This window comes from Roseofilum sp. Guam (assembly GCF_017746735.1).
GTDB classification, from domain to species: Bacteria; Cyanobacteriota; Cyanobacteriia; order Cyanobacteriales; family Desertifilaceae; genus Roseofilum; species Roseofilum reptotaenium.
Genome location: NZ_JAGHZN010000049.1, coordinates 1 through 55587, shown reverse-complemented (window position 1 = coordinate 55587; position 55587 = coordinate 1). Strand labels below are relative to the sequence as shown.

The 55587-nt window shown below is 45.4% G+C and carries 62 protein-coding genes, 2 pseudogenes and 1 CRISPR repeat array (1 of these 65 only partly in view); of the genes and pseudogenes, 25 read left to right on the top strand and 39 right to left on the bottom strand.

All coding sequences use genetic code 11. The features are described 5' to 3' along the window. Window positions 1–490, bottom strand: the 5' portion of a protein-coding gene (locus J7529_RS18470; protein WP_271936662.1) for a Sll0314/Alr1548 family TPR repeat-containing protein. It extends 479 nt beyond the left edge of the window; the window shows 490 of its 969 coding nt (coding positions 1–490); the start codon lies at window positions 488–490; its stop codon lies off the left edge, out of view. Between the two features lie 124 nt (window positions 491–614). Here J7529_RS18470 and J7529_RS18465 point away from each other — a divergent pair, with 124 nt between their 5' ends. From J7529_RS18465 to J7529_RS18455, 3 genes are all read left to right on the top strand, one after another. Beyond that, window positions 615–1247 (top strand): ABC transporter ATP-binding protein, encoded by a 633-nt coding sequence (locus tag J7529_RS18465; RefSeq protein WP_318730193.1) that lies wholly within the window; start codon window positions 615–617, stop codon window positions 1245–1247. A 119-nt stretch (window positions 1248–1366) separates the two neighbouring features. Continuing rightward, window positions 1367–1804 carry a hypothetical protein gene (locus J7529_RS18460; protein ID WP_318730192.1) on the top strand — a complete coding sequence of 146 codons (438 nt, stop codon included), beginning with the start codon at window positions 1367–1369 and terminating at the stop codon, window positions 1802–1804. Beyond that, window positions 1794–3053 carry a folylpolyglutamate synthase/dihydrofolate synthase family protein gene (locus tag J7529_RS18455; RefSeq protein ID WP_318730191.1) on the top strand — a complete coding sequence of 420 codons (1260 nt, stop codon included), beginning with the start codon at window positions 1794–1796 and terminating at the stop codon, window positions 3051–3053. Before J7529_RS18460 ends, J7529_RS18455 begins: the two co-directional genes overlap by 11 nt. Window positions 3054–3152: 99 nt before the next feature. On the opposite strand, the gene J7529_RS18450 is transcribed toward J7529_RS18455, so the two are convergent. Then, on the bottom strand, window positions 3153–4304 hold the full coding sequence (locus J7529_RS18450; protein ID WP_318730190.1) for a transposase: 1152 nt from the start codon (window positions 4302–4304) through the stop codon (window positions 3153–3155). Here J7529_RS18450 and J7529_RS18445 point away from each other — a divergent pair. Both J7529_RS18445 and leuD read left to right on the top strand, forming a co-directional pair. Continuing rightward, window positions 4303–4440, top strand: a complete 138-nt coding sequence (locus J7529_RS18445) for a hypothetical protein (protein WP_318730189.1) — start codon at window positions 4303–4305, stop codon at window positions 4438–4440. The genes J7529_RS18450 and J7529_RS18445 overlap by 2 nt on opposite strands. A gap of 61 nt (window positions 4441–4501) precedes the next feature. Then, a complete protein-coding gene (leuD, locus tag J7529_RS18440) occupies window positions 4502–5089 on the top strand; it encodes a 3-isopropylmalate dehydratase small subunit (protein ID WP_318730188.1) in 588 nt (195 codons plus the stop codon). A 102-nt stretch (window positions 5090–5191) separates the two neighbouring features. On the opposite strand, the gene J7529_RS18435 is transcribed toward leuD, so the two are convergent. Together J7529_RS18435 and J7529_RS18430 are read right to left on the bottom strand one after the other, a co-directional pair. After that, the gene (locus J7529_RS18435) at window positions 5192–5323 is read right to left on the bottom strand and encodes a hypothetical protein (protein WP_318730187.1); all 132 of its coding nucleotides are present in this window, start codon (window positions 5321–5323) and stop codon (window positions 5192–5194) included. 34 nt (window positions 5324–5357) lie between these two features. Beyond that, complete coding sequence (locus J7529_RS18430; RefSeq protein WP_318730186.1) at window positions 5358–5810, bottom strand: hypothetical protein; 453 nt, start codon at window positions 5808–5810, stop codon at window positions 5358–5360. A gap of 122 nt (window positions 5811–5932) precedes the next feature. On the opposite strand from J7529_RS18430, the gene J7529_RS18425 reads away from it, so the two are divergent. Continuing rightward, complete coding sequence (locus J7529_RS18425) at window positions 5933–7357, top strand: IctB family putative bicarbonate transporter (protein WP_413038920.1); 1425 nt, start codon at window positions 5933–5935, stop codon at window positions 7355–7357. A gap of 255 nt (window positions 7358–7612) precedes the next feature. After that, a CRISPR array of direct repeats spans window positions 7613–9883; the repeat unit is 37 nt; unit sequence GTTGAAACGCTCTTAAATCCCTATGAGGGATTGAAAC. Between the two features lie 110 nt (window positions 9884–9993). Here J7529_RS18425 and J7529_RS24805 read toward each other — a convergent pair. After that, window positions 9994–10699 (bottom strand): annotated as a pseudogene (locus J7529_RS24805) (ROK family protein). 159 nt (window positions 10700–10858) lie between these two features. Here J7529_RS24805 and J7529_RS18410 point away from each other — a divergent pair. Continuing rightward, entirely contained in the window at window positions 10859–11110 is a 252-nt protein-coding gene (locus J7529_RS18410) for a DUF6737 family protein (RefSeq protein ID WP_318730182.1), read from the top strand. Window positions 11111–11112: 2 nt separating this feature from the next. Here J7529_RS18410 and psb28 read toward each other — a convergent pair whose 3' ends face one another. Then, window positions 11113–11469, bottom strand: a complete 357-nt coding sequence (gene psb28, locus J7529_RS18405) for a photosystem II reaction center protein Psb28 (RefSeq protein ID WP_318730181.1) — start codon at window positions 11467–11469, stop codon at window positions 11113–11115. A gap of 106 nt (window positions 11470–11575) precedes the next feature. On the opposite strand from psb28, the gene J7529_RS18400 reads away from it, so the two are divergent. The 5 genes and pseudogenes from J7529_RS18400 to J7529_RS18380 all read left to right on the top strand — a co-directional run bounded on the left by J7529_RS18400 (window position 11576) and on the right by J7529_RS18380 (window position 14897). Then, complete coding sequence (locus J7529_RS18400; RefSeq protein ID WP_271936647.1) at window positions 11576–11872, top strand: DUF565 domain-containing protein; 297 nt, start codon at window positions 11576–11578, stop codon at window positions 11870–11872. Window positions 11873–12054: 182 nt separating this feature from the next. Then, complete coding sequence (locus tag J7529_RS18395; protein ID WP_318730180.1) at window positions 12055–13152, top strand: tetratricopeptide repeat protein; 1098 nt, start codon at window positions 12055–12057, stop codon at window positions 13150–13152. 289 nt (window positions 13153–13441) lie between these two features. Further along, a pseudogene (locus J7529_RS18390) lies at window positions 13442–13519 on the top strand (IS630 transposase-related protein); the annotation flags it as partial. A gap of 179 nt (window positions 13520–13698) precedes the next feature. Further along, window positions 13699–14163: a YbjN domain-containing protein gene (locus J7529_RS18385; protein ID WP_318730179.1), complete on the top strand. Its 465-nt coding sequence runs from the start codon at window positions 13699–13701 to the stop codon at window positions 14161–14163. A gap of 56 nt (window positions 14164–14219) precedes the next feature. Beyond that, complete coding sequence (locus J7529_RS18380) at window positions 14220–14897, top strand: lipoate--protein ligase family protein (RefSeq protein ID WP_271936692.1); 678 nt, start codon at window positions 14220–14222, stop codon at window positions 14895–14897. 82 nt (window positions 14898–14979) lie between these two features. Here the strand turns inward: J7529_RS18380 and psaK are convergent, their stop codons facing one another. After that, window positions 14980–15207 carry a photosystem I reaction center subunit PsaK gene (gene psaK, locus J7529_RS18375; protein ID WP_271936642.1) on the bottom strand — a complete coding sequence of 76 codons (228 nt, stop codon included), beginning with the start codon at window positions 15205–15207 and terminating at the stop codon, window positions 14980–14982. Between the two features lie 133 nt (window positions 15208–15340). On the opposite strand from psaK, the gene J7529_RS18370 reads away from it, so the two are divergent. Further along, complete coding sequence (locus J7529_RS18370; RefSeq protein ID WP_271936640.1) at window positions 15341–16006, top strand: phosphoribosylanthranilate isomerase; 666 nt, start codon at window positions 15341–15343, stop codon at window positions 16004–16006. A gap of 23 nt (window positions 16007–16029) precedes the next feature. On the opposite strand, the gene J7529_RS18365 is transcribed toward J7529_RS18370, so the two are convergent. After that, window positions 16030–16725: a response regulator transcription factor gene (locus J7529_RS18365; RefSeq protein ID WP_271936638.1), complete on the bottom strand. Its 696-nt coding sequence runs from the start codon at window positions 16723–16725 to the stop codon at window positions 16030–16032. Between the two features lie 420 nt (window positions 16726–17145). On the opposite strand from J7529_RS18365, the gene J7529_RS18360 reads away from it, so the two are divergent. The 4 genes from J7529_RS18360 (at window position 17146) to J7529_RS18345 (ending at window position 21829) form a co-directional block, all read left to right on the top strand. Further along, window positions 17146–17769: a CPP1-like family protein gene (locus tag J7529_RS18360; RefSeq protein WP_271936636.1), complete on the top strand. Its 624-nt coding sequence runs from the start codon at window positions 17146–17148 to the stop codon at window positions 17767–17769. Between the two features lie 106 nt (window positions 17770–17875). After that, window positions 17876–18481: a hypothetical protein gene (locus J7529_RS18355; RefSeq protein WP_318730178.1), complete on the top strand. Its 606-nt coding sequence runs from the start codon at window positions 17876–17878 to the stop codon at window positions 18479–18481. 77 nt (window positions 18482–18558) lie between these two features. Then, window positions 18559–21168 (top strand): M1 family metallopeptidase, encoded by a 2610-nt coding sequence (locus J7529_RS18350; RefSeq protein ID WP_318730177.1) that lies wholly within the window; start codon window positions 18559–18561, stop codon window positions 21166–21168. Window positions 21169–21412: 244 nt separating this feature from the next. Beyond that, on the top strand, window positions 21413–21829 hold the full coding sequence (locus J7529_RS18345; RefSeq protein ID WP_318730176.1) for a DUF4278 domain-containing protein: 417 nt from the start codon (window positions 21413–21415) through the stop codon (window positions 21827–21829). Between the two features lie 370 nt (window positions 21830–22199). On the opposite strand, the gene J7529_RS18340 is transcribed toward J7529_RS18345, so the two are convergent. The 6 genes from J7529_RS18340 to J7529_RS18315 form a co-directional block, all read right to left on the bottom strand. Next, window positions 22200–23291 (bottom strand): serine/threonine-protein kinase, encoded by a 1092-nt coding sequence (locus J7529_RS18340; protein WP_318730175.1) that lies wholly within the window; start codon window positions 23289–23291, stop codon window positions 22200–22202. Between the two features lie 78 nt (window positions 23292–23369). Beyond that, complete coding sequence (locus tag J7529_RS18335) at window positions 23370–23987, bottom strand: Maf family protein (RefSeq protein WP_271936629.1); 618 nt, start codon at window positions 23985–23987, stop codon at window positions 23370–23372. A 2-nt stretch (window positions 23988–23989) separates the two neighbouring features. Further along, window positions 23990–24532, bottom strand: a complete 543-nt coding sequence (gene psbP, locus J7529_RS18330; protein ID WP_318730174.1) for a photosystem II reaction center PsbP — start codon at window positions 24530–24532, stop codon at window positions 23990–23992. A gap of 95 nt (window positions 24533–24627) precedes the next feature. Further along, complete coding sequence (locus J7529_RS18325) at window positions 24628–26670, bottom strand: ATP-binding protein (RefSeq protein WP_318730173.1); 2043 nt, start codon at window positions 26668–26670, stop codon at window positions 24628–24630. A gap of 13 nt (window positions 26671–26683) precedes the next feature. After that, window positions 26684–27898, bottom strand: coding sequence for an ABC transporter substrate-binding protein (locus J7529_RS18320; RefSeq protein WP_318730172.1), 1215 nt, complete (start codon window positions 27896–27898; stop codon window positions 26684–26686). Window positions 27899–28007: 109 nt separating this feature from the next. Next, window positions 28008–29198: a tetratricopeptide repeat protein gene (locus J7529_RS18315; protein ID WP_318730171.1), complete on the bottom strand. Its 1191-nt coding sequence runs from the start codon at window positions 29196–29198 to the stop codon at window positions 28008–28010. Between the two features lie 323 nt (window positions 29199–29521). Here J7529_RS18315 and J7529_RS18310 point away from each other — a divergent pair, with 323 nt between their 5' ends. Next, on the top strand, window positions 29522–29890 hold the full coding sequence (locus tag J7529_RS18310) for a hypothetical protein (protein ID WP_318730170.1): 369 nt from the start codon (window positions 29522–29524) through the stop codon (window positions 29888–29890). Here the strand turns inward: J7529_RS18310 and J7529_RS18305 are convergent. The 7 genes from J7529_RS18305 to J7529_RS18275 form a co-directional block, all read right to left on the bottom strand. After that, entirely contained in the window at window positions 29887–30042 is a 156-nt protein-coding gene (locus J7529_RS18305; RefSeq protein WP_318730169.1) for a hypothetical protein, read from the bottom strand. The two genes, J7529_RS18310 and J7529_RS18305, sit on opposite strands and share 4 nt — an antisense overlap. 194 nt (window positions 30043–30236) lie before the next feature. Further along, complete coding sequence (locus J7529_RS18300) at window positions 30237–30869, bottom strand: alpha/beta hydrolase (RefSeq protein WP_271936617.1); 633 nt, start codon at window positions 30867–30869, stop codon at window positions 30237–30239. A gap of 31 nt (window positions 30870–30900) precedes the next feature. Next, on the bottom strand, window positions 30901–31695 hold the full coding sequence (locus J7529_RS18295) for an alpha/beta hydrolase (protein ID WP_318730168.1): 795 nt from the start codon (window positions 31693–31695) through the stop codon (window positions 30901–30903). A 153-nt stretch (window positions 31696–31848) separates the two neighbouring features. Next, window positions 31849–32304, bottom strand: coding sequence for a type II toxin-antitoxin system VapC family toxin (locus J7529_RS18290; protein WP_318730167.1), 456 nt, complete (start codon window positions 32302–32304; stop codon window positions 31849–31851). Then, window positions 32304–32564 carry a hypothetical protein gene (locus tag J7529_RS18285; protein WP_318730166.1) on the bottom strand — a complete coding sequence of 87 codons (261 nt, stop codon included), beginning with the start codon at window positions 32562–32564 and terminating at the stop codon, window positions 32304–32306. The genes J7529_RS18290 and J7529_RS18285 overlap by 1 nt, the downstream gene beginning before the upstream one ends. Window positions 32565–32686: 122 nt before the next feature. Then, window positions 32687–34027 (bottom strand): TldD/PmbA family protein, encoded by a 1341-nt coding sequence (locus tag J7529_RS18280; RefSeq protein ID WP_318730165.1) that lies wholly within the window; start codon window positions 34025–34027, stop codon window positions 32687–32689. A 90-nt stretch (window positions 34028–34117) separates the two neighbouring features. Further along, a complete protein-coding gene (locus J7529_RS18275; RefSeq protein WP_318730164.1) occupies window positions 34118–35596 on the bottom strand; it encodes a TldD/PmbA family protein in 1479 nt (492 codons plus the stop codon). A gap of 171 nt (window positions 35597–35767) precedes the next feature. Here J7529_RS18275 and J7529_RS18270 point away from each other — a divergent pair, with 171 nt between their 5' ends. After that, window positions 35768–36193 (top strand): tetratricopeptide repeat protein, encoded by a 426-nt coding sequence (locus J7529_RS18270; RefSeq protein WP_318730163.1) that lies wholly within the window; start codon window positions 35768–35770, stop codon window positions 36191–36193. Between the two features lie 69 nt (window positions 36194–36262). Here the strand turns inward: J7529_RS18270 and J7529_RS18265 are convergent, their stop codons facing one another. The 12 genes from J7529_RS18265 to J7529_RS18210 all read right to left on the bottom strand — a co-directional run bounded on the left by J7529_RS18265 (window position 36263) and on the right by J7529_RS18210 (window position 43941). Next, entirely contained in the window at window positions 36263–37045 is a 783-nt protein-coding gene (locus J7529_RS18265) for a formylglycine-generating enzyme family protein (RefSeq protein ID WP_318730162.1), read from the bottom strand. Then, the gene (locus J7529_RS18260; RefSeq protein ID WP_271936604.1) at window positions 37026–37214 is read right to left on the bottom strand and encodes a hypothetical protein; all 189 of its coding nucleotides are present in this window, start codon (window positions 37212–37214) and stop codon (window positions 37026–37028) included. Before J7529_RS18260 ends, J7529_RS18265 begins: the two co-directional genes overlap by 20 nt. Further along, complete coding sequence (locus J7529_RS18255) at window positions 37198–37872, bottom strand: hypothetical protein (RefSeq protein ID WP_318730161.1); 675 nt, start codon at window positions 37870–37872, stop codon at window positions 37198–37200. The genes J7529_RS18260 and J7529_RS18255 overlap by 17 nt, the downstream gene beginning before the upstream one ends. A gap of 16 nt (window positions 37873–37888) precedes the next feature. After that, on the bottom strand, window positions 37889–38251 hold the full coding sequence (locus tag J7529_RS18250; RefSeq protein WP_271936600.1) for a hypothetical protein: 363 nt from the start codon (window positions 38249–38251) through the stop codon (window positions 37889–37891). Window positions 38252–38255: 4 nt separating this feature from the next. Further along, a complete protein-coding gene (locus tag J7529_RS18245; RefSeq protein WP_271936598.1) occupies window positions 38256–38603 on the bottom strand; it encodes a hypothetical protein in 348 nt (115 codons plus the stop codon). Window positions 38604–38607: 4 nt separating this feature from the next. Continuing rightward, on the bottom strand, window positions 38608–40098 hold the full coding sequence (gene cobA, locus J7529_RS18240; protein WP_318730160.1) for a uroporphyrinogen-III C-methyltransferase: 1491 nt from the start codon (window positions 40096–40098) through the stop codon (window positions 38608–38610). A 3-nt stretch (window positions 40099–40101) separates the two neighbouring features. Continuing rightward, the gene (locus tag J7529_RS18235; protein WP_318730159.1) at window positions 40102–40353 is read right to left on the bottom strand and encodes a hypothetical protein; all 252 of its coding nucleotides are present in this window, start codon (window positions 40351–40353) and stop codon (window positions 40102–40104) included. Window positions 40354–40460: 107 nt separating this feature from the next. Next, on the bottom strand, window positions 40461–40931 hold the full coding sequence (locus J7529_RS18230; RefSeq protein ID WP_318730158.1) for a hypothetical protein: 471 nt from the start codon (window positions 40929–40931) through the stop codon (window positions 40461–40463). Beyond that, on the bottom strand, window positions 40870–41319 hold the full coding sequence (locus tag J7529_RS18225; RefSeq protein ID WP_318730157.1) for a Panacea domain-containing protein: 450 nt from the start codon (window positions 41317–41319) through the stop codon (window positions 40870–40872). The genes J7529_RS18230 and J7529_RS18225 overlap by 62 nt, the downstream gene beginning before the upstream one ends. 84 nt (window positions 41320–41403) lie before the next feature. Beyond that, entirely contained in the window at window positions 41404–41529 is a 126-nt protein-coding gene (locus tag J7529_RS18220) for a hypothetical protein (protein WP_318730156.1), read from the bottom strand. A gap of 25 nt (window positions 41530–41554) precedes the next feature. Further along, window positions 41555–41845, bottom strand: a complete 291-nt coding sequence (locus J7529_RS18215) for a tetratricopeptide repeat protein (protein WP_318730155.1) — start codon at window positions 41843–41845, stop codon at window positions 41555–41557. Further along, window positions 41842–43941 (bottom strand): NACHT domain-containing protein, encoded by a 2100-nt coding sequence (locus J7529_RS18210; RefSeq protein WP_318730154.1) that lies wholly within the window; start codon window positions 43939–43941, stop codon window positions 41842–41844. The genes J7529_RS18215 and J7529_RS18210 overlap by 4 nt, the downstream gene beginning before the upstream one ends. A 265-nt stretch (window positions 43942–44206) precedes the next feature. Between J7529_RS18210 and J7529_RS18205 the strand changes: the two genes are divergently transcribed. Then, a complete protein-coding gene (locus tag J7529_RS18205) occupies window positions 44207–44497 on the top strand; it encodes a GIY-YIG nuclease family protein (RefSeq protein ID WP_318730153.1) in 291 nt (96 codons plus the stop codon). A 165-nt stretch (window positions 44498–44662) separates the two neighbouring features. Here the strand turns inward: J7529_RS18205 and J7529_RS18200 are convergent, their stop codons facing one another. The 3 genes from J7529_RS18200 to J7529_RS18190 form a co-directional block, all read right to left on the bottom strand. Then, window positions 44663–44860: a hypothetical protein gene (locus tag J7529_RS18200; RefSeq protein ID WP_271936591.1), complete on the bottom strand. Its 198-nt coding sequence runs from the start codon at window positions 44858–44860 to the stop codon at window positions 44663–44665. 214 nt (window positions 44861–45074) lie between these two features. Continuing rightward, window positions 45075–45497 carry a tetratricopeptide repeat protein gene (locus J7529_RS18195; RefSeq protein ID WP_271936589.1) on the bottom strand — a complete coding sequence of 141 codons (423 nt, stop codon included), beginning with the start codon at window positions 45495–45497 and terminating at the stop codon, window positions 45075–45077. A gap of 100 nt (window positions 45498–45597) precedes the next feature. Next, complete coding sequence (locus J7529_RS18190; RefSeq protein WP_271936587.1) at window positions 45598–45954, bottom strand: HesB/IscA family protein; 357 nt, start codon at window positions 45952–45954, stop codon at window positions 45598–45600. Window positions 45955–46151: 197 nt separating this feature from the next. On the opposite strand from J7529_RS18190, the gene J7529_RS18185 reads away from it, so the two are divergent. Next, a complete protein-coding gene (locus tag J7529_RS18185) occupies window positions 46152–47783 on the top strand; it encodes a DUF6930 domain-containing protein (RefSeq protein ID WP_271936585.1) in 1632 nt (543 codons plus the stop codon). 214 nt (window positions 47784–47997) lie between these two features. Here the strand turns inward: J7529_RS18185 and pruA are convergent, their stop codons facing one another. Further along, window positions 47998–50985 carry an L-glutamate gamma-semialdehyde dehydrogenase gene (gene pruA / locus J7529_RS18180; protein WP_318730152.1) on the bottom strand — a complete coding sequence of 996 codons (2988 nt, stop codon included), beginning with the start codon at window positions 50983–50985 and terminating at the stop codon, window positions 47998–48000. A 289-nt stretch (window positions 50986–51274) separates the two neighbouring features. Here pruA and J7529_RS18175 point away from each other — a divergent pair, with 289 nt between their 5' ends. From J7529_RS18175 to J7529_RS18160, 4 genes are all read left to right on the top strand, one after another. Continuing rightward, entirely contained in the window at window positions 51275–51442 is a 168-nt protein-coding gene (locus J7529_RS18175) for a hypothetical protein (RefSeq protein WP_271936583.1), read from the top strand. A gap of 61 nt (window positions 51443–51503) precedes the next feature. Beyond that, entirely contained in the window at window positions 51504–53036 is a 1533-nt protein-coding gene (crtD, locus tag J7529_RS18170) for a C-3',4' desaturase CrtD (RefSeq protein WP_318730151.1), read from the top strand. Window positions 53037–53223: 187 nt separating this feature from the next. Then, window positions 53224–54012 (top strand): ABC transporter ATP-binding protein, encoded by a 789-nt coding sequence (locus J7529_RS18165; protein ID WP_318730150.1) that lies wholly within the window; start codon window positions 53224–53226, stop codon window positions 54010–54012. Between the two features lie 191 nt (window positions 54013–54203). Next, the gene (locus J7529_RS18160) at window positions 54204–54548 is read left to right on the top strand and encodes a hypothetical protein (protein WP_318730149.1); all 345 of its coding nucleotides are present in this window, start codon (window positions 54204–54206) and stop codon (window positions 54546–54548) included. 21 nt (window positions 54549–54569) lie between these two features. On the opposite strand, the gene J7529_RS18155 is transcribed toward J7529_RS18160, so the two are convergent. Next, entirely contained in the window at window positions 54570–55409 is an 840-nt protein-coding gene (locus J7529_RS18155; RefSeq protein WP_318730148.1) for a WD40 repeat domain-containing protein, read from the bottom strand. Further along, the coding region (locus tag J7529_RS18150; RefSeq protein WP_318730147.1) for a hypothetical protein at window positions 55351–55587 on the bottom strand (237 nt) is incomplete at its 5' end. The genes J7529_RS18155 and J7529_RS18150, both read right to left, overlap by 59 nt.

The following is a 55587-nucleotide window of genomic DNA, read 5'->3' as shown; positions in this document are numbered from 1 at the left end:
TTTTTTCCGCTTTGTTAATAAACTTTAGTGCTTCTTGTAACTCCCTTAATGCTTGGGTTGCGCCCCTGACTGGCCCATCTTTAGCTAAGGCATAACCCCCTTCCATAAAATGACCCACTGCTATGTATAAGTTGCCCCGCAACGGGTTCTCATTGACTAAAGCCTTGGCCACTTTACCCGTTTGGGGAGCATATTCTTCAAATTTCTCCCAGTCTTGTTCAATATACGCTAGAGAAGCCATCATTGCATAAAGCATGGGATCGTTAGCTTCCTTTTGTTTTGCCTGTTGTAGATACTGTTGCGCTTGGGGATAATCTCCGCCAATAAAAAGGGCCTTAAATGCAGCTTCCGTATGGTCACCAATAGCATGGGGATTTTGTTCGCGGAAGGGATCGCCCGCTTGTAGGGAAGGCGTGAATACACTCAAGTGCAGTAAGCTGGCGATCGCCAAGCTGGAGCAAAATTTAAATAGGTTACGCTGGTTTTTCATGGCAGTTTAACTCAACAGCAGTCAGTCGATCTCTAGTCCGATAGTATACTCGATAGGATGATATATCTTGAATTAAAAGTTCCCATCCCCCTATCCCTCTATCTCCCTATCCCCCCATCTCCCCATGCTCTATCTAAACAACTTAAGCTATCATCCTCCAGCTATTCCCCACCCAGTTCTCAAAGCCATTAATTTAGAACTCGGCCCCCAAGAACTGGGATTAATTATTGGCCCTAGTGGGTCTGGAAAAAGTACCCTGATGGAAATTTTATCAGGTTTAGTTTATCCAACAGCCGGAGAAATTCGCTGGCGCGAGCAAGTATTAATTGCTGAGGATATGCAACAATTGGCCGGATTAGTGTTTCAGTTTCCCGAACGCCATTTTTGCGGCAGTACGATTCTGGAAGAGTTGCGTTTAGGTCATCCAGAGTTGGATTTAGATCGGGTTAAGGAAGCCCTGATGGAAGTGGGTTTAGATCACCTGTCGTTGCAAACCTCTCCCCATGCCTTGAGTGGAGGGCAACAGCGCCGTTTAGCTTTAGCGGTACAATTAATTCGTCAACCGAGTATTTTAATGTTAGATGAGCCAACCGCCGGTTTAGATTGGTCGATGCGTCGGCAATTGGTGCAATTGTTAGCTAAAATTAAGTCCCATTGGACCTTGATGATTGTCACCCACGATCCCGATGAATTAGTGAGTTTAGCCGATCGCTGTTGGCATTTAAATCAGGGGGAATTAACGGCTGTCCAGCTTTAGGGCTGGCAATAGGCAGTTGGGAGATTAAAACTTTATAAATGATCGCTTGCTCAGGCTTTCCATAGCGCACCATAATAGTAAGTACGGGTATTTTTAGACTGAATCCCTCAGTGTGACAGATGAAGACTTTACAGTTATGGAGTACAGTTGTGAATCCTAAGATGCAGGTACATATGCCCGATTCCCTAGCACAACATAGCGCCATAGGGTTCTGGCTAGTTATACCCCTGATGACTTTGGGTGGAGTGGTTTCCTTATTCACTGCCCCCGCTCTGTCCCAAGATGAGGCGGTGACTCTGAAAGGGGATTCTTTGCAAACGGTGGAGAGTCGCAGCACTCAAGATTTTCCGGGTTTGTATACAGACCTAGAAAACCGGGTCGATCCGCGGTTATCGACCCGGGGAAGATCTCAAGGGATTCCCCAATTGAGACTTAATGAAAAGGTGGATGTCATGTATCGAGAGAGTATCGTAGGTGAAGGTCTAGGATTATTTCGCTCTCCCGGTGATGTTAGACCTTCTGGAACAGTGAATTTGAGATTGCAACTTGAAGAATAAGGTTTCTCAATGGGGGCAGGCGATCACCGATTTGTTGCCCTCTCATCAACATCCAGCGATTCATTTAGGATTGGATCGCATTAAGCAACTCTTGGCTCGTTTGGGGAATCCCCAGGATCGGGTTCGAGTCATCCATGTGGCGGGAACCAATGGCAAGGGGTCAGTTTGTGCTTATATCTCGTCGATTTTACAGGCAGCCGGCTATCGAGTGGGACGCTATACATCCCCCCATTTACAAGATTGGACAGAACGAATTTGTATTAATGGTCAGAATATTGCCTCAGAAGATCTCTATAACATTTTGGTTTCGGTTTTAGAACAAGTCAATCCTGAAGATTCGCCCACTCAGTTTGAAGTGTTTACGGCTGCTGCATGGCTCTATTTTGCTGAAAGAGGTTGCGATGTGGCGGTCATGGAAGTGGGATTAGGGGGCCGTCTAGATGCCACCAATGTGTGCGATCGCCCTTTAGCTTCGATTATTGTCTCTATTGGTTGGGATCATTGGCAAGTGTTGGGGCCTACCCTAGGGGATATTGCCCGGGAAAAAGCGGGCATCCTCAAACCCCACTGTCCAGCGATTATTGGCGCTCTCCAGCCAGAAGCACAAACGGTGATTAAGCAACGAATTCAAGAGTTAAATTGCCCAGCTCTTTATCCTCCAGCAGCCGAAGATTTGGGGGGAGGAAAAGCTAGATTTGGGGATCTGGAGTATCAACTGCCCTTAGTAGGAGCGCATCAACTGCAAAATTCTGCTGTGGCGATCGCCACAATCCAAACTCTACCCCCTTCAGACTGGCAGATTTCTCCTCAAGCGATCCAACAGGGAATTGCCCATACCCGATGGCCCGGCCGCCTAGAATGGAGTAGCTGGAAACAACAGCGTATTCTGATCGATGGGGCCCATAATCCAGAGTCGGCGCTGGTTTTGCGCCACTATCTCGATAGCCTAGAGATGACCCCCATTCATTGGGTGATGGGAATGATCTCGACTAAATCTCATCAAGAAATTTTTCAAATTCTGCTGCGTCCCGGCGATCGCCTCTTTACTGTCCCCGTTCCCGATAGCAATTGCGCTTCCCCTGAAGCACTACTTGAACTCGCCCAAACCCTACAACCGAATCTGAGCGCTTGTGCTGCCTATCGAGATCTCCAAGATGCTTTAGATGCAGCAGTCATGGACTCTTCCGGGTTAATTGTGCTGTCGGGTTCCTTATATCTGTTGGGTTATTATTTTTCCCTACATAGGTAAGAGGTCTATTGATCGTCAGCAAGTTGACACTCCCCGCTCGCTTCGAGACGGGGATTCTTGGTTCATCGACCGGACTTAACTGAGCAGGATTTCTCCAACTCAACCAGAGGGCCAATCTCCCCAAGCGTATGCGTTCCCGTGTGCCCCACGGTACTCGAGTCCAAGGCGCAGGATGTTGATAGCAGCATTCACATCTCGGTCAGCCTCATAGCCGCAATGCGGACACTGATGGGTTCTGACTGAGAGCGCCTTCTTTACTCGTTTGCCGCAGTTTGAACAATCCTGGCTCGTATAGTGGGGAGGAACGGACACCGTTACCTTCCCATACTTCCTGCCCAAATACTCCAACCAATAGCGAAATGTTGACCATCCCGCGTCACTAATCGACTTAGCTAGATGCCGATTGCGAACTAACCCGCTCACATTCAAGTCTTCGTAGGCAACCCAATCGTTAGATTGGATGACGCAGTAGGCGACTCTCTTCGCCCACTCATGACGCTGCCTGCTTACCCTTAGATGCTTGCGGGCATATCGGTTCCTCGCTTTGTGATAGTTCCTGGACTGGGGTTTTGTCCCCTTGCGGTACTTTCTGGACTTCTGCCGATTAGCTCTGCTTAACTGTTGCTCTGCTTGACGATAGAACTGCGGTGCTTCCACTACACTGCCATCGCTGGCAGTAATAAAATAGTGCAGCCCCAGGTCAAGCCCAACGGCTTTTTGACTCGGCTCACTCTGTACCTGAATATTGACCTGGATACAGAACTGAACGTAGTAGCCATCAGCACGACGGACTAAGCGAACCCGCTTAATCAGGGCTTCGTCATAGCGTGCCAGATCGTAGGTTCCGAGCAACCGCAATTCCCCAATCCCGAAGCTATCGGTGAATTTGATGCGCTTCGGTCCTAGTAGTTTCCACCCAGAGGTCTTATACTCCACTGAGCGAGAATGCTTCTTGAACCTGGGATATCCTACAGGCTTAATGCCCTTCTTGCTGTTTTCATAGAACCGACTGATTGAACTCCAGGCTCGCTCGGCTGCTGCTTGACGCGCCATGGAGTTAAGCTTCTTGGCAAAGGGAAACTCCTCAGCCAACTTTTTGCAGAGCTTGCTAAGATCGTATTTACCCACTCCCGGGTTGTCCATCCAATAGCGCAAGGCCTTGTTACGAACAAACTGAGATGTCCGGATCGCTTCGTCAATAGCGACGGACTGGGCGGATTTCACCCGTGCCTTGAACTCTAGTACAATCATGGTCTTATCATCTAGCGTAAGGAAGGCGGACAAAGCCGCTCGTGTCGTCTTTCATCCCCGCAATAAATTGACGGGGCTTTCAGCCTCCCGTGCTATTTTCGTAACGTCTTACTATGGCAGTGCAAAAGAACATTAATATTCTTTAATATTCTTTTCCCTCTTGCCTATTTCCTATTCCCTATCCCCTTTCTATAACTATGAGTCAAATTCAACTAATTTCTGGCCCAGGAATTCCCTCAATCGGTGATGATATTGACACCGATCGCATTATTCCGGCTCGTTTTCTCCGCTGTGTCACGTTCGATGGCTTAGGAGAAGTTGTTTTTCAGGATGACCGTGCCCAAATGCAGGGCAAACATCCCTTCGATCAACCCCAGTATCAACAGGCGAAAATCCTAATCGTAAATGGTAATTTTGGCTGTGGTTCCAGTCGCGAACATGCTCCCCAGGCGATCGCCCGTTGGGGGATTCAAGCCATTATCGGTGAAAGTTTTGCCGAAATTTTCTTTGGTAATTGTGTCGCCATTGGACTGCCTTGTGTGACGGCTTCGAGCGAGCAAATTAAGACGCTGCAAACGGCGATCGCTGCTAATCCTCAAATGGAGCTGACCTTAGATCTCAATACCTTGACTGTAGCGTGGGAAGGCAACTCCAGCCCCGTTCACCTCAGTGCTGGAGCGCAACAAATGTTTAGCTCTGGTACATGGGACAGTTGCGGCCAACTTCTGCAAGGAGTAGACTCCATTCGTGCCACAGCCGCCCAATTACCTTATCTTCAGTTTTAGAGCACTATTCAATAATTTCCTCATATTGTTGGGGATTGCCTGTTTTTTTTGTCTCATCTGGTCAAAAATTTCCTGTAGAGTGTGTTCACTCAACCATTGATCTCAATCTTGGGTATAATTTCCCTGCCCAGGATTGAGGTATTGAATAAATCGGATCGCGTCTACAATACCGAGGGAATCCATGAGGGCTTGATAACCTTGGGTTACGATTTCTTGGTAGGTTTTAGTCGTCATTATTATTGAGGTTTACTTGGGTCATTTGCATTAATCATTGAACTGGATTGTCAACGGAGATTTGAAGAATTTCGTTATAACGTTTTGCTTTGTTAACGAGACGGTCATCAGTAGATAGGAATATGTTAGCGTGGCTCTGTTCAGCGCTGGCAAGGTGCAGCGCGTTATAGCTTCCAAAGCTTAACTGTCTTAATTCTAGGGAGCGTTGTTCAAGGGTAGGACTATTGTTGACATAAATTTTGGCGATCGCCAGGATCGCTTTAATGTTGTTAAGTTTTTCACGGTTGGGCATTTGGGCAAGTTCCACTTCTAGAGCAGCGCTGGCAATCAGTTGGCTTTGTCCAGTTTCGCATTCATGAATAATTGTGAGGACTGCTTGGGCTTCGAGGGCAATACGGGGCTGGGTAAGGTCATCAAAGGGACAATTGAGACAGCAAGCATCAAGATAAATTCGGTAGTTAAGGAAGTTTTTGCAATCACGGCTCATTTTTGATCGGAAAATTTGTGATCTCAATCACATAAAAATCAAAGATTAGATAAAATCTAACATCGGTTTTAGAACACTACACGCTAGTGAGTAAAATTAGGGCTTGGTGAGCATTGCCCACCCTGCTAGACTCTTGCTATTATCAATTACCTATTCCCTATTCCCTAAAAATCGCTGTGTGGGAAACTCTACTCTTATCTAACTTTGCCCTCGATCCTTGGCTGGAAGGATCCCTACTGCATCGAATTGTCGGATCGCTGAGAACCTGGCGTTCTGGTAGCGCTCTGATGATCTATGCTGACTGGATCGGTGCTACCCTCGTGGCCTTGGTTCTAGGGTTTAGTCCCTTTGTCTCGACTACTTTAATTGGTGTCCTGTTGCTCGCCTGTAGTGGATTCTGGATTTTACTCACTCTCTCCGACGATCCCCATCAGGAAAGCCAACCCTTAGCAACTCCTATCCATGGAACGATCTTCCTGTTTGGGGTGATTTCTCTGATCGCGACAGCCCTATCTCCGGTAAAAATGGCTGCCCTCAGTGGCTTGATTAAACTGGGTTTGTATCTGCTATTTTTTGCTTTTACTGCTCGACTTGCCCGTAATCCGAGGATTTGCTCTAGTCTAATTACTATCTATTTATTGACCAGTTTGCCCGTAGCGGTTTATGGTATTCGCCAATACTTCTTTGGGGCGCGATCTCTGGCCACTTGGGTTGACCCCAGTTCAGCTTCTGCCGATGTTACCCGCGTCTATAGCTATTTGGGCAATCCTAACCTCCTAGCCGGTTATCTCTTACCGGCGGTTATTTGGGGCTTGGCGGCGGTTTGGATCTGGAATGGCATTTTTCCTAAAATGTTGGCGATCGTGACGTTCGCGGTTAATTCTGCCTGCTTAGTGTTGACCTATAGTCGGGGAGGGTGGATTGGCTTTGTGGTCGCCCTGACTGCCTTCGGTTTATTGGCGGTTTATTGGTGGAGCGCTAGGTTATCTCCGTTTTGGCAAAAGTTTGCCCTTCCCTTGACATTCGGGGTTTTAGTCGCTTTGTTTGCGATAGCAGTCCTGTTTGTGCCTCCCGTGCGCGATCGCGTTTCCAGTATTTTTGCCGGTCGTAGCGATAGCAGTAATAATTTCCGTATTAACGTCTGGATGGGAGCTGTGCGGATGATCCAAGCATATCCCATTATCGGTATTGGGCCGGGGAATAGTGCTTTTAATAAAATCTATCCCCTGTTTATGACTCCGAAATATTCCGCCCTTAGTGCCTATTCCGTCTTACTGGAAACGGCGGTAGAAACGGGTTTAATTGGGTTAAGCATATTCCTGTGGTTTTTAGCCGTCACCTTCCATCAGGGATGGAAAAACCTGGAACGATTGCGGGATAGGGCTTCTACTGAGGCCTGGTGGTTAATGGGAGCATTGGCGATCGCGATCGGTATGATGGCCCATGGTGCAGTCGATACCGTTTGGTATCGTCCCCAAGTCAACACTCTCTGGTGGTTCGCCGTTGCCATTATTTCTAGTTATTATCAGAACATCGAGAATCGATAATTGATTATCTCCCCATCCCCCTCTCGAATTCCGACGCTAGGGGGGTGTGGAAAATGCCTCTAACGCTGAAATGGCTGTATACCTTATCTCGTCTGAGTTCCAAGCTTTGGAATCCAACAACCAGCGTCGGCCCTTACAGAGCAAAGGTTTCAGCGATTTAGGCTTGTTGGTTGGGAGCTGATTTGCTATGATACTACCTGTGCGTCGGAAATGTACCTTGAAAAGTCAATACAGCAAGGATCTCAAAAGCCAGCAGTTGAAACGCTCTTAAATCCCTATGAAGGATTGAAACCAGGAAAAAGGAAGTGGGAACGACCACAGGGGTGATACGTTGAAACGCTCTTAAATCCCTATGAAGGATTGAAACTTGCCAGAGATGAGAAATGGAAATACCGAAGGCAATTGAAGTTGAAACGCTCTTAAATCCCTATGAAGGATTGAAACTAAGCGCCTCTCATCTCAAAGGCGCTAGCCACATTTTGTTGAAACGCTCTTAAATCCCTATGAAGGATTGAAACATCAAGGCAGCCACCGGTAAATTTGACCGGGTGGCCAAAAGTTGAAACGCTCTTAAATCCCTATGAAGGATTGAAACTCTAGAAATTTTTCTAGTTGCTTATCGTTGTTGTCGTGTTGAAACGCTCTTAAATCCCTATGAAGGATTGAAACACAAAAAGAGGAGATGAGTGACATTTGGCAGGAAGATTTTAGTTGAAACGCTCTTAAATCCCTATGAAGGATTGAAACCTCATAAAGGAATAAGTGAGGAAGATCCTCTAGTTCAGTCATGTTGAAACGCTCTTAAATCCCTATGAAGGATTGAAACCGCAGCCATGTGCCACCACCGTTCTCCGGTGAGCAAGTTGAAACGCTCTTAAATCCCTATGAAGGATTGAAACCACGATAACCAAAATGACGAGAATCCCTCGACATATGTTGAAACGCTCTTAAATCCCTATGAAGGATTGAAACGATTTTGCGATCGCTCACGACAATCCCTCATAACCGTTGAAACGCTCTTAAATCCCTATGAGGGATTGAAACCAGCCCCATCAAGGAGACGATCAAGTTGAAACGTTGAAACGCTCTTAAATCCCTATGAGGGATTGAAACCCGATCCAAGTAACTTCAAATGGTCGCGTACATGATGTTGAAACGCTCTTAAATCCCTATGAGGGATTGAAACTGAAAATTTTGAGACCAATTGACTTAGAAGATTATAGTGTTGAAACGCTCTTAAATCCCTATGAGGGATTGAAACTCAGATACGGATATCTAACGCTTGGATTGTTTGTATCATTCTGGTTGAAACGCTCTTAAATCCCTATGAGGGATTGAAACAGGCACAAAAAACTAGGCCTGATAGTGCTCCAACAGTGTTGAAACGCTCTTAAATCCCTATGAGGGATTGAAACAGGCTTGGACAACGAACCATTGGGCGCTCTAGCAAGTTGAAACGCTCTTAAATCCCTATGAGGGATTGAAACAAATGAGAGGAGAATCCAATGACCAAAGAAGAAAAGTTGAAACGCTCTTAAATCCCTATGAGGGATTGAAACCGCACCAAACAACTCGATAATCCGCAATTCCTGACCGTTGAAACGCTCTTAAATCCCTATGAGGGATTGAAACTAAACCTCATTTTCGCCCCCAAATAATGGTACTAGCTGTTGAAACGCTCTTAAATCCCTATGAGGGATTGAAACACTGCTAGGATTAAGGCAGTCCCCCGCCAAACCCCCGCGTTGAAACGCTCTTAAATCCCTATGAGGGATTGAAACGAATTAGGCTTACAAATAGAAAGATGCAATGGCGTATCCTGTTGAAACGCTCTTAAATCCCTATGAGGGATTGAAACCATATGCAACCTCTATCTCCCACTCTTATTTCCCCTAATGTTGAAACGCTCTTAAATCCCTATGAGGGATTGAAACCCCGGAAGCTAAAGCGATCGCTTTGATTTGAGTCGTGTTGAAACGCTCTTAAATCCCTATGAGGGATTGAAACTTAATGCTCAAAGCTTCCTACCCAAAACTTTATGAGGTTGAAACGCTCTTAAATCCCTATGAGGGATTGAAACAAAGGGAGCTGCTCCGGATCATCAAGCCACTCCTGGAGCGAAGTTGAAACGCTCTTAAATCCCTATGAGGGATTGAAACAAACCCCAAGCGAATAACTTGAAAAGAATCCTCCCGTTGAAACGCTCTTAAATCCCTATGAGGGATTGAAACGAGATTCTGATAGATATTAATTAATTTGGCCGGGTTGAAACGCTCTTAAATCCCTATGAGGGATTGAAACATCTTGCACTTCAACCCCAACGGACTTTAAGGTCTGTCTCAAGTTGAAACGCTCTTAAATCCCTATGAGGGATTGAAACCTTCCATTCCGCCCAGAATTACTCACCTCTTTTGAGGTTGAAACGCTCTTAAATCCCTATGAGGGATTGAAACCCCTCAATCCTTCTCCTCCTATCCCTAAATCCGAGAGTTGAAACGCTCTTAAATCCCTATGAGGGATTGAAACTGACAGAAAAATAGATACAGGGCTTTGCGATGTTATGGAGTACAATACTGAATCCCTAAAGCCATGTACCATAATCCTATTCCCTATTCCCTATTCCCTAGCGCAAAGTGCTATAAATTCCAGAGCGCAATTCCGCCTAAAAGTCCATTGATGTTCGGAACAATGGAGACATTTTTAGGAAGTTCACAGTCTACCTTTTTCGCTTCTCCACCTCCTAAATAGATACGATCGGCGTTGAATAGATGTTGAAGTTTGCAAATCGCCTTTTTCAACCGTTTATTCCATTTTTTCGTCCCGACTTTCTCCAGTGCGGCACGTCCCAATTGTTGCTCATAGGTTTGTTTTTTACGGAAAGGATGATGACCACCTTCCAGATTCGGAACCAGTTTTCCATCTACAAATAAGGCCGTTCCAAAGCCGGTTCCCAGGGTAATTACCAGTTCCACCCCTTGACCAGAAATCGCTCCAAACCCTTGAATATCGGCATCATTGGCCACTCGTACCGGTACCCAACGATTCCGAGAGCGTTGAGGCTAGGTCAAATTCCACCCAATTGGGATGAAGGTTAACGGCAGTAGAAACGATACCGTGGCGCACGACTCCGGGAAAGCCAACGGAAACCCGATCGCAAGCTCCGGCTTGTTCGGCTAAATTGGCGATCGCCCTCAAGACTGCCTCGGGTGTAGCGGGTTGGGGAGTCTGCACTCGCACGCGATCGCCCAAAGGACGGCCTTTGCGATCCAAGACCATTGCCTTAATCCCACTACCACCAATATCAATCGCTAACGTCCGATCTTTGGATTTCGATTTTGCCATAGTTTTCCCTTGTGTTTAGAAATATTTCCGATAGAATAAAATCTTGATCGCACCCGATGTTCCCCTTATGGACTTTTCAAGCCAAGGGTAAAACTGGATTTTCCCTATTGCCTATTGCCTCCCCCTTGACAACTAGCTGAGAGCCTTAACTTTTTACCCATGTCTGAATCCCTTCCCTCAAAACCCGTGAATGTTTGGCAATATAAGCCCTGGTGGTGTCAACCCTGGTCTATCATTTTAACTGGAGTCACGGCGATCGTCCTGAGTTGGATTATTCTCCATCGTTGGTGGTTTTCCCTCCTCTTGTCCCTACCCATATTCGCTTGGATGGGCTACTTTATCCTCATTTGGCCCAAACTTATCCAACAGAGTGGTCTGTTACCCCTCGATCCCCCTCCAGAAGAATCTTAAAGCTATTGCCTATTGCCTTGAAACTCAAAACCATAGGCATCAGCATAGCGATGGAAAAAACGCATTACCCGGTCAAACTGATCTTGAGAATGCACCTCAAACGTACACTCTGCATTAGATAGCTCATCATCATCGACAAAAATAAATTTCATACCATTGGGACTCACCTGGATCGTTCCTTCTTCATCCTTGAGCCACAGATGCTCCACCTTATTGCCAAAACTCTTAAATCCTTCTGCTGCAACCAGCCTCTCAAAGCTTAAAACCACAATTTTGGTATCAGAATTCGGGCGTTTTCGCAGACTAATGCCACTAATTTCTTCTGACATTCCTTCAATAAATTCTACAGAGATAGTCACAATTTGGTAAAAATGGAGTGAATGGTTTACCCTTAATTTTAGCACTGCACTCGATCGGGAGGATAGGGTTACGCAGAATACTCGTCTGAATGAACTCGTCAACGTTTTGAGTCGAGAGACTGCTAGGGTATTACGCAATCCTTGGCGGCGCTTGTCCTTGTTGACTATCAGTTTTTTATTCGGTTTTTTCCTGGGTACAGCCTTGTCTACCATCGCTGGTCAACGGGCAGAACAGGATATCCTGGTAGCAGCCATTTTGGTGATGGGGATAGAAGTCCTCAATCGCCTCATTTATGGCTCTAAGCTTTGGAGTCAAGATAACCTCTGGCGAGATGTAATTAATGGATTGAAAATTGGCTTAGTGTATAGTCTGTTCGTCGAAGCCTTCAAACTAGGATCTTGAAGAATTAAGTCGGGATTTGTGAGTCGGGATTTGTGAGTCATTGAGTATCTTCCTTATCTGCATATCTCCGTGTCTCCCATTCCCCGCGTCCCCGCGCCCCCCTATTCCCCCTTGCCGGAATCCTAAAGAAAGTGTAAATTTTCATTACAAATCCCTCACACACACTCTGTCGATCATCAACCATGCACAAATCCAGCTTATTCTTGGCAACTCTATTGGTTTGGGGAGGTTTTCAGGGGGTTGCGCCCTTGGCCGTTCAAGCCTCTGAAGAGGTAGAATGGATTGCCCAGCGATCGCCCACTGATGCCCAACTTGATACTCTGTTGGAGCAAGGAAATCAGTTCGTCGAAGCGAGAAATTATCCTAGAGCCATTCAAGTTTATCAACAAGCCCTCAGATTAGACCCCCAAAATGCTCGCCTCTATTCTGGTATTGGTTATCTGCAAGCTATTCAAGGAAATTTTGCTCAAGCAGCCCAAGCCTATCGTCAGGCAGTGGTTTACGATCGCCAGAATGGAGACTTTTTCTATGCCCTCGGCCATAGTTTAGCCAAGATTGGTGATAATGCGGCGGCCCAAATTGCCTATCAACAAGCCATTCAGTTAGATCGGAACAATTTGGAGGCTTATTTGGGTTTGGGAGTGGTGCAGTGGCGACAAAACGATTTTATCTCAGCTAAAAGAACCTATGAACAGGTTCTCAGTGCCGATCCTCGAAATTTTCAAGCCCATGAGTTACTTGGAGCAATGTACCTCAAACAGGGACAACTGGATCAATCTATTCAACACCTCAGACAAGCCGAACAACTGAATCCCCGTTCCGGTAGCATTCAGGTGAAATTAGCCAGTGCTTGGTTAGCTCGCGGTAATGTGGATTTAGGACGGCAAGCCTTGGATAAAGCCGCTCAACTCGATTCCCGGAATCCAGTAATTTATATGACCATTGGTAAAATCCAAGAGAGCTTTGAAAATTGGCCAGAAGCCTATCAAGCCTATCAACGGGCAGTATCCTTAGATCGGAATTTGGTGGATGCCCATCGATCCATGGGTGATATTTTCATGAGACAGAATGATGTCCTCTTGGCGATCGCCACCTACCGTCAAGTGGTGCAACTAGCGCCCCAAGATCCAGAAGGCTATTATAAGCTGGCGTTGGCACTCAAAGAACGCGATCGCAAACAGGAAGCCCTTTCGGTATTAGAACGCGCCCTACAACTCTATCAGGTGGCTGGCGATCGAGAGGGAATCGATCGAGTCAAAGCATTGATGGAAGAGCTATAGAGCGAAGGCACACACGTCAACATCAACGTTAAGTGAAATATTGAAAAACTTACAGTGGTTTTCACTGTTATGAGGTGCAGCGATCGGAGTTTTCCTTGAGAGTGCCTTCCCCTGAAAAGCCTGAAGAATGGGCATTATAGTGTGAAAATGGTTTTCCCATTACCTATTACCCATTACCGCGCGAAGCGCTTATATAGTCATTTTAATTAAGATAAAGCCAGGGTATATGTAGGGGCGAATGGCCGTTCGCCCCTACAACCATGTCCCCTCCTTAATTAAAACAACTATATATCGAAAACTAGATTGGGAGGCCTTAGAAAAGGATATAGAGAAAAATCTAGATATCCGGTTAGTGGAGAGAGCAAAATAATTTGCAGTCAACCCAAGCTCTATAGCGTTTAGAGTTTTTCTGCATCTCCGAGAGCTTAATTCCTTGAATATCTCTAAATCCTCAGGATTTGTAATAATGGGTAAACATGGTAACCTCTAACCCATAGGATTCCTGTATGATTGATGATTGGTGATTGGTGATGGAGAAAGACGGTTATGAGTAATCCAGTGGTAGGAAACACGATGACCCAAGAGCTAGAACCTGTGACTCCCAGTTATATTAATGAGATTGAAGGAGTCATCAGCACGATGATTGCTGAAGGTCAGACGGTGCAAGCGGGCTATGATTCTCAGGAAGGGTACTTATGGAAATTCCAATATGGCTCGGTTGAGGTCTATGTGCAACTGACGGGTCAAACGGATGATGATAGCTTAACGGTCTGGTCTTATGTGCTATCGCTACCGGCTAAAGAGGAAGCACGATTGATGCGTAAGTTATTGGAAATGAATTGGCTAAAAACCTTTGAGGCCCATTTTGCCATTGTGGATAACCGGGTGGTGGTGGTCGCGACGCGCACGGTGGCGGAATTGTCCCCAGGGGAAATTGCGCGAGCCATTACGTTAGTAGCCAATATTGCTGATGATAATGATGACGCTCTGATTGCTGAATTTGGACAGTAGTTTTGGTTGCACAGTGGCGGTTTATTCCCTTAATTGAGGAGTCGGGCCGATCGCAAATGGCGATCGATCGCTGGCTCTGGAAACAGCATCAACAGGGCAATCAGCCGCCTAGCTTGCGATTTTATACCTGGCAGCCGATGGCAATTTCTTTGGGGTATCACCAAAAACGCTGGCCCGAGTCTTGGCAAGGTTTGCAATGGCAAGGAAAACCCGTAGAGTTGGTGAGGCGACCAACGGGGGGGCGAGGGGTTCTCCATCAAGGAGATTTAACTTATGCTGTGGTGTATTCTGGACGGTTTGCTCATCGAATGGCAGCTTATGAGCAGATTTGTGAGTTTCTGATTCGAGGGTGGCGATCGCTCGATTTCGAGTTACACTATGGTTCTGCTGGGCGAGGCTATGCCCAAGTTCCCAATTGTTTTGCCACAGCGACGGGAGCAGATTTAGTCTTAGATTCTGGCTATAAGCTGATTGGTAGCGCTCAGGTTTGGCAGGGTTCCACAGTTCTCCAACATGGCTCTATGCGTCTGAATCCCGATCGCCAATTATGGCATCAGGTCTTTTCTGAGCGACTGCCAGAATCTCCACCGAGTTTAGCTGCTCTGAGTTTTTCTCACTTAGTCGATACGTTGACTCAAGCAGCCTGTGAAACCTTTAAGATGGAAATTCAGGTACAACCTTTATCTGAACAAGAGTGGACAGCAATTAGAGTGCTACAGGTTAGTAAGGGCTAATTGAGTTGGGGAGAGGGAAAATCAGGAAAACGATGCTCCCCGGACTCCCATACTCCCCAAGTTTTCCAAACTGTGTGGGAGATTAAATCGCTCCAGTACCACTGAGTCCTAGGATTACGCCAGCACCTAGGAGATGACCTAAGCTGGTGGTCGCCAGTAATTCAGCCATTCCCATGCCACCGAAGAAGGGGCCAGCAGGCAGGCCGGGGCCAACACCTTTTTGTTGAATGGTGAATTTGCCAATGGCGATCGCTAGAATATTGCAAGCAATCATGATCAGTCCAATATTGAGAGACCATTCTGAGGTCATAGGTCTTTCGCTCCTTAATCCCGGTAAAAAGTCCTCACTATTATAAGAAGCCGGGTGACAAAACTTTATTTTTGTGTCATTCCTTAAAGTTTATTAAAATTTTGATACAAAATTTCCAGAATCCGGAGCAAATATGCGCGTTAAAATTTGTGGCATTACCCAAGTTGACCAAGCGGTGGCGATCGCCGATTTAGGAGCTACAGCCCTAGGATTCATCTGTGTGTCCAGCTCTCCCCGTTACATTGAACCCCAACAGATCCAACAGATCTGTACCCAACTGCCCCCATCTATCGATCGCATCGGCGTATTTGTCAACGCTACCCTAGAGCAAATCTCCCACACCGTCACCCTAGGCCATCTGACTGGAATTCAACTCCATGGTGATGAAGACCCCTCATTTTGCCAAACCCTGCGCCAACATCTACCCCAGATCGAACTAATCAAAGCCTTTCGAGTCCGCACTCCGGAAACCTTAAATCAAATTCCCACCTATCAAACCTGTGTCGATACCCTACTCTTAGATGCCTATCACCCCCACCAACTTGGCGGAACAGGTCAAACCCTCAATTGGGAAGACTTAAAGAGCTTTACTCCTCCCTTACCCTGGTTCCTAGCGGGAGGATTGACTCCTGACAATATTCACAGAGCTTTACAGCAGCTCTCTCCCCAAGGTATCGATTTGTCCAGTGGAGTTGAGCGCCAACCAGGAGACAAAGACCTAGAAAAAGTCAGGCGCTTATTCCAAACACTGGGTAGATGCACGTCCCATCTCAACCCCTCCGTATCCGCAGAAGGATAGGGCAATCCAGAATTGGTTTCATCCTATACAGTATCGGGAGGTGCAAATTTATAACCCACACCCCGCACCGTTTTAATAAACCGATGTCCCCCATCTGCTTCTAACTTCTTCCGAATTTGGCCAATATGCACATCAACAACCCGCTGATCGCCCTGGTGTTCATAATCCCATACTTGGCTGATTAACTCTGAACGTCGCAGCACCTTGGTCGGGTTGCTGGCTAGAACATGCAGCAAATCAAACTCTAATGCCGTTAGCACCACGGGTTCCCCTTGGAACATCACTTCCCGACGTTCGGGATCAATAGACAACTGACCATGGGTAATCAGTTGACGCTCAGGAGTGGTCACAGTGCGCTGGCGCTTCAGTAGAGCTTCTACGCGATATTTGAGTTCTTCGACACTAAAAGGCTTAGTGAGATAATCATCGGCTCCCTTTTCAAAGCCAATAATTTTATCTGATGTATCCGTGCGGCTCGTAAGCATCAACACAAAAACATCCGTTAAAGTTTGCATTTCCTGGCAAAGATTGTAACCTAGCGCGTCCGGTAAATTAACATCTAAAATTACCAAATCGGGGCGAAACTGCTTGAACTTAGTCATGCCGGTTTTTCCGTCAGGAGCATTTTCAAGTTCATAGCCATGTTTGCCCAAATAGCGAAAGACTAGATTACGAATTGCAGGATCATCATCTACGACAAGAATCTTGGCTGAAGCCATATGAATAACCTTGTGATATATGCTTGCGAGTTGACAAACAGACCCAAGACTGGCAGTTTCGTCCTCAAGTGTATCTGGCCATGGTGGCTCTGTGATACAGGTTTTCCGTTAGAATAACGGCAGCCTAAGCCCACTGGCAGATCATTCCTTGCTCAAAAAGATGGGGCGATCTGTCATTGAGGAGCTTAGATTATCTATTATCGGTGGTGATTGCTTGGGTAGCCAACTCTATTAAGAATTATGTTAAAGTGACACTAATAAAATGGCGAAAAAAGTTTAGGCTAATTTGGCAAGCGCTAGAAAACGGGTCAACCATTGAGTTGGGCAACCAAGCTTGTATAAGCTATGTATGCTGGAAGTCTATACTCCTACGGTTCCTCGATCGGAGGGCTGAATGATTGTGAGGGAATTAAAAAGAAGATGAGTGACAAAAGTCCTTATGAAACCTTGGGGTTAAACGAAAATGCCTCGTTTGAGGAAATTCAACAGGCCCGTCAGAGCCTCACGGATCAACACAGTGGCGATCGCCGACAAGTAGAAGCTATTGAGACGGCCTATGATGCCGTTCTCATGGATCGTCTACGACTGCGGCAACAGGGAAAACTCAAAGTTCCAGATCGCATCCGGTTTCCGGAAAAAGCAACGGTGACTCAACCGAAGCCCCCCCCAACTCCTGGGAATTCCATGCCCAACTGGTTACAATCCTATCTGGATACTCCCAGTCAAGCAGATATTCTCTTGCCTATGGGTGTTTATTTAGTGCTAATGAGTTGTGTCGCCCTCCTGCCCCCCACCCAGGGTAGTCAGTCTCCTCTCCAGGTTACACTTTTAGCGGGGGTGGTGGCCAGCATTTATTTCTTGAACCGCAAGGAAAATAAGTTTGGGCGATCGGTCTTACTTACCGTTGGGGGACTGATCGCTGGGTTATTGCTCGGTAGCCTTTTAGGAGCGGGGTTAGCCAACGTCAGTCAAGTTAACAGCGATCAATTCGCGGCTGTAGTTGCTTTCTTTACGTTGTGGTTAGTGAGTAGTTTCTTGCGATAAGTCGATATCTCTAGAAAGAAAAAATATCCCACTTGTCCAGCTAAAAGAACAGTGGGATATTTTCGTTTTTTATCTGTTATCTATTGTCTTTCTTAAACTCTAACTTATGGCTTCCTCACGTATTTTTAAGCCAGGAGAATCGTATACTTTCAGCCAATATTTTGAATTCAGTTTTACTCTGGAAGATATTCTAGCTGAATTTGATTGTCATCTTGTGCGATCGCCCCTCAATTTACCTCACAGAGCCTTAACAACTTCCATTGAACCCTTGCTCTATCAACTAGAGCGCAACCGCAAACGCATCGAATTGATCAATGAAACTGCCCGTCGAGAAGCTCTAATTAGCCCCATTTTGCTTGAAGTCGCCGACCTTGCCGATCTGCGTATCCATGTCGAATATGCGATCGCTGTCAATGAATATCTGCGGGGAACCCTAGATTATTATATTGCCAGTCATAACCTCATAGTCATTGAAGCCAAACAATCCGATCTCGTGCGTGGCTTTACCCAACTGGCAGTTCAACTCCTCGCCCTCGATCGCTGGACTCAATCGGATACCCCCATTTTATACGGCATCGTCACGACCGGTGAAGACTGGCGATTCGGGACATTCGATCGCCAACAGCGCTGCATTCAACAAGACCCCAAGCGCTATCTTGTACCAGAAGAATTAACTCTTTTGCTAGAAATATTAACCGGCATCTTAGATTAGTTGTCCCCAGTTTCGTGTTCCAAACCCTAAAAACTGTATTAAACTAAAAGATTGCTCCTAATCTCAACTCTAAGTGCATGTCTGAACTCTTAAAATCCTTCCTCGATACCGAAAAACCCAAACGCAAATCCTTTCAACTTCCCGGTTCCTATCCTCACTATACCCCCGATCGCCCCGGACAAGTCGAACATATTTTTTTAGATTTAGTCTTAGACATTCCTCACGCTCGATATAGCGGTTCCTGTACTCTCCATCTCAAACCCATTCGCACGGGTATTGAAACCCTCTCCCTAGACGCAGTAGACTTAATCATCGAGAAGGTCAAAGTCAACCACAAATCCCAATCCTTTGACTACGATGGACAAAAACTCCACATCCACCTAGATCTCCCAACTCAAACGGAACAAACTCTAGAAATTAACATTGTCTATCAAGTCGATCATCCCCAAAGAGGACTCTATTTCATTCATCCTGATACTGATTATCCTGGCAAACCCACCCAAGTTTGGACTCAAGGCGAAGATGAAGACTCCCGTTACTGGTTCCCTTGTCTAGACTACCCCGGACAACTTTCCACTTCAGAAATTCGAGTTCAAGTCCCGGCTAAATATATGGCGATCTCCAATGGGGAACTGATCGATACAAAAACTGAAGGCAACACTAAAATTTATCATTGGTTTCAAAAAGAAATTCATCCGACCTATTTGATGACTTTAGCAATAGGCGAATTTGTAGAAATCAAAGACAAGTGGCAAAACACCCCCGTCCTTTACTATGTGGAAAAAGACCGTAAAAATGATGCCCAGAGAAGTATGGGCAAAACGCCACGTATGATCGACTTCTTTAGTAACATCTTTGATTATCCCTATCCCTATCCCAAATATGCCCAAGTTTGTGTCGCTGATTTTATCTTTGGCGGCATGGAAAATACCTCGACAACGCTCTTAACGGATCGCTGTCTACTGGATAAACGATCTCTACTCGATCATCCCTTTACTGAAAGTTTAGTCGCTCATGAACTTGCCCACCAATGGTTTGGGGACTTAGTGGTGATTAAACATTGGTCTCACGCTTGGATTAAAGAAGGGATGGCTTCCTATTGTGAAGTGCTGTGGACAGAACAGGAATATGGAGCAGAGGATGCTGCCTATTATTACCTCAGAGAAGCACGAAGCTATTTACAAGAAGATAAAACCCGCTATCGTCGCCCCATGGTCACCCATGTCTATCGGGAGCCGATAGAACTCTACGATCGCCATTTGTACGAAAAAGGAGCCTGTGTCTACCATATGATGCGGGCAGAATTGGGCGATGATTTATTTTTCAAGGCAATACAAACCTTTGTTCGCAATCATGCCCATAGTACGGTAGAAACGGTGGATGTACTGCGAGCCATTGAAGAAGCTACAGGGCGCAATCTCCTGTTTTTATTCGATCAATATGTCTATCGTGGGGGACATCCCGATTTTAAGGTCAGCTACAGTTGGGATACAGATCATAAGCTGGCGAAGGTAACGGTAGTCCAAACCCAAGCTAAAGAAGATAAAAAATTTCTCTTTGATTTGACAATCCCTATCGGTTTTGGCTATGTCAGTCCTTCAGAAAAGGACGGTGAAGCACCTGAAATTGTGGTTAACTCCCATACGGTGAGAATTCATCAAGTGGAAGAGAGTTTTTATTTCCCCTTAGATGAGAAGCCTAAGTTTATCAGTTTTGATGTGGGGAATCACTATTTGAAAACGGTGGTTTTGGACTATCCTGTAGTTGAGTTAAAGGCTCAGTTGGCTTACGATCCCGATCCCATTGCTCGCATTTATGCCATTAATGCTTTAGTGAAGAAAGGAACCTTACCCGTGGTTCAGGCTTTAGCTGAAGCATTAAAAACGGAAACCTTTTGGGGAGTGCGAGTGGAAATAGCCAGAGGTTTGGGTAAAATTCGCCTGGATCAGGTATTTGAGGCTCTGTTAGTGGGTTTGCAAGATGGGGATGCTAGAGTCCGTAAGGCGGTTATTGAAGCGTTAGGGACGATCAAAACTAAGGCGAGTTATAAGGTGCTGAAGTCGGTTTTGGTTAATGGCGATCCGTCTTATCAGGTGGAAGCTTCTGTGGCTAAGGCTTTGGGGGCGATCGCCGCTGTCAAGGATCAAGAGATGCCTAAACCCCGTAAGGTGATTAAACTGCTCAAGACAGTTTTGGAAACGAAAGCGGGTTGGAATGAGGTAGTTCGCAGTGGGGCGATCGCCGGATTAAGCCAAATGAATCGCTCTAAAGCAGCTTTAGAGGTGATTCTAGAGTATACCCACCTCGGTATTCCCCAACCTCTACGTTTAAGTGCCATTCGTGCTTTAGGTGTGGCATCCTCCGGTCAAGATGAAGCTCAAGTAGAAGAGGTGTTAGCACGGTTGGATGCTTTATCGGCTGAATCGTTTTTCTTAACCCAAATGGCAGTGATCCAGGCTTTGGGAGGGATGAAAACAGCAAAAGCGATGGGGATTTTACAGGCGATCGCCTCTTCAACCGCAGATGGCCGGGTGCAGCGTCGAGCAGAAGAAACCGTGCAAAAAGTGCAGAAGGCGATCGGCTCGAATAGCGCGATGGACACCTTACGGCAAGAAATCGAGCAGTTGAAGAAAACCAATCAAACCTTAAAAAGTCGAGTCGAAGCCTTAGAAGCTAAAGAATCTTAGCTCCGATTGCAGTAGAAAATAAACAACAGCCAGAACAGATAGCTTCTAAAAGTCTTTGTTTTTGGTTGTTGTTGTCCCGATTTTCACTCATCTTCAAAGACTTTAGATTAACTTTATAATTTTTAACTTAATCTTAATTTAAATCACACCCAAACTTCATCCTGAAATGTCATGATAGATACAGAAATAAAAAAACGATTTCAAAACTCTCTGATTCATTCAAAACTAAGAAAAGGAAAGACTCATGAACCTCTTTTATCGCGGTATAGAATACAACCGTAAACCCCTGCCGATCGACATACAAGAAGAAGATTTGATTGCCAAATATCGGGGTCGTACCTATCGGGTGAATCGCTACCCCAGACACCTCCCTGTCCCTCAATCGCCGATGGATTTAAGATACCGTGGGATCGAGTATAAAACCCACCAATGTGACGAACCCACCTATCCAGGTTTACAACGCCCAACCCATCAGCTCCAGTCCGCTCAATCAGAATTGACCATTGAACTGGCTGCGGCCCATTGTCAGAATATCCTCAAAAGTCTGGAACACCGCTTGCAAGTAGCCCAAGATAAAGGCGATCGTACCCTAGTTTCCCAATTAGAACGCGAACGCAACGAACTCTATAACGGTGGGTTTTGCTCGTTAGGATTTCAATAGACTTCTTGCAGAAGTCGGGCAATAGGCAATCGTCATCAGAATAGACGATGAGTCTATTGCCATTCATTTTCTGACCCCTGATGCAAGAGATTTAATCACTTGCCCCTATCTTAACCTCTAAGATCCCCTGGTCGCTTTTACCAGGGGATTTTCAGTTTTATCAGTCAACTCCCACTAGCGTGTAGCGCTATAGTTGATATGACCAACTTAAAGAAGAAAGAACAGGGTAAATCCTCATGCAAGCTATTTTTTGGACAGTGGAAGAAGTTGCGGAAAGAGCCAAACAATTTATGGCAGTGAAACACTATTGTCTATACATTTAGCAACAATTATTTGGGATAATCAAGAAAAAGTTGTGCAGAATTTTAAGCTACCAATGCTTGGGGAAATGGTGATTCCCCAACTTTTGCCGTTTTTGCAAACGTTCCATACGTGCTCGAATTTCTTGAGCGCGGCGCTGGGCTGGAGATACATATTCCTCAGATTCCGGTTCTTCGGGTTGGGCTTGATGGGTGAGACACTCATTTAAACTTTCTAGATGGGGAGCTAGATCAATAGCAGTAAGAACCTCTTGGGCTGAACTATATCGCTCCTTGAGATCCACCGCCAACATTTTATCAACAACATCAGCCAAAAGATCGCTAACTTCTACCTGATTACGCCACCATTGTTTAGGACGAAAATGGGGTAGTTCGTCATCAGCGGAAAAGTTCCCTGTCAGCATATAAACACAAGTAATTCCTAGAGCATAAAGATCGCTGGCGTAGGTGGGGCGCAAGGCTAACTGTTCGGGGGGAGAAAAGCCAAAAGTTCCCACAAAAGCAGTAGAAGCAGTAGCCGTTATTGTATGATTCGATTCGGTTTCTCGGATTAACTCTTTGACGGCTCCAAAATCAATTAAAACCAACTCTCCTGGGGAGGCTTCCGATCTACTGTGTCGGCGAATAATGTTAGGAGGTTTAATATCGCGATGGACTACTCCTTGCTCATGAATAAACTTCAATAGGGGTAAAATTTCCAGCAAAAAAGATTTCACTAAGGCTTCAGAATATTGCCCTCGATGTCGGATCTCACGGGAGAGAGTTCGCCCCTGAATGTATTCTTGAACAAGATAAAACTCTCCATTTTCCTCAAAATAATCGAACATTTGTGGAATTTGGGGATGGTTACCTAACTGGCTGAGGATTCTAGCTTCTCGGCGAAAGCAACGACGGGCCCGTTCAAGTCCTTTCGGGTGTTTTACTTTAGGACAAAGTTGTTTAATCACACACCAAGGCTGTTGGGTTGCACCTAAATCTTTGGCCAAAAAAGTGACTCCAAAGCCACCTCTTCCCAGGAGTTTATAGAGTTGATAGCGATCGCGAAATAACTCGTCTTCTCCACATAGACGCGCCAGGTCGGTTTCCCAGGTCACAGTTTTGGGAAACTGGACTAATTTATTGGAGGCTTGTTCATTCGCCATATTGATTCCCAACGTTTGCCGAGTATTGTCGATTGCTGGTTCTTTTTTTTAGTGTAGCAAGCTTAGAGGATTACAGGTTTAATGGGTTGATGGTTCCCACCATTGGGTGATGTCGTAGCCCAATTGATCGACCATTGATCGCAAGCAAGGTAAGCTCAGGCCAATGACGTTCATATGACAGCCTTCTATACGCTCGACAAATAAACCCCCTTTACCTTCAATGGCGAATGCTCCGGCACAATTAAGGGGTTCTTTGGTGGCAATATAGGCTCTTAAAGCGCGATCGCTCACCCAAGCAAAGTGAACTGTGGTCACTTCGGCGGTAATTACAGAGTTTTTTTGCTGCAAGTCTAACAGAGCATAGCCCGTATATAAAGATCCTTGTTGACCGCGCATTTCCTGCCAGCGAGTCATCGCTTCGGCTGCACTCGCGGGTTTACCATAGATTTGATTGTTGATGGCTAAGACAGAATCACAGCCTAAAATCAGGGGCAGGCGATCGCCTTTTTCATACTCTGGGGCGATCGTTTCTGCCTTGCGTTGGGCTAAGGCTTTTACTAAGATTTCTGGGTCTGAGCTTTGCACTTGGGACTCATCAAAATGGCTCGGATGCACTTGGGGAAAAATTCCCGCTTGTTGGAGTAAGCGCAACCGAGCTGGGGACGCAGAAGCTAAGACCAAGGGAGGAATGGTCATGGTTAATAAACGTTAAATGATTGAACGACTTGTTCAAAGAGAGTATGGAGTTTTTGCCAACGTTTTTCGGTCGTCGATAAACTAAACGTGAGCAATTTTCCGCGACTCACCGCCACACTGGTGAGATTATGGCGCATGGGTTGATCGGGAATATTGACTTCGTATTCTAATAAGTAATAGAGCTGATCGCCAAGAGTCTTAGAACCGGCATTCACCAGTTCTGCACTGCGTCCTGTTCTTTCAGGAGCGATCGCCGTTTTTGAGAGTTCATATCCCACTTCTGTCGGTGTTCCTAAATCGCTTAACCCTTGGTCTCCCTCCACTGGGTTAATAATGACCGATAAATTTTCTGTTCTCTCCACTAAGTCGTGGAAGACGACATCCGGCCCCCCACTGACTTTCACGGGAACCCAACCATTGGGGTATAAAAATTCGTATCCTTTGGTAGCATTGACATACTGTTGCAGTCCACTGGTGGCTGCAACACAACTGGTCAACATAAACGTTAATGCCATCAGAGTGGCGATCGCTAGGCGTTTGAACATCCGCTTATTCCTCAATCCGCTGTAGGAATAAGGGTATCATATACCGTTAACTCTGAGTTCTATCCTTGGCCGTAGTCCCTATTCATGTTGATTTCTTAGCCTATGTTCTCACCCACCTGTACGATGCGATCGGGTATAATAATTTTAAATTCTGTGCCTTCACCTACATTTGAATCGCATTTGAGCGTTCCGTTATGGGTTTGGGTAATAATTTGATAGCTGATGGATAACCCCAATCCCGTGCCTTGCCCAATCGGTTTAGTTGTAAAAAACGGGTCAAAAATCCGTTGTTTTATCTCATCAGGAATCCCAGAACCATTATCAGCAATACGAATGACAATATTTCCCCGTTCTTCCTGGGATGTAGAAATTGAAATTTGAGGCAATCGATCAGTTCCTGAATGACGGAATGGTTCTAGAGCATCAATCGCATTATTCAGGAGATTCATAAAGACTTGATTGAGCTGTGCAGGATAACATTCAATCAAGGGTAAATCCTCATAAATCTTGATAATTTCAATGGCTTTTTGATCACCATTATCTTTTGTCTGATTTTGTAGAATAACCAGGGTATTATCAATTCCTTCATGAATATTAGACTCCTTCATATTTGCTTCATCAAGACGGGAAAAATTGCGGAGGGAATCAACAATATCACGGACACGATTAGACCCCATTTTAATAGACTTTAGGAGTTTAGGAAAATCTTTCTTGATAAAATCAATATCAATCTCTTCTAGTTTCTCTGCAATTTTTCTATCGGGATCTGGATAAACAGATTCATAAGTTTCAATTGCATCTAGCAAGTTTTCTGCATAGCTCTCTGTATAAATCAGATTTCCATAAATAAAATTAATAGGATTGTTGATCTCATGGGCAATCCCAGCCACTAATTGGCCAAGACTGGACATTTTCTCATTGTGAACAAGTTGTATTTGAGTATTTTGCAGTTTGGATAATGTATCCGAAAGTTCTGCATTTTTAACTTCCATTTTTTGGAAAGAGGACTGGATCTCATCATTCATTGAATTAAAAGCATTTGCCAAGACTCCCCATTCATTATCTTGCTTGAAAGTTAATCGAGTAGAAAAGTTTCCATTACTAATCTCATTAGCTGCCTGAGTTAGTATTTCTAGAGGAGAGACGAGAATTTGAGCAATTTTAATGCTTAACAAAGTAGAAATGAAGATGGCCAGAACGAGTACCAGCAAGATCACTATGACTAAACGACGCAGGGGAGCATAGACTTCCGAGGTGGGTAATTCAACAATCACACGCCAATTTACACCATAAATAAAAGCACTACTTCCAAATACAGGGAGGTTACGCAACCCTTGATAAATATTAACAGAACCGGCTATTTTTGTATTCAATATTGTAATTAAGGACGGGTTATTGAGAGGAGCTAAATTCATTTCTTTGTAAGCGTCCTCTGCTGTCAGCTTTTCGACTATCACTCGATTGTATTCGTCCAGAATATAAACATAACCTGTTTGTCCAATCTGGACTTGTGCAAGAATAAAACTCAGAAAATTGAGATTAATCGTTGCAAATAAAATGCCTTGAGGTTGTCCATGAAGATTTTGCAAGGGAAGCACTAAGGTCATGACAGGAACACGCAAGTCTTCATCAAATGTAATGTGCTGAGAATATAGCGTTTGTTCTTGTATTGCTGTAGTCATTTGCTGATTAGCGATCGAAGATCGGACAAGATCGATCGGATCAGCTGATGAATAGGGTGCAATTGCGGTTAATACATTACCATTTTCATTAATAATAGCGATCATTTCATAGGCATCATTTTGCCGTGTCAACCCTTCCAAGAGACGATGTTGAATGGTTGGATCGATCTCGGTTAAACTGCGTATTTTTTGCAGATAGCTTAATTCTTTTTGTAAATCGTCTAATCGACTTCTGACTTTATTGGCTAGAGATAGGGAGCGTTCTTCTTGTAGCTCGCTAATTCGTTGTTCCTGAGTTTGTCGAGTCAATTCGATGGCAATCACTCCAACAATGACTAAATTAAGGGTTACTAATGTAATCAAGCTGTAGCGAAGCAAATGCTCAATAGCAATAGTTCGCCATATAGAACTGAATTTTGACTGAATGTAATTTTTCAGTAACCTAAACCTATCCATTATGGGTTGCTATTTAAATATGGACTTCTTCAGTACGAGATAAATCTAAAGATAGACCAAAGACTTGTGGTCCGCCTACTTTCATTAAGGCTTGCTTAACGAAAGAATCATCGACGAGATCTTCGACAACAAAATCAGCAGACAATTGTTCTAGAAAAGAAATGTTATCTTGAATCAATGTTTTTTTGAGCTGCTCGACCAACGATCGCGTATACGAGGGAAAGGGATAAGGTTGAAAATCGATACGCTGTGATCGCCACTCCGGATGAATCATCGCTCCTGTGCGAGTGTAGTAATCGCTATCGTAGGAGGTCAAGACTTGTTCTAGAACGGATACAGGATAGGGCATATATTTACTTCCGTCGAGAGAAAGAAGATGCGCCAGTTCTAAACGATTTGACCGAGACCATTGTTGTGATTTCACAATAGCATTAACCACTTTTTGTGTCCATTCAGGGCGATCGCGAATGTCATCTTCATGCATAAAAACCACACAGCAGGCATGATCTTTCCAAATATCTCCAGTAAGGCGTAAGAGCTTGCCAGCTCCTGTTGTCTCCGCCGCCAAGTTGTAGGGTTCGGCAATAATATACCCAGAAATATCACCCTTAGAGAGGGCAGAAAGCATATCTAGAGGGGATAATACTGCCAACTGTACTTGGTTGGATTGCAAGTTTATATCCGTCGGTTGCACGATGGGTTCTAAACCATATTGGCGCAAGAGAAGTTGCAGGACAATATTGTGGATAGAGTACCAAGAGGGAATGGCAATGGTTTGCCCGCCTAACTGACTTGGGTGATCGATGTTGGGCAAGACGGTAATCGCCGAACCGTTCGTATGGTTCCAAGCAACGACTTTTCCGGGAACGTTGAGACCGTAGCGTATCCACACTGTTGTGGGCATTAATAAGTGAACAACGTTCACCTCTCGGTTGATGAAGGCTTGAGAGATGGCATCCCAAGAGTAATACTGTTGGGGAGGGGAGACTTCGAGACCTTCGGAACGATAAAAGCCTTTGTCGTAGGCAGCTAGTAATGGAGCCGCGTCCGTAATGGGAATGTAGCCAATGTTAACCAGATGATTGTCTGATGCTTGGGAGGCTCGGGGATTCAATAGGCGATCGCAACTCGATACGGCGATTGACATACCGATTGATGTCGAAAACAAACGGGTTAATATCAGAAATTGACGGCGATTGATCTCCAAATTAGGCTTTAATTCTAACATGGTCGTGAGGGCAACTCATGGCCAGAATAGGTATTTTTAGATGATTTCTGATTAAGAATTGCGAGCAAAAAAGGATTCCGAGTGATTTCCGATGCTTCGGATTGCACGATTACAGGTCTGTAAATCCCATGGTGGCGAGTTCTTGTTGAAGTCTCTCCCCCTCTTTGGGATTGATGCCTTTGTAAAGAGCGATCGCTTCTTTAAATGCTTTTAAGCTTTCAGAAACGTTTCCACCTTTGAGATAGGCAACTCCCAGGTTCTGATAGGCTTGGGCATATTGGCTATTATACTGTATAGCTTTGCGATAGGCAGCGATCGCACTGTCGAGTTTACCTAAAGTCTTAAATGCCATCCCTCGGTTAAAATAACCCTTCGCAAATGTGGGATCGATTTCTACGGTTTTCTGGTACATTAAGAGGGCATTCCCCAGGTTTCCTTGAGCCTGGAGCAAGTTTCCCAAGTTATTATAAGCACCCAGTTTTAAGGGGGGGAAAATATCTAGGGCGATCGCCTGTTGATAATACTTGATAGCTTTGGGAATATTTTCCAGGCGAGTGTAGGCTAGTGCCAAATGATAATAGAGTTCAAAGCGGACTAAATTGGTGGTTTCCTGAGAAAGGGCACTTTTCAATACTTCAATTCCCCGTTTTACCTCTCCCATTTGGCTGTAGAGTGCGCCTAATTTGCTGCAAGTGTAGGGGTCTCGCGGGTGTTCGTTTAAATAGGCTTCCATGGCGAGTTTTGCCCGCTCTGCCTTATTTTGAGCGGCGATAATACTCGGTTGATAGCCATAATGATCGATCGCAATCGTGGGTAAATTTCCAATTTTCCAATGGGGTTCTGTTTTTAACAGTGCTTCGACGGAATCATCCACAATCGCATGATAGGGGCGGGTAAATTGCACTTGGGGATGATTGCGAAACAGACGAGAAACCAGAGAATAGGGAGATTGAGTGGCTCCAATTTCATGACGAATTAGGTTAATGACTAAATGCTCTTCAGAGGTTATGGCCTGTTTTAGGGGGTTAATTGCGCTGGGATTCAAGTGTTCGTCGGCATCTAAGACTAAAATCCAGTCTCCCTGTGCATATTTGAGGGACTCATTGCGGGCGATCGCAAAATCATTGCACCATTCAAAGTATTCAACCTGTGCCCCCCATTGCTTGGCGATGTCTACGGTGCGATCGCTCGATCCGGTATCCAACACCACCATTTGATCGACCACATCTTTCACACTTTTCAGACAAGCGGGAAGATTCTGCTCTTCATTTTTAACAATAATGCACAAGCTTAATGTCATGGGTAATGGGTAATTTAAGGGGAACAAGTTAACACTGTAACTTACTGGTCAAGGGGAGTCACGAGACTTCTTGCAGAAGTCAGGCACAAGGCACAAGGCAAGAGGTAATAATTATAAGAATATATGATTACTGCATTACTATTCATTTTCTGCTGACCTATGCCAGAGGTCTAGTAACACAATACCTGGGTATCGCTGATTAGGGCTTCTGAAAATTATTGACAGGAAATAAAATCTGTGATATTCAAGAGAATGAATCGGTCGTACAAAACTGAACTGACCGTTATATGGTAGCAAATTAACTAAGAGTGAGTGAATAGGATATGGATGAAGAAAATCTCCTTAAAATAGTCAATGAAGCCAGTAAACGGTGGCAATCATCGTTTAATTCAGGGAAGGCCGCAGGCTGTGCTAATGAATATGAGGAAACAGCAGTGATGTATGCCAGACCATTTGGTACATTTACAGGTCGCGAAGAAATCCAACAATTTTGGCAAAAGCTCATTGAAGATGGGTTTTCTGATGTGGAATATATCGAACCCAAAATCGACATCGTTGATGAAACCAGTGCAATACTAACTTCCCAATGGAAAATGAATAAAGCTAGTGGTGTTATTCATAAGGAACTTTGGGTCTTACAAGCTGATGGAACAGCAAAATTGCGAGAAGATGACTTTGAGGCACAAAATTAGACTTCTTGTAGAAGTCGGGGAGTGGCATTAACCGTCACAACATCAAAGTCAAACGTAGGCCGATTACTTTTGCATCCTTGCATTGTCAAAACGGTTCCTATTCCACCGACAAAAGCCAGTGTTTTGATCAACTGCCTTTGCGTGATATCCATTATCTTGTCCAGACTCAATGAATCTACCAGAAACCCGGCTTCTGTTTTAAGAAACTGGGTGTTTCATCCCAAGCCGAAATAATGAATAGACCTCTTGCATAATTGTGCAGAAAATAAATGGCAATGGAGTAATCCTGCATTCTTACCCCTATTCCCTATTCCCTGATTTCTGCAAGACGTCTCATAATGATGGTTCAGGGACTCTCGAATTCTTCGCAGTCGCAGACAACGCTACTGAGAAAATCCTTGACAATGGCGATCGGTAACTCTAACCTTACCCCAATGCGCTCCACAAAAGCGATCGCATCATTGGCCACTCGTTGCACTCGCTGTCCATCCACATAGAGACCTTCCGTGGGATAGTTTTGCAAGAACTCTAACAGAGAAATCTGGCCATCATCACTGGCAGATAGGGTAATTGCAGAGCGCAAGGCTTGAATATTGGCTTTTCCTGACCGGGTACTAAATAAAAAGCCTAATTCAAAGAGTACATACTCTCCGGGTAAGGAGTAAAATACCCGATCCACGAATAATACATTAACCCCTATGTTATACGTTAATAACTCGCGTATCTGCTCTGGATCGGCATTGGACACATCCAGAATAAATCGAATAATCGGGGATTCCTCTCCCGTTTCCACAAACTCAACTAGATCTTCAACAGGAACTGACCGAGAAACGGGGCCATACTTCAACACTACCCGTTCAGCACCGAGAGCGGCTGAACTACCTAAACACAGACTCGCCACACCCGCGCACACTAGGGGACAGGCGCGAGCCATCCACTGAGAAACCTGTTGTTGAATGGACTGTATAACTGTAGACATAAGCATTGAGTCTCAAAACTAATCAACCAGATTACTCAACGCTGGCGCTGAGACGAGAAAGGTTTGTAAAGCTGACTGACTCTAACACAATGGAGTCATCGGCAATATCTTTAATGACGATACCTTCTTCTGTGACTTCTGCCGTATAGGTGCTAGGTTTGCAGCTATTGCTGGAGGACGCAGAAGCAGAAAGTCCCTCAGTTGTGGGCAGATTACTGGTTTCTTCGCATTCACAGACGATATCCTGAAGGAAGCGTTTGGCCACTTCTAAAGCAGGAATAATGCGCTCGACCAGGGCTTTCGCTTGTAAATAAACCGGCTCTAAATTGGTCAGATCTACGGTAATCGTTTCGATGGGATAACGTTCGAGTAAGCCGATAATGGAGAGTTCCCCATCGTCTTCTACCGCTTCTAGGAGAGTATTTTTAACTGCGTCTAAGTCTTGGCGACTGGCAGATGAGGCGATTGCCTCATCTAATTTCAGAACCACAAATTCCCCTGTGGAGGTGTTGATCAGGTCTCGGAAGAAGTTAGGATTCACCCGAATCGATAAATTAAGGACATCTTGGACTTCCGATGGCACTTGATCTGTATCGTCTAAGAAGCGCCGTAAGTCAGAGGGAATCTCACCGGTGCGGGCAAAGTCTCTCAGTTCACGAACTTCAAGGGTGATTTGCTCCGATTTATATTTGAAAATGATCGTATCAGCAGCCTGGGCAGTAGGAGCGAAACAGACGATACTGGCTGCACTGGCTGCGGTTCCCAAAAGAGTGGCGATCGCGCTTTGGCGAAAACGACCTAGGGCATTGATGCTAACTCTATCCATCGCATTCTCCTCAACAGATGTGACTCTATATAAGCATGATTTGCCCTGGTTGAATATAAAATCGATCTAAAGAGTTATGGCGGTCGGCGCTAGGCAAAAGGTATTATTGACTGATTCACCGGGCTGGTATTACTCCTACTGGGGATCAAGTCCCTACTCAGCAGGGGGCGATCGCATCTCCATCGGCTGGACTACTGTCACTTCTGCATACCGGGCAAAATCCCTGGTATTAAAAGTCAAGATATGCGTCAATCCATGCACCACCATCGCCGCCACTAACCTTGCATCGTGGACATTAACGCCCCTAACTTCATACGTTCGCACCAACCGTTCCCACTCAGTATAAATTGCCAGGGTATCAGGTAATAGGGAAAAAATTCCTTTTAACCGATTCACTTCTGCGGCGGCTTCGGCTGGGGTATGCCCCAATCCATTCCGAGCCGCAGGGCGGGTGTAAACATTCCAAAACTCGATTAAATTTTGGGCAATGATACAAACATATTCTCCTTGATCGAGCAGAATATTTGTCGCTCTTACCGCATCGGCGTGCATGGGATGGTTAGGGTCAGCACTCCGCAACAGAATGTTAGTATCAATCAAAAATGACATTAACCTCTGTCTCCGTAAATGCTTTCTCGGCTAATAGCTTCATCGGATAAATAGGGCTGATTGCGCGGGTGACTCTCAGCCCACTCCCGAAAAGCTTTCGCTCTTTCTGCTGGAGTAGCGGTTTCATAAAAAGGACGCTCTTGCCCCTCGGCTAAGGCTTGCTCTTGGTGTGCTTTTAGCTTCTCTTCTAAGAGCGATCGCTCTTCGGGCGATAGAGATTCGACGACGTGGGCTAAAGATTCTACTAACTTAATGTTCATAAATTTCTCCTATTCTCTGGCGATCGATAACCCTTCAATTGGGCAGGTTCACAAGAGTTATTGGTGGGAATTGGAAAATATTGAGTGAACCTGCCCCTACAATTAATTATCCATTTATTCTCCTATTCTCCGGTGATGGATAATCCTTCAATCCAGATGCGGGGACAAACGCCATCGGGGGTAATTTCCGGTTCGGGTTCCACATAGACGATGGATTTTAGCACTTCTAAAATATCACCAGCTACGGTGGCAGAATCGATGGAAATCTTCTCGCCTTTATTGACTAACCAACCGTCAAAAGGTAGAGAAAATGACCCTTGTAAGGATTGAACTCCGGCATGGAGGGCGTTCAGTTCGTCGATGAAAATCACGTTTTCGGCTGAGTCGAGGCTCAGGGTGCGATCGCCCTTTTGTCCCGGAAAAACATGATAATAGTGGGGACCAACCGTGACTTTTGCACCAATATTGGCATGTCCTGTGGGCTGAGCATTGAGGCGTTTAGCAGTTCCTGCACTGTGTAAGAAGTTGGTTAATACGCCCTCAGTGATAATGGGCACTCGGCGCGTGGGCGTGCCTTCGCCGTCAAATGTAGTTTTGGCAATATTTTCGGGATGCAAAGCATCATCACAAAACGAGAGTAGGGGAGAAGCAATTAGTATGCCTAAAGATTCGGGAGTGGATAAACTTTGACGATCCAAAATATTTTGGGCATTAAAGATATTGGTAAAGGAATCCAACAGACTTAGAAATGCCACGGGTGAAAACACCACCAAATATTTCCCCGATTTCACTTTCTGATAATTCAGGTGACTGATGGTTTTTTCGGTGGCTTCTTTTAAGCAGCCTTCGATATCTAGTTTCTCGAACCCTGGGCTAAATTTTACTGAACCAGCGCTGCGCGGTTTTTTGCCTTCCTGTTCCGTTTTGGTGTACAGATAAATAGAGGCATAGGAACCCCCTTCATAGCGAGCCGCGCCATCACTGTTGAGATAAAAGCGCTCAATATCCCGTTGTGCCAATCCATTATAGGGAACTCCGGCGATCGCCTCATGGGAGTCGAGCAATTGTTTCTCTACGTCCACTAACTTTTCAATCAACGTCGCTACCGAGGCTTGAGGCACTTTATCCACCTGGCTTTCCAAGGGTGCAGTCGCTTCTGGACTAAAGTCAGGCACATGCTCTTTCATGCCGAAAAAACTGGCTTCATAGGCGGTTTTCAGAGCTAATTCTAGCCCCTCTGGATCGAGTTCGGTAGTGCTGGTAATTCCCATGCGATTTTCTTCATTCCATACCCTGACGGAAATACTCGAACGCTGGGAGGCTTTCACCTGATCTGGTTCACCGTTATCGACTTGAACACTGGTTTCTTCGACAGCAGAACCATAAATATCAAACTTTTGAATGCCTAGTTTTTCGGCACTTTCTTTTGCAGAGGTGGTTAAAGAATCGATTGTTTGTACCATTGGAAATGAGTAATGAGTAATGAGTAATGAATAATAGGGAAAACCAGGTTTTTTCTATTCCCTATTCCCTATTCCCTAGCGCGAAGCACTCTACGATCGCCCGCCGACGGTGATAGAATCCACCTTAATATGGGGTTGGCCGACGGTAACATAAACACTGCCACTGACGGAACCACAGAATCCAGCCGCTAATCCCAAATCTTGGGAACTCATGGAAATTTTGTGCATAATTTCCTTGGCTTCCCCGATTAAGGTTGCGCCTTTTAAGGGTTTGGTAACTTTGCCTTTTTCAATTAAATAGGCTTCATCAACGGCAAAGTTAAATTCACCGGTTGGCCCGACGCTACCGCCGCCCATTTTCTTACAATAAATGCCCTTATCAATGGAGGAAAAAATGTCATCTAAAGAATAGGCTCCTGGGGCAATGTAGGTATTCCGCATCCGGGAAGCAGCGGCATAGGTGTAGGACTGGCGGCGACCACTTCCGGTTCTAGGATGTCCCGTCCGCATGGAACCGGCGCGATCGGAGATAAAGTTTTTCAGGATGCCATTTTCAATTAAAAGCGTTTTCTGAGTGGGCATTCCTTCATCATCCATGTCAATCGTGCCAAACTCTCCTTCTGAGCGTCCTTCATCCCAAGCGGTGAGATTTTCATGGGCAATTTTTTCCCCTTTCTTATCCATAAAGGGGGTGGTTTTCCGCTCAATTTGCGTGGTTTCTAACAGGTGACCGCACGCTTCGTGGAAAATTACGCCACCAAATTGATTCGCCATTACAATCGGATAATTTCCCGATTCTACATAGTCAGCATAGAGCATTTTTCCAGCCGCTTCAGCCAAATCGGTAGCCGTATTTTCACTGTCCCAATTTCGTAAAAAATCAGGCTGACTGGTACTACCCAACCGTTGCCCGATGGAGGTGCGATGGCTGCCATCGGCACAGAGGAGATTACAACCAACGGACTGAGTTAAGCGAATATCGCGGGCAAAGGTGCCATCACTGGCAGCGACGAGAACTTCTTGCCAGTCGCGGAAATAGACAGCGCGACGAGATTGGATATGGGAGGCTTTTTGGTTGAGGCGATCGCTTGCTTGTAATAGAATATCTCCCATCTCTTGCATGGGGCTACAGTCGTCTAACCACAGTTCTTTCCCCTTGGTACTGGCATAGTCGCGCAGGGGTTCGAGGTTCACTTCGGGAATATAGGAGTTGGCAGAAGGGAGGTTAAAGCCGAGAATGAGCAATCCTTTTTCTAGAGCCGCTTTGAGTCCCGTAAACGATAAATCGTTGGTACTTACATAACAATCTGCTTTGCCGCGAAATACCCGCACCCCTGCACCGGTAGACAAGCGCGGGGAAATACTGGTAATCGTATCGTCTTCGCCCATACAACTGATATAGTTGATCCGCTCTAGGAAGAATTCGATAAAGTCTGCACCTGCTGCGCGTCCCCATCCCAGGAGACTCGATAGCATCACTTCCCAGCTTTCATCAAACCGATGTTTGGTGGCGTGATAGGTTCTAACGGATAGGTCGTTGGCGATCGGCGCTTGAATTACAAGAGTCATAAAGTCGCTTGTGGTGATAGGGTCTTTGAAGAATAATATCCTCTAGTGTGTCACATTTACACTCCTCTTGCCGCCGTCTTGTGGTTCAAATTGAGTTTAATTCCAAAATAAGGGGTCAATAAGTATCAGATTTACCGATCGCCTTCTTTTATAAATAAGAGTGAAAATTTTATGAAAGAGCTAGAACCAGAAATTTATGCTCAAATCGTTGAATTATGTGATTCAGGCGATCGATATGCGGATGAAGAAAAATTCGATATTGCCTTATCACAATACTATAAAGCATTACACATGATTCCCGATCCTAAAGAGGAGTGGGTAGCCTCAACTTGGATCTTAACAGCAATTGGAGATGCTTATTTTCTTATGAAGAACTATTCTGAATCCCTTAAGATACTTCAGGATGTAATGGATTGCCCTGATGCCATTGGCAATCCATTTATTCATCTGAGATTGGGTCAAGTACAATATGAACTAGGTGATTTTCGTAGAGCGCTAGATGAACTTACTAGAGTATACATGGGAGAGGGTCAGGAGATTTTTGCAGAAGAAGATCCAAAATATTTGACTTGGGTTAAGCAAAGAATTAGATTGTAAGGTGCGTTACGCTGTCGCTAACACACCCTACAGCAAGAGCTATTAAACGCACGATCATAGAGAAATAGCTCAGGGCAAGTCGTAAACCAGTCTCATTGCACATGTTCTGTCCTCCAACAGACCTTTTGAACTCATCCTAATTGCTGACATACACCAAATCCATTCTTGGTCTTGCCAAGGCCAAAATATAGCTCCACCTCCTCGAATGACATAAACATCATCTTCTGGAGGATTTTTAATGTCATAATTTTCTCTATATCGATCTTGACACCATTCCCCAACAAAAATCCCATATAAGCCAAATGGATTAGCGTAATGTATCTTAAGGTTGGAAAAATCCCAAAGTAACCACTTTTCCATTTCCTGGTATTCTAAAACTTGGTTTCCAAAGACAAAGAGCGTATTGGTTCCCCCACGGCAAACATACTCCCACTCAGCCTCAGATGGCAATCGACAATTCAAATATGAGGTCACTCTTTCACAGTCTTGTCTGCTCAAGAAAGCAGGATAGTAAAGATTCTCTTCTTCTATTGACTCTTGTCCAAGTATTTCTTTGGCAATGCCATTGAGTAGAGGAGTTTCTGATACTAAGAAAGGTTCTATTTTAACTTTAGTACATGGTCTCATTTTAGAACTATCAAATGGTAAATAATCATAGATTTTTCCGGCTTCTACTTCTTGCTCTTCAGTCAAGCCCATCACAAATTCACCGCCAGGTATGTATTTAAAAATAATTCCGGTATTGCGGTCCTTTAGATTTATAAGCCGAATAGAATCTGGATTTATTTCATCGGGAATGTCTAAATCAAAAACATTGGTTAAGGCTTCTAGCTTATCTGATAAATCGATCATATTTCGAGTCTAATTCTTCTTGTAGAGCAAATTTATAATGAGTAGAAATTTTTGGCTCTGCACTAATGCAACCGATCAATCCAGATTCTTTGAGAATATCTAGGGTACTCAATGGAGAATTCGGGAGTGGTAGAGAGTTAACATTTTGTTTTTCAGGTTGGGAACTCATAGGATTTTCTTTTCAAATCATTATTGATAATCAATGAAGCCGATGCTGTCGGATTATCTCGCTCAAAATGAATCCTCTGAGCTGGAAAATAGATGGTTTGAAAATCGCGAATCGTTTCTTCTTCTCCTAAACCTTCTTGTCCTCTGGATAAGGCTCGGTTCAAGGCAGTCTCAAAACTACAATCGACCCAAATCTTCAGATCGTATTCATCAATCCAGGGTTTCTTGAAGATAAAAATCCCTTCAAAGAGGATGATATCTATATCTTTGAACTCATAAGTATCGTCGTAAAATCGATCGGTTTTTAGATCTAGGGATTTTGCTTGCAAGTCAATTGATTGGTTCTGCTTCAGGGGCAGAATCAAGGAGTTAAACAGTTCCTGCCAACGAAACGCATGATCGTAAAAATGTTGGGCTGGATTGTCTGAACTAAATCGGATACTTTGGGGATGATGCCAAACATCGAGTCCAATCAAGGCAACGTTGAGGTTTCGGGTTTTCAAAACACTGACGATTTCGTTGCTGATTACACCTTTTCCTGAGCCGTCAATACCGCTAATGGCAACGAGTAAACTGCGGCCAGAAGTTTGAGAATGAGCTTGTTCGATGCGATCGACTGCCTGGTGAATATCCTTGAGTAAAACTTCAGGTAATTTCATCTTTTAATTTTCCAGTTCACTGGATTTTCAATGAATGTCCAAACACTTTTATTTGGGGACTAATTTCAACTTTAATCTGAGTTTTGATATTGGATTTCTCGGTTGGCAAACAAAAGCTGAGTTTTTTCCCAGATCCATCTATTTCAATTTTTTCAATGGCTTCAAAGCTTAATAATGTAAGGATAGCATCCGACTTTTTGATCTCGATTTGGACAGAGGATTGAATAATATCGATACCAAATTTTAATGTCGAACCAACACTATCAGAAACTTCATAACACCAATAGCCATCTTCAGGATGAGCAACTTTGGGTTCTACTAAGAAAAACTCTAAGAAGTCTAGTTCATCAAAATGGTTCTTGAGTTCAATTGTTTTCATGTTTTTATCCTCCAAACAGTTTGGCGCTGACCAATCTGCGAGTTCTATCTGGCATAACTTGCCATGAACTCATTATTTTGACAAATTTTCCTGAAGGCCCGGATAGTAAAGATTCTCTATCTTCAAACTTACCATACTGGTTTTCCCGATCATCAATTATATTGGAGTTCTCTTGAACTACTTGATCGAGATGGTGTTCAACGATTTCTCTACTTTCTAGATTATCATAAAAACCAAGTCTCTGTAGCTGTTGTACATTTTGAATAGCCTGAGGACTGTTGTGGTTATCTGGTGCAATCTGATAATTAAATAGATGATCAATTTTTCTGTTATCTATAAATACGTTTGTCACAGGGTTAATGCTTTGCCCATTTTACGATCGCCTCGGTCAATCCGTCTAAAGTATATTCTTTGGCTTCAATATCGACGCGCCCTAGGAGATCTTGACAGGTTTTGGAGGTTTGGGGACCGATAGAGGCGATACAAACGGAATTGAGGGAAATTTCACCGGTTTGATTGAGCATTTGAACGGTGTTTTTAACGGTTTTGGAACTGGCGAAGGTAATCACCGTGATTTGTTGATTTTGGAGGGTGTTTAACGCTTCTGGGGGAATGGTTTGAGGACATTGGGATTGATAGGCGGCAACTTCCGTTACACGAGCGCCTTGAGCAGTGCATTCTTGAACGAGGACTTCTCGCCCTCCCGTTTCGACGCGGGGAAAGAGGAGGCTTTTTCCAGATAAGGGTTCGGGAAAATGCTCCACTAGGGCATCGGCGATAAAGTTGGGGGGAATATAATCGGGTTCGAGTCCTTGTTGGCGTAAGCTGGTGGCGGTTTTTTTGCCAACTACGGCGATTTTAATTCCCGCAAGGGCGCGACTGTCGAGGTGATGGTGCTGGAGACGTTGAAAGAAGTAGTCAACGGCGTTACTGGAGGTGAGGATAAGCCAGTTAAAGGTGGATAAATTGGCGATCGCCCTATCTAACCCTTCCCAACTCGAAGGTGCTACAATCTCTAAGGCGGGCATTTCAATCACTCTAGCTCCCTGTTGTTGTAACAGTTGCGTAAATTGACTCGATTGACCTGCCGAACGGGTGACTAAAATAGTGTGCTGGGATAGGGACATAGAATCAACAGAGTAATGCGATCGCGCTTCAACGACTTTTCCTATAATAATCACTGCTGGGGACAAGCTTTGACCTGCCGTCAGTTCCATAATATTTCGTAATCTGCCTTGCCAAATCTGTTGCTCTGGAAATCCCGCCCAACGGATAATTGCAATTGGGGTATCTGGATGTTTACCTTGGTTACTAAGTTGACAGATGATCTCCGCAAGTTGACGGGTTCCCATCAGGATTGCAAGGGTTTCCATCTGCGCTAAAACTGCCCAATTTAAAAGACTTGGATCGTGAGCAGTGACAACCGTAAAGCCTTGACTTAAAATCGGATCGGTGAGCGCAATACCCGCTAAAGTCGGCGCAGCAATGGCAGAAGAAAGTCCGGGAACAATTTCTACTGGGCAATTTTGCTCCATTAGCGCTTGCAGTTCCGAACCACTACGACCAAAAATCAGGGGGTCACCACTTTTGAGGCGTACCACTTGGTTTCCCTGTTGACAGTAATAGATTAGCGCTTGATTAATGCTATTTTGGGAGGCACTGGGTTTACCTCCCCGTTTTCCCATATCGAGGAGCAAACAGTGCGATCGCACTTCGGCAAATAAACGAGGATCGACTAGCGCATCATAAATAACGACATCAGCCTGTTTCAGGAGAGTATAAGCCCGTAGGGTGAGCGTGTCGAGACTGCCTAATCCTGCACCCACTAAATAAACTTTACCAACCATGGGTTAAGATTTAGATTCCGGATTTAATCGCCGGTTAATCCAACTGATGACACCACTGGCAATAGATCCAGCCATGAGGATGCCGATTGCCGGAGTAAACACGGGTTCCCATAATTTATACCAGATATCAAAGCCCAGTGGAACATTTATGGAGCGACCCAAAAGGGCGATCGCAAACCACCCAAAGCTAAATAAGACGAAAAATAAGTTGAGGGTTAAAACGGTGTTGAGTCCGTTTAAGAGTTTGTCTTTCATACACTGTGATTTCGGGATCTTTAAAGATTAAAAATGAAAAAGTTACAATTGTCTATAGCCAGAGGCTATATCGTGGTTTCCGATACAATGGACTACAGTCGCCACTTTCAATAGAGCAGATGATTGGGATCTAACCAAACAATATAAAAGACCTCATTGATAAAAAATCCATGAACTCTACCATACTTATTTGCAGACACAGAAAATTGGTATGGAGTGTCTACTAACTGGTCTTCATTTGGCAACCCGAATCCCGATTCGCTGGTATCTTTCCAATCAATGGGATGAAATCTCAGAGAAGAACTGCGATTTTTTAATAGTTCCTGCTTTGATATGCCGGATAGATTTTTTAAACGAGCCATTAGAGTAACCCAATAAGCGGGTGGTTTATCCTGGCAAGAGAACTTACTGTTATCATCCTGATAATACTTAAATGAAAAGCTGATGCCTTGAGGTTGAGGTATCAGCTTTTTGGGTTGAATCCCAGACGGATTTGCCTGGGAAACTTTATTTTTCTTAAACTTCTTGGACACGATCGCCGTAATACTCCCACATCCACTCTTTCTGAATAATCTCATTGGAAGGTTCGTCGGGCGGTAAACCTTCTCTCGCCCAATTCCACGGATCTTCAAAATGGGTCATTTGCTCGAGTTCATAGCCATTGCAAGCAAAATACTCTTGCGCCAGCTCGTCCAGAAACTGCACGATATTTTCGGGAAGTTCGGGATTAGCATCTTTTAAAATGGGTCGCCATCCGAAAGACTTATATTCTTGATATAGAGATGGAATAACTGGGCCGTGAATCCAAGCTTCAAAGTCTTCTGCAAACAGAGGTTCGTCATACAGAGCAAGATGCCAAGCTTGGGCATAATAAACAAGCTTTTGCAGCGTGAGGTTGCTAATGAACGAACCGGTCTCATTCGCCAACCAAATGAAGTAGTCTGCTATGTCAAAGCAAGATAGCATTTAGCTCACCTCCTTGCTCTCGAAAGTTTGTGAAGACTTATAGATTGGGCAGCTTTTAGTCCGGAATACATAAAGCATTCTACTTTATCCTACCATTCCTGGAAATGTGGGTTGGAGAATGGTGGCTGTATCGCGATCGCCCGGCAATTCGATCGCATTACAGGTGCGATCGCACTCTTGCATTGCAGCCCTATTTCTACTGCTGACCAATAATTGAGACCCATTTTAATCAGTTCTACTCTCCTTCCTTCATCTGACTGCCAGTAACATACTTCTCTGCATGAACCCTCAAAACAGCCTCAAGAGATTCAACCCGACAGTCTTCATTACCCCGACATTTTCGAGTCACCTTGAGCGCCAATCTCCATTGCTCAAGTTGTCCATAAGCGTGGGAGATCGCCCTCAAGGCATCGGCTTTGTCCAAAGAATTATCGATCGCCTCGGCAGCAGCAAGGGCTTGCTGGAGTAGGGCGACGGCTTCGTCTGTTTTTTCTAGTTTTCCATAAGCTTGGGCAATCGCCCTCAAGGCATAGGCTTTGGAGCGAGAATTATCAATAGCCTCGGCAGCAGCAAAGGCTTGCTGGAGTAGGGCGTGGAGCTAGAATCATCGATCGTCTCGGCAGCAGCAAAGGCTTGCTGGAGTAGGGCGAGGGCTTCGTCTGTTTTTTCTAGTTTTTCAGTAGCTTGGGCGATCTCACTCAAGGCATAGGCTTTGCGCCAAGAAGAATCGATCTCCCCAGTCAGTTCCAATGCTTGTCGAACATGCCCATTTGCTGCCAATGCTCCAGCCGCCATTGCTGTTTTACTGTCGCTACCTCGGCTATACCAAACAATATCTCGCCGCATCTGCCAAAGTTGTCCGGCTTTGGTATATTCCAATCCACTCCAAGTTCCCAGAGCCAAAACCCCAGCTAAGATAACCACTGCCATCCAGCGATACAACTGTTGCCAGCTTTTACCAATCAGCTTCCGTTTATCTCGTTGTTTCCCTCCCCAAATCAAATAAGCCTTCTGTCGCCGCAAGAGCAATAATTCTCCAATATCGAATAAATAGCGAGGATGGCGACTGCTTCCCAACCATTCGTTTACCCGCTTATCCAATAACCGATTAGCTTTATCCGCTTCCGTGAGCTGTGTTCCCGACAGTTGCAACAAAGCGGGAATCATACGCTCGTGGGCCAACTCGTAGCCCTGACTTCCCTCTTGCTCCACCGGAGAAAGCAAGCGCACCTCGGCTCGCGCTAACCAAATCGTTGCGTTGTAAACTTCCCTCGGTTTTGCCGTATCTTTTAGTTTCTGCTGCAACTGGGCAATAGTCAGCACCTCGCCGCGCACTTGTCGCTCCATATCCGTGAGCGCTAACAAGACTTTCACCAAAATTTCCCGTTGGCGCGCCGTAGTTTTGCTCGCAATAACATCCTCTAAATAGCGCCGCAACAAGCCCTCAATCCCGCCCAACTTCTGCAACGTTCGTTCGTTAAACCCGCGCAGCTCGGCAACGCTTTCCCGATTTAACATCGATGCCAAGATCTGCAAATCCACCGGAGAAATTAACCCATTATCGCGGTTGCCCAACTCCTCCGCCATCAACCGCTCCACAAACGGACGGTCAAAAGCTAACTTTTCCGTTTCCGCAATCACCGATAGCACTCGTGCGGCTTCTTTCGGTTGAAAACAGCGCAACCGCGAGACCTCCAGGGGACTGGGCGCATAATTCAACCATTCCTCAATCTCATACAAGTGATAGGACAAGTCGGCGCGCACGCTAAACAGAATCTTAATCCCTTGCAAGTCCTCTCTGGCATACCAAACTTCCAGAACTTCCCGAAACGGTTTGCGTTCTGCGTCCGATTTCGCTTGCACGAAAAACTGCTCGAACTGGTCGAATAATAATACCAGAGGAGTCTGGTTCTCTTGCATCACATGCTTGAGCAACCCAATAAATGCGATCGGTTCTGGAGCAACCGATGGCGGTGCGGTTAATGACAGTTGCTTCACGATCACTTTCTGCACCGCTTCCAAAGGATTTTTGTTGCTGAAGCGCACGTATACCGCTCGCTTACCGCGCTCTTGCCACAACGGAACCAATCCCGCTTGCAGAAACGAGGTTTTGCCGCATCCCGACTCTCCCACCAAATGCCCAAACCGAAAGCTCTGGCTCTCCAACGCTTCGCAACATCGCTGTAAGTCCTGCTGGCGCTCCAACCGCCGAAAAATTTCCGCATCCTCTTTCGTAAACGGACGCAACCCTTTAATCGCACGATGTTCCTTAACCGCTTCCTCGCTCTCTTGTCGCGGTAAACTGCGAGGCATCGTCACCACCGCAACTCCCACCGCAGCCATGGGAATGACGCTCACAGCCAACCAGAATGCATTGGCATACCAGTCCGGAAAAGTCAAAATCCCTTGCAGTGCTGTAGCAACAACCCCTTCCGGACGGCAAAAGGCAAGCAGTACCACCTCAGCCAACAGAAGCAGAGTAAACCAATTCCGGTTACGGATTAATTCTGCCACCCACCGCCCAAATACAGCGAGTTCTTCGGTTCTTTTCTGAATAAGATTTTCGGGATTAGATGGTGGCGGATTTGCTGGTGGATTTTCGGAAGTCGGTTCCGCACTCATGAGTACAGGAGGAAAGTCACGGCCACTTCATTGTAATCGCCAATTCCACCCAGATAGCAAAACAGAGTTCTCTGGAAACCGTGTTCGGTTAAATGTAAACTTTTATGCCCAGATTTGACACTTCTGGATTTTATTATAGCGCTTCTCTCTTCTATGGAGTACAACTATAACCCTGATATATTTGAACAGGAGATTTCCATTCGACCATGAGTTCCCTTCGACTCCGCTCAGGGAACTTATCAACTTTTATCCACTATCTTAATCTATGGCTTATCTGTATATTCTGCAATGTTGTGATAATTCTTTCTACACAGGCAGTACCCAAAACTTACCTCTGCGTCTTTGGCAACATGAAAATGGTTTAGGGGCAAACTATACCAGCAAACGTTTACCTGTAAAACTTGTCTATGCCCAACATTACGATCGTGTGGATGATACTTTTTATCGAGAAAAGCAAGTTCAGGGATGGAGTCGAGGTAAAAAAATGGCTTTGATCAATAGTGATTGGGATCGACTCCATATTTTAGCTGAGTGTCAAAATGATTCGCATTACTAGAATTTGGCGATCGAAAACGAAATGGAGAGTGAGGATAGTATTTGATGACTGCTGGTTTCGACTCCGCTCAACCAGCAGTCGTAACTAGGAGAAATAAAAAAATAGACTGCACTAACTCAGTACAGCCATCCTGACTATTCAATACTTACAAAACAGAGAATGAGCTTATTCTAAGCCACCATTCGCATCGATGAGGGCTTGTAAATCATCGGGGTCAACATAATGACAAACGGCATCGTCCAGACAAATAAGCGCCCATCCAGAATCAGCAATTCCCATCAGCTTATATTCAGCTTCTTGGACAAAGAACCCTTTGTGGTTACGGGTTTCGGGTTTAATGGCTACTTTACTATCAACTGGCATAATATCCTGACTCCTTTCTTAATTGACTTCATGTTAAAAAATATATGCCCTCAGACCGGTTGATATATTAACCTTATGTCTGAGTTCATCAAATCTTATCATTAGAAATCGGGAAAGTGGGTTAAATTCTGTATATAATCATGAAGTTTTATACGATTATTGAATCAGAATAATTACCTAGTTATTTCCGTTTATAAATCCCACAAGCCTTGATTTAACTCGAAAATAGCCAATCATATATTCTTTGGAGGTTTTGCCAGTCGGGTTTTCTGCTTAATCCTTCTTTACAATTCTCTTCAATTTCCTGGCGATATTCCGAGACGGCCATAATCAAACGCTGGGCCATATCAATATGTTCACGGACTCCACTTTTATTCGTTTCCAGCATCGCGGCTGCCATATTGACCCTCGCTTGGGGGTCTTCAGGATTGAGTTTGATCGCTTTCTGAGCAGCCTTATAAGCTGATTTGGGTTTATCTTCGAGTAAGTATAACCAAGCCAAACAAGTCCAGGCGGTACTTTGTTTGGGGGCGCGATCGCAAATATCCTTAAACAAGGGAATCAACGTAGCGGGACTTTCTCCCTTCTTGTAGCGTTCAATCCCTTCATTAAACAAGTCTTCTGCTGTCTGAGTCATAACCGGCTTAGGTGCAAAACATTAATTGGGTCAAATCCAGGCTTAAGCGTACCTGAATTTGACCAACCACATAGTTTAACAGAAAATGGGCACTTAAACTCTAGGCAGAAAAAGAGCTACCACAACCACAGGATTGAGTGGCATTGGGATTGGTAAACTGGAACCCGCCCCCAATCAGAGCATTACTGTAATCGAGTACCAATCCATAGAGATAGAGCATACTCTTGGGATCGCAAATCACCTTAAAGCCATCATAATCAAAGACCTCATCATTGTCTTTAATCTGATCGACGGTTTCAAAATCCATCGTATAAGACAGACCGGAGCATCCTCCTTGACGAACCCCCACACGCAAGCAGAGATCGTTGCCTTGCTTTTCTCGTAAAGATTGCACCTGCTCGAGAGCAGCATCCGTCATCATGATGCCGCGTTTAGAACTCTCCATCGTTTGGGTCATAGCTGTATACCTGAACTCCTGATGTCAACTTAATTCTTAACTTAATTCTTATTGTATCGAGTCAACTCCCCTTGCAGCAGAGAAAGCTACACTGGTAATCATAAACTTAATGGCCAGGAGCCACGCGATCGCGATTAAAATCAGGATCTAGAGTCCATGTAGACCCTGGAACTGATACTATTGCTAGACACAACCCTATGATCACCCTAACCCCCTCCACCTGTCGCCGTCTTCAACAGCTACCTCAACCAGGAGAGAGTATTTGGGAAGCAGACCGAAGAATCATACCAATTTCCCTAAAGGAAGGATTTCAGCCTGAATGTATTTTATGGGTAGATGGCTCAGAAGGGGTGGTGCGATCGATGGAAATGGTGAATCCTCAAACTGGCCCGGAGGCCCTTGTCCGAGCGCTCCTCAAGGCAATGGAAGCGCCACCGGCTCCCAGTCAACCGAGTCGGCCCAAAAAAATTGTAGTGTGCGATCGCGAAATTCAATTTTATCTGCGAGGGGTATTACAAGACCTAGACATTGATATTGAATATCGGCCCCAGTTACCTCTCATCGAACATCTCTTTCAACAAATGGCCGAAGAAGTAACCCAACAAACGCCTCAGATTGCGCCCAAATATCTCACATCCTTATCTAAAAGTGCTGAAAAAATTTGGCAAGTTCAACCATGGCAAAGTCTAGCTGAACATCAAATTATTTCCGTGCAATTGAATCAATGGGATATTGAGAAATTTTATGTCTCTATCCTAGGAATGCTCGGTGAAGAATACGGAATTTTGCTCTACCGTTCCCTAGACTCTCTCAAACAATTTCGCCAAGCCTTGATCGACCATAACACCATGGAAGACATTGAAAGTGCCCTCTTCCATCAAGACTGTTTTTTTCTGACCTTCGAGCTAAAACCAGATTCTCCTTTAAGCGATCTAGCTGAAGAAGAATGTATTCTTGAGCTGCTCCCGTGGTCAGAAATTGAAGCCTCTTTCGGCGTAATTCATCCCCTCGAAGGCTTACGCACCACCTTATATGAGCGAGAACCAGTAGCCATGATGGTAGCTTTAGAAGCGTTACATCGATTTTTCAAATCCACTCGTAATTCTCTCGATACAGAGTCTTTTGAAAGCCTTAGCCAACGCTACCGTATTTCTTTACCCAAAACGGCTGAAGAGTCAAAATCTTCCCTTTTGGTTAAAGTGGAAACTCTGCCAGAAGTTTCCCTAGAACTTGATGCCATGATGAATGATTTAGAAGAAGATGAAGAAGAGGATGAGGATTTCGATGGCCCCCTTCTTCAGTATGATTTAATTCCCGACAACGCCCTCTGTCGTCTCGATATTCTTAGATGGGAAACTTGGGAATCAATTCGCGAACAGATTCAATTTCACCCGGCTGCACCAGACCATATCCGAGGGGTTGGAGCTGGATTACCGGTGGCGATTGTTCAAACCAGCAAACGGAATGCCAAGACCTTAATCCGAGATTTAGAAGCTTTTGATGGATTGGAAGGTCTTGGATTTAATGGGGGAGAAGATCCCTATACAGAAAAAACTTTTGATCTGGGAATTCTTCAAACCGGAGATGGAGACTTATACTTATTTGATGAATTTGAAATCAATTCTACATACCAGAAAAATCGACAAAACTGGGACGATCAGTGTCGTAAAACTCAAGGCTATTGTGGTTTGCTGATTGCGATGGGAATGAGGGGCGAATCCCGGGGTAATCCTCAGCCGAAAGATATGTTAGCTTTGTTTGAGGCAAAGTTTTTGTCGATTGAGGATTTGAAATTGGGGATTTTGCAAAAAACTCAATTTCTCTTCTAGAAATCGGTTTGGTAATTCACAATATAGCAGAGAAGAAGTAGGTTAAGACAGTTAGGTTATGGTTTGAGGCAATAGGCGATAGAAAATGCCCTAACTTCTCCCTTTCTCTGCTATACATCTTTATTCCCCCAATCCCCTGCTTTCTAAGGGAGATTTGGGGGGATTGTTCTGGCTATACTCATGACAGCACTTTGCGCTGTCATGATTCCGTAACCTACTCGTTTCCTTCGATGGGAGCGAACCCTTGACGCTGGATATTCTCCGTAATTGTGCGGGGTTCTAAGAACTGAATCAGGTAATCCGGGCCACCTGCTTTGGAACCGACTCCAGAAAGCTTAAAGCCACCAAAGGGTTGACGAGAGACGATCGCCCCGGTCGTATTGCGGTTAATATACAAATTGCCCACTTCAAACTCGGCCATAGCTTGGTCAATATGGCTTGGCGTACGGGAATAGAGACCTCCCGTAAGGGCAAAATTGGTATTATTGGCAATCTCTAGAGCTTCCTGGAAGGTTTTAGCCTTAATCACCGCAACTACGGGGCCAAAAATCTCTTCCTGGGCAATTCTAGCCGTCGGGGACACATCCTGGAAGATCGTGGGGCCAACATAATAGCCCTCTTTGGCATTGGAAACATTGGGCGCGAGCATTTCTAGGGCAACTTTTGCTTCTTGTTTGCCAATGGCAATATACTCCTGAATTCGCTTCATCGAGGTTTCATCAACTACTGGCCCTACCTTCGTACAGGGATGATCGGCTGGCCCCACATTCAAGGATTTTGTCGCTTCCACAAACCGCTCTAAAAACGCCTCATATACCGGTTCCAGAACGATCGCCCGCGAACAAGCCGAACATTTTTGACCGCTATACCCAAAGGCAGAATCGACTACTCCTTGCACGGCTTGGTCTAAATCGCAACTTTCGTCCACAATCACCGCATTCTTACCGCCCATCTCGGCAATGACACGCTTCATGTGTTTTTGTCCCGGTTGCAGAAGAGCCGCATCAGCATAGATTTTACAGCCGACTTCCTGGGAACCGGTAAAGGCAATCATCTGTACATCCTTGTGTTTGACCAAATGGCCCCCGACAGTTGAGCCTTTAGCCGGTAAATATTGGAACACGCCCTTGGGAATTCCCGCCTCAATCAGCACCTCCATCAGTTGGGCGGCGATCGCACTACTGACCTCTGCGGGCTTGAGAATTACGCAGTTCCCTGCCACCAAGGCGGCTACTGTCATCCCCGTAGTAATGGCGATCGGGAAATTCCAGGGGGAAATCACTAGGGCGATACCTCGCGGTTGATAAGTGAGGCGGTTATTTTCCCCAGCAACATCATAATTATGGCCGCGATCGAGCCGTTCCATTTCATCGGCATAATAGCGACAAAAATCGATCGCCTCGGAAACTTCTGCATCCACCTGTTGCAAGACTTTTCCCACTTCCAGCATCACCCAAACGGACAGTTCTGCGCGGCGCTGTTCCATCAGATCGGCTGCTTTTCGCAGAATTCGCGCCCGTTCTGCTGCGGGAGTTGCTTTCCAACCGGGAAATGCGGCTTTAGCGGCATCAAGGGCTGCTTCCGCTTGTTCTACGGAAGCCAAACCAATCTTGGCAACTAACTCCGTGGGGTCAGAAGGATTGACAGAATTGACACTATCTGCGGTTTGCACAAACTCGCCATTAATATAAGGGAGAATGGTTTTACCCAGTTGAGGACGTACCGTGTTTAAAGCAGCTTGTGCCCGTTCCCGGTTCGCAACTTGGGCGTAGTCCGTATCGGCTGCATTCTTAAACACTGTGGTTTTCTGGGGTCGAGATCCCGTAGTTTGAACTACTGGAGGCGCGATTAATTGTTCAATGGGGCGGTCTTCTTGACTTTGACGTAAGAAGGAACTGTTTGCGGTATTTTCTAGTAAGCGGCGAATCAAATACGCCATACCGGGGAGCAGACTGCCGTAGGGAGCATACATCCGTACACGTAAGCCTCGGTTCACCATGGCTTTGGCGAGGCGATCGCCCATTCCATACAGCACTTGGTATTCAATGTGACGGCGAGGAATGTTCAGGGTTTCAGCAATCGCGATCGCTCTGGCTTGTGATCGGACATTATGGGAACCAATGGCAGCGTTAAGAACCTCGTGGTTTTCCAGCAGTAGGCGCGTGAGCAATTCAAAGTTAGCATCGGTAGCCACTTTATCATCAAAAACCGGTTGCGGCCAGTTATGTTGCACCGCTTGAATGGTTTCCTGATCCCAATATGCCCCTTTCACCAAGCGAATGGTAATCGGATTTCCCCGTTTTTTAGCCCAAGCAATCAGATCGTTTAAGTCTGCCTCTGACTCGCGTAGATAAGCTTGTAGCGTTACCCCGATATCAGTACGGGTTTTAAACTCCTCTTCGAGTAACAGTTCCTTAAGAATTGCCAGGGTAATATCTTTGTAAACATACTGCTCCATATCAAAATGGATAGCAGCTCCCTTTTCTTGGGCATGGCGCAGGAGGGTGCGAATGCGCTCAATAACCCGTTGTTTAGATCCCTCAGCATCCAAGGGATCGAACTGGGAATAAAACGCTGTCAGTTTCACGGAAACTTGCACCTTGGGTAAGGGTTCCCCATCTGCTTCATCAATTTCGGGGATTGTTTTCCAGCGTGCAGCAGCTTCCGTGAGGCGATCGATCAGATCGATATAGCCTTGCAGATAGGCTTTTGCTTCTGTCTCCGTAATCACCGCTTCCCCCAGTAAATCTAGGGTAAATGCCATCTTCTCTTTGCGAAGATTTTCTACAGTTTTCAGCACCTGCCCCGCAGTTTCCCCAGCAATGTATTTCCGCGCCAAGGTTTCTACCGCAGTCGATACCGTTGTTGCTGCCACTTGTCCCGGCATAGAGTCGGCATTGGTAAAATTAAGAATCCCCTTCAAGGCACCAGGTAACTCTACCGCTTCAGTTGTCATATATTCCTGCAAATGCCGCGCCACTTCTGCCTTAGAGCGCAATGCAGGTAAACAATCAATAAACCGGAACAATTGCACCCGCAGCCCTGGGTTACTCATGGCCCAGTCTAGAAGCTTATCATCCCAGCGCATTTGGTCTCGCATCTGGGCAAAGATGGAGCGTTTTTCCCCTTGCGCTGCGAGAAGTTGTTTGGCGATCGCCTGGGTTTGGCTCTCATAGGTTGGATTTTCGACTTGTGCTACCACGGATTTTCCCCCCTCCATATGAATGGGTTGATATAAATCGAGGTTTTATCTTGATTTTTTGTGTATTTTTCCAATATATCTCGAAAATACGGTACTATGGTAGTTTTGTTTAAACTACAAAATATTAGCTCTTGTAATATCATGTGGCGCGTCACTACTGAGTGACTTAAATCACTAGATTCTCATGATTTATGATGTCTCCAACCCTTTCAGGACAAGATATTACCCTAGGAAATCTCACATAAAGCTTGGGATTGCCAGTTGCTAAAAATAGTAACTTCTTTACGGAATGGTCAGAAAAACTTCCTTCCTTCCTAACCAGGGAGAAAAAGGATATATCCTAGAAGTGTTTAATGCTCTAGGAAAATTAATTGATACTGTTATCGTTCCTGAATCGGCGGTTGCCCCTCTGAAAGCTGATGAGATTTTTACAGTACGCTCTCTGGCGCAATTATAGCCCCCTAAAAACTTAATGAAACGTTACAATTGTTAATGTTCCCTTGTTCACTGCTCAGATTATGGCTCAGTCTCACTCCTCCTCTAAGCCTCGCTGTATCGTCGTTGGTGCAGGTATTGGTGGCTTAACCACCGCCGCACTCCTGGCTCGTCGGGGGTATTCGGTGCTGATCCTGGATCAAGCGATTGTACCGGGGGGATGTGCTTCCACGTTTAAGCGGCGGGGGTTTACGTTTGATGTGGGAGCGACGCAGGTAGCGGGGTTGGAGCCTGGGGGAATTCATCATCGCATCTTTGAGGAACTGGAGATCGCGCTACCGGAGGCAATGCCTTGCGATCCCGCTTGTGCAGTGTTTTTGCCGGGGGAAAAAGAACCGATTTCAGTGTGGCGAGATCCCCTAAAATGGCAACAAGAACGGCAGCAACAGTTTCCAGGAAGCGAACCCTTTTGGCAGTTGATGAATACGCTATTTCAAGCGAGTTGGCAGTTTCAGGGGCGAGATCCGGTGCTGCCTCCGCGAGATTTGTGGGATTTGTGGCAATTGGTGCAGGCGATGCGCCCGGATACGTTGATTACTGTGCCGTTTGCGCTGTTGACGGTGTGGGATACACTGAGGTTGATGGGAGTGGGGAACGATCGCCGTCTCAAAACCTTCCTCGACATGCAACTGAAACTCTACTCCCAAGTCGATACCACGGAAACCGCCCTCTTGTATGCGGCAACCGCTCTGGGTGTTTCCCAGGAACCCCAAGGGCTGTATCATTTGCAAGGAAGTATGCAAGTTTTGAGCGATCGCCTCGTGGAATCCCTAGAACGAGATGGCGCTACCCTCCTCATGCGCCACACCGTCGAGCAAATTGAAACCAAAAATGCGCGAGTAACCGGCGTTCGTATCCGTAATCTGAAAACCGGGGAAACCTGGAGCGAACCAGCCGATCATGTGGTTGCCAATGTCACCATTCATAACTTGGTACAACTGTTGAAATCTGACGATCTAGCCACAAAAATATACGCCAATGGGTACAGCCAGCGCCTGAAGCAAGTCCCCTCACCGAGTGGAGCATTTGTCGTTTATCTAGGAGTCGAACACGCTGCTATTCCAGAGAATTGCCCGCCCCATCTGCAATTTCTGTATGATGATAATGGCCCCATTGGCGAGAATAATTCCCTGTTTGTCTCTGTCAGTCATCCAGGAGATGGACGGGCACCGGAAGGAAAAGCCACCATTACCGCCTCCTCCTTTACGGATACGGAGCAATGGTGGAATGGTGGAGACTACGAGCAACTGAAGCAACAATTTACCGAAGCGGCGATCGCCCGTTTAAGCCAGTATTTCCACTTGACTCCAGAAACCCTAATTCACGTCGAAGCCGCCACACCGAGAACCTTTGCCAACTATACAGCGCGCGATCGCGGTATCGTGGGTGGTATGGGACAACGCTTAACCACCTTTGGTCCCTTCGGCTTTGCCAACCGCACCCCCATCGGCAACCTTTGGTTAGTCGGAGACTCCACCCATCCCGGAGAAGGAACCGCAGGTGTATCCTATTCGGCGCTAACCGTAGTTCGACAGATTGAGACCCAGTCGAGTTAAATCAGAACCTCATAAAATTGAGCTTAAGATTAAAAGAAGATTAGATGAATAAACTAGGTTGTAACGGAGATCGCCAGAAAAACCGAAGAGCGGCAACACCAAGAAGAGATTCGCGGGCTGCAAACGGAGAATCGCCGTATACTAGATATTCTTCTCAATCAACAGAATCAGGGGGAAGACTCTACGGATGATTGAAATCGATCGCGCTTGTGTCACGTTTAATCCGGGTACTGCTCTAGAAACTCCAGCACTACGGCAGATTTCCCTCAAAGTTCCAGCCAGGCAGTTTGTCACTGTCATTGGCTCCAATGGGGCAGGAAAATCGACGCTGTTAAATTTAGTCAGTGGCGATCGCCTGCCGGACTCTGGACACATCTATATTGCCGATCAAAATGTTACCCTATGGCCAACCCAGAAACGGGCGAAGTTGGTCGCCAGAGTGTTTCAAAATCCCCTGTTGGGATCGTGTGCGAATTTAACGGTTGAAGAAAACATGGCGTTAGCCGTTCAACGGGGAGGCTTTCGCGGGTTAAAATTGGCGCTTCCCAACCGTCGTCGCGCCCAGTTTCGGGAACAGTTAGCCAGTTTGGGATTGGGATTAGAGCGCAGATTAGGCGATCGCATGGGATTATTATCGGGAGGACAACGACAAGCGGTGAGTCTGTTGATGTCTACGTTGGCTCCCACAGAGGTCTTATTATTAGATGAACATACGGCAGCTCTCGATCCGAAAACGGCTCATTTTGTCTTGCAGCTCACCCAGAAAATTGTTCGAGAGCAGCAGTTAACTACGATCATGGTCACCCATAGTATGAGTCAGGCATTGATGATGGGCGATCGCACCATTATGTTACATGAAGGACAAATTATCTTAGATATTGCTGGCGAGGAACGGGAAGGATTAGAAGTAGCCGATCTGCTAGAGCGCTTTAATCAGCTTCAAGGGGAAGAGTTAGCAGATGATTCCTTATTATAATATCAAATCTATTTATTTACGCTACAGAGATCTGTAGGGGCGGGTTATACCCAAATCTTGTAGACTGACAACTATTTTTGTCAACCCGCACGAACCCACCATGTCTCTACAGTACACAGAAAGTCGCAACCATTTAAGGATTTGATATAATATCCATTCTTGATAACCAACAGATCTCGGTGGAGCAAGTCATGCAGGTAAACATCAGTAGCAGTTGGCAAGAGAAGATTGGGAAGATAGCCAGCGATCGCCAGAAAACGTCACAAGAAGTCGTACAAGAGGCGATCGCGCTTTATTTGGGAGAGGTTGCAGCGAATTCCGGCGATCGCTTGGTTGCCTTAGAAAGAGAGATCACCCTGTTAAAACAAACAGTCAATCGACTGCATACCCTCGTTACCGTCATGCGACAACAGCAATTGAGCGCCCCATCGAGTCAGCAAACCCCCATTTCTGAAACCGTATTGATGCCAGATCCCGATGACGATATGGATGATGAACCCGATGAAATTCTCTACGACTTTCTCGAACCAACTTAAACCTATTCCCCATTCCCTTGCCTACTCCCAATACTTCTCGCACTCCTTCATCTCCTTATTATTGCTGTTCAGATAGGGTCGCACCCAACGACATCCCCGTGCAATTAGCTCCTCTAGGGTTTCTACAGGCAATTGTCTGATCGTAACCTGATTGTTATAAACTGCAACAGAGGTAAGGTGGTGACCTTCTTCATCCCAACGGATAAGGAAGACCCAGCCTTGATGATCTTTAAATACAGCTAACTCCTGACCTGTTCTCGTCCACAGCCTCACAGTTCTATCTCGTGAACTCGTCGCAATTCGGTCTCCATCGGAATGCCAAGCTATATCAATAACATCATCCCAGTGACCATGTAATGGCGTGGTCTGGCCTGTCTTCAGTTGCGTTATCTTACCCGTGTTATCAGTGCTGCCAGTAGCTAGGTAATGTCCATTGTGGGAAAACGCTATGCCCCATATCCTTCCCTGGTAATCGATAGTGTGCAGGGTTTTCCCACTCTCGACTTCCGTTATCTTAGCCGTTTTGTCCGCATTACCAGTAGCCAGGTAACGTCCGTCAGGGGAAAAGGCTATGTTCCAGACCGGAGCCTTGTGAATAATGGTGTGCAGGGTTTTCCCACTCTCGACTTCCGTTATCTTAGCCGTTTTGTCTGCATTACCAGTAGCCAGGTAACGTCCGTCAGGGGAAAAGGCTACTTCCCCGACTGGAGCCTTGTGAATAATGGTATGCAGGGTTTTCCCACTCTCGACTTCTGTGATTTTGGCTGTTTTGTCATTGCTGCTAGTAGCCAGATAAAGCCCGTCAGGGGAAAAGGGCCCTGACCAGAGCCTCGTGAGTAATGGTGTGCAGGGTTTTCCCACTCTCGACTTCTGTGATTTTGGCTGTTTTGTCATTGCTGCTAGTAGCCAGATAACGTCCATCAGGGGAAAAAGCGACTGCCTTGACCAGAGCCTCGTGAGTAATGGTATGCAGGGTTTTCCCACTCTCGACTTCTGTGATTTTGGCTGTTTTGTCATCGCTGCCAGTAGCCAGATAACG

What these genes read in the sequence shown, in the direction of transcription:
- J7529_RS18395 (WP_318730180.1), top strand. Translation starts at nt 12,055, where the DNA reads ATGCACAAATCCAGCTTATTCTTGGCAACTCTATTGGTTTGGGGAGGT.
- leuD (WP_318730188.1), top strand. Translation starts at nt 4,502, where the DNA reads ATGAGTCAAATTCAACTAATTTCTGGCCCAGGAATTCCCTCAATCGGT.
- J7529_RS18195 (WP_271936589.1), bottom strand. Translation starts at nt 45,497, where the DNA reads ATGACTCAGACAGCAGAAGACTTGTTTAATGAAGGGATTGAACGCTAC.
- J7529_RS18385 (WP_318730179.1), top strand. Translation starts at nt 13,699, where the DNA reads ATGAGTAATCCAGTGGTAGGAAACACGATGACCCAAGAGCTAGAACCT.
- J7529_RS18340 (WP_318730175.1), bottom strand. Translation starts at nt 23,291, where the DNA reads ATGGCGAATGAACAAGCCTCCAATAAATTAGTCCAGTTTCCCAAAACT.
- J7529_RS18410 (WP_318730182.1), top strand. Translation starts at nt 10,859, where the DNA reads ATGTCTGAATCCCTTCCCTCAAAACCCGTGAATGTTTGGCAATATAAG.
- J7529_RS18370 (WP_271936640.1), top strand. Translation starts at nt 15,341, where the DNA reads ATGCGCGTTAAAATTTGTGGCATTACCCAAGTTGACCAAGCGGTGGCG.
- J7529_RS18200 (WP_271936591.1), bottom strand. Translation starts at nt 44,860, where the DNA reads ATGCCAGTTGATAGTAAAGTAGCCATTAAACCCGAAACCCGTAACCAC.
- J7529_RS18325 (WP_318730173.1), bottom strand. Translation starts at nt 26,670, where the DNA reads ATGGATAGGTTTAGGTTACTGAAAAATTACATTCAGTCAAAATTCAGT.
- J7529_RS18255 (WP_318730161.1), bottom strand. Translation starts at nt 37,872, where the DNA reads ATGAAATTACCTGAAGTTTTACTCAAGGATATTCACCAGGCAGTCGAT.
- J7529_RS18265 (WP_318730162.1), bottom strand. Translation starts at nt 37,045, where the DNA reads ATGATCGATTTATCAGATAAGCTAGAAGCCTTAACCAATGTTTTTGAT.
- J7529_RS18360 (WP_271936636.1), top strand. Translation starts at nt 17,146, where the DNA reads ATGAGTGACAAAAGTCCTTATGAAACCTTGGGGTTAAACGAAAATGCC.
- J7529_RS18260 (WP_271936604.1), bottom strand. Translation starts at nt 37,214, where the DNA reads ATGAGTTCCCAACCTGAAAAACAAAATGTTAACTCTCTACCACTCCCG.
- J7529_RS18160 (WP_318730149.1), top strand. Translation starts at nt 54,204, where the DNA reads ATGCAGGTAAACATCAGTAGCAGTTGGCAAGAGAAGATTGGGAAGATA.
- J7529_RS18445 (WP_318730189.1), top strand. Translation starts at nt 4,303, where the DNA reads ATGGTCTTATCATCTAGCGTAAGGAAGGCGGACAAAGCCGCTCGTGTC.
- J7529_RS18225 (WP_318730157.1), bottom strand. Translation starts at nt 41,319, where the DNA reads ATGCTATCTTGCTTTGACATAGCAGACTACTTCATTTGGTTGGCGAAT.
- J7529_RS18350 (WP_318730177.1), top strand. Translation starts at nt 18,559, where the DNA reads ATGTCTGAACTCTTAAAATCCTTCCTCGATACCGAAAAACCCAAACGC.
- J7529_RS18355 (WP_318730178.1), top strand. Translation starts at nt 17,876, where the DNA reads ATGGCTTCCTCACGTATTTTTAAGCCAGGAGAATCGTATACTTTCAGC.
- psbP (WP_318730174.1), bottom strand. Translation starts at nt 24,532, where the DNA reads ATGTTCAAACGCCTAGCGATCGCCACTCTGATGGCATTAACGTTTATG.
- cobA (WP_318730160.1), bottom strand. Translation starts at nt 40,098, where the DNA reads ATGGTTGGTAAAGTTTATTTAGTGGGTGCAGGATTAGGCAGTCTCGAC.
- J7529_RS18305 (WP_318730169.1), bottom strand. Translation starts at nt 30,042, where the DNA reads ATGGATATCACGCAAAGGCAGTTGATCAAAACACTGGCTTTTGTCGGT.
- J7529_RS18450 (WP_318730190.1), bottom strand. Translation starts at nt 4,304, where the DNA reads ATGATTGTACTAGAGTTCAAGGCACGGGTGAAATCCGCCCAGTCCGTC.
- J7529_RS18250 (WP_271936600.1), bottom strand. Translation starts at nt 38,251, where the DNA reads ATGAAAACAATTGAACTCAAGAACCATTTTGATGAACTAGACTTCTTA.
- J7529_RS18315 (WP_318730171.1), bottom strand. Translation starts at nt 29,198, where the DNA reads ATGACATTAAGCTTGTGCATTATTGTTAAAAATGAAGAGCAGAATCTT.
- J7529_RS18320 (WP_318730172.1), bottom strand. Translation starts at nt 27,898, where the DNA reads ATGTTAGAATTAAAGCCTAATTTGGAGATCAATCGCCGTCAATTTCTG.
- J7529_RS18430 (WP_318730186.1), bottom strand. Translation starts at nt 5,810, where the DNA reads ATGAGCCGTGATTGCAAAAACTTCCTTAACTACCGAATTTATCTTGAT.
- J7529_RS18185 (WP_271936585.1), top strand. Translation starts at nt 46,152, where the DNA reads ATGATCACCCTAACCCCCTCCACCTGTCGCCGTCTTCAACAGCTACCT.
- J7529_RS18210 (WP_318730154.1), bottom strand. Translation starts at nt 43,941, where the DNA reads ATGAGTGCGGAACCGACTTCCGAAAATCCACCAGCAAATCCGCCACCA.
- J7529_RS18465 (WP_318730193.1), top strand. Translation starts at nt 615, where the DNA reads ATGCTCTATCTAAACAACTTAAGCTATCATCCTCCAGCTATTCCCCAC.
- J7529_RS18230 (WP_318730158.1), bottom strand. Translation starts at nt 40,931, where the DNA reads ATGAGATTATTCAGAAAGAGTGGATGTGGGAGTATTACGGCGATCGTG.
- J7529_RS18165 (WP_318730150.1), top strand. Translation starts at nt 53,224, where the DNA reads ATGATTGAAATCGATCGCGCTTGTGTCACGTTTAATCCGGGTACTGCT.
- J7529_RS18460 (WP_318730192.1), top strand. Translation starts at nt 1,367, where the DNA reads ATGAAGACTTTACAGTTATGGAGTACAGTTGTGAATCCTAAGATGCAG.
- J7529_RS18280 (WP_318730165.1), bottom strand. Translation starts at nt 34,027, where the DNA reads ATGGTACAAACAATCGATTCTTTAACCACCTCTGCAAAAGAAAGTGCC.
- J7529_RS18300 (WP_271936617.1), bottom strand. Translation starts at nt 30,869, where the DNA reads ATGTCTACAGTTATACAGTCCATTCAACAACAGGTTTCTCAGTGGATG.
- J7529_RS18335 (WP_271936629.1), bottom strand. Translation starts at nt 23,987, where the DNA reads ATGACCATTCCTCCCTTGGTCTTAGCTTCTGCGTCCCCAGCTCGGTTG.
- J7529_RS18235 (WP_318730159.1), bottom strand. Translation starts at nt 40,353, where the DNA reads ATGAAAGACAAACTCTTAAACGGACTCAACACCGTTTTAACCCTCAAC.
- psaK (WP_271936642.1), bottom strand. Translation starts at nt 15,207, where the DNA reads ATGACCTCAGAATGGTCTCTCAATATTGGACTGATCATGATTGCTTGC.
- J7529_RS18295 (WP_318730168.1), bottom strand. Translation starts at nt 31,695, where the DNA reads ATGGATAGAGTTAGCATCAATGCCCTAGGTCGTTTTCGCCAAAGCGCG.
- J7529_RS18205 (WP_318730153.1), top strand. Translation starts at nt 44,207, where the DNA reads ATGGCTTATCTGTATATTCTGCAATGTTGTGATAATTCTTTCTACACA.
- J7529_RS18310 (WP_318730170.1), top strand. Translation starts at nt 29,522, where the DNA reads ATGGATGAAGAAAATCTCCTTAAAATAGTCAATGAAGCCAGTAAACGG.
- J7529_RS18175 (WP_271936583.1), top strand. Translation starts at nt 51,275, where the DNA reads ATGGTCAGAAAAACTTCCTTCCTTCCTAACCAGGGAGAAAAAGGATAT.
- J7529_RS18365 (WP_271936638.1), bottom strand. Translation starts at nt 16,725, where the DNA reads ATGGCTTCAGCCAAGATTCTTGTCGTAGATGATGATCCTGCAATTCGT.
- J7529_RS18345 (WP_318730176.1), top strand. Translation starts at nt 21,413, where the DNA reads ATGAACCTCTTTTATCGCGGTATAGAATACAACCGTAAACCCCTGCCG.
- J7529_RS18270 (WP_318730163.1), top strand. Translation starts at nt 35,768, where the DNA reads ATGAAAGAGCTAGAACCAGAAATTTATGCTCAAATCGTTGAATTATGT.
- J7529_RS18275 (WP_318730164.1), bottom strand. Translation starts at nt 35,596, where the DNA reads ATGACTCTTGTAATTCAAGCGCCGATCGCCAACGACCTATCCGTTAGA.
- crtD (WP_318730151.1), top strand. Translation starts at nt 51,504, where the DNA reads ATGGCTCAGTCTCACTCCTCCTCTAAGCCTCGCTGTATCGTCGTTGGT.
- J7529_RS18290 (WP_318730167.1), bottom strand. Translation starts at nt 32,304, where the DNA reads ATGTCATTTTTGATTGATACTAACATTCTGTTGCGGAGTGCTGACCCT.
- J7529_RS18285 (WP_318730166.1), bottom strand. Translation starts at nt 32,564, where the DNA reads ATGAACATTAAGTTAGTAGAATCTTTAGCCCACGTCGTCGAATCTCTA.
- J7529_RS18190 (WP_271936587.1), bottom strand. Translation starts at nt 45,954, where the DNA reads ATGACCCAAACGATGGAGAGTTCTAAACGCGGCATCATGATGACGGAT.
- J7529_RS18380 (WP_271936692.1), top strand. Translation starts at nt 14,220, where the DNA reads ATGGCGATCGATCGCTGGCTCTGGAAACAGCATCAACAGGGCAATCAG.
- J7529_RS18435 (WP_318730187.1), bottom strand. Translation starts at nt 5,323, where the DNA reads ATGACGACTAAAACCTACCAAGAAATCGTAACCCAAGGTTATCAAGCC.